This window comes from Coleofasciculus sp. (genome assembly GCF_046565525.1).
GTDB lineage: Bacteria > Cyanobacteriota > Cyanobacteriia > Cyanobacteriales > Coleofasciculaceae > Coleofasciculus.
The window spans coordinates 57,672-115,342 of record NZ_JBKHUP010000005.1; the positions used below are offsets into that span (position 1 = coordinate 57,672).

Annotated in this window: 41 protein-coding genes, 1 tRNA gene and 1 pseudogene (1 of these 43 only partly in view); 16 read left to right on the forward strand and 27 right to left on the reverse strand. The window is 44.9% G+C overall.

Annotated elements, in window-relative coordinates; genetic code table 11:
• Nucleotides 1-432: 432 nt before the first annotated feature.
• From ACLGGO_RS02770 to pyk, 3 genes are all read right to left on the reverse strand, one after another.
• Nucleotides 433-1,767 carry an ImmA/IrrE family metallo-endopeptidase gene (locus tag ACLGGO_RS02770; RefSeq protein ID WP_446418194.1) on the reverse strand — a complete coding sequence of 445 codons (1,335 nt, stop codon included), beginning with the start codon at nt 1,765-1,767 and terminating at the stop codon, nt 433-435.
• Entirely contained in the window at nt 1,748-2,194 is a 447-nt protein-coding gene (locus ACLGGO_RS02775; RefSeq protein WP_446418195.1) for a hypothetical protein, read from the reverse strand. The genes ACLGGO_RS02770 and ACLGGO_RS02775 overlap by 20 nt, the downstream gene beginning before the upstream one ends.
• A gap of 267 nt (nt 2,195-2,461) precedes the next feature.
• Nucleotides 2,462-4,246: a pyruvate kinase gene (gene pyk / locus ACLGGO_RS02780; protein ID WP_446336333.1), complete on the reverse strand. Its 1,785-nt coding sequence runs from the start codon at nt 4,244-4,246 to the stop codon at nt 2,462-2,464.
• Nucleotides 4,247-4,675: 429 nt separating this feature from the next.
• Here pyk and ACLGGO_RS02785 point away from each other — a divergent pair, with 429 nt between their 5' ends.
• Entirely contained in the window at nt 4,676-5,632 is a 957-nt protein-coding gene (locus ACLGGO_RS02785) for a hypothetical protein (protein WP_446418196.1), read from the forward strand.
• A gap of 27 nt (nt 5,633-5,659) precedes the next feature.
• On the opposite strand, the gene ACLGGO_RS02790 is transcribed toward ACLGGO_RS02785, so the two are convergent.
• Nucleotides 5,660-6,745 carry a DNA cytosine methyltransferase gene (locus ACLGGO_RS02790; protein ID WP_446335836.1) on the reverse strand — a complete coding sequence of 362 codons (1,086 nt, stop codon included), beginning with the start codon at nt 6,743-6,745 and terminating at the stop codon, nt 5,660-5,662.
• Nucleotides 6,746-6,887: 142 nt separating this feature from the next.
• Between ACLGGO_RS02790 and ACLGGO_RS02795 the strand changes: the two genes are divergently transcribed.
• From ACLGGO_RS02795 to ACLGGO_RS02820, 6 genes are all read left to right on the forward strand, one after another.
• Entirely contained in the window at nt 6,888-7,088 is a 201-nt protein-coding gene (locus tag ACLGGO_RS02795) for a hypothetical protein (protein ID WP_446335837.1), read from the forward strand.
• 19 nt (nt 7,089-7,107) lie between these two features.
• Complete coding sequence (locus ACLGGO_RS02800) at nt 7,108-8,022, forward strand: histone deacetylase family protein (RefSeq protein ID WP_446418197.1); 915 nt, start codon at nt 7,108-7,110, stop codon at nt 8,020-8,022.
• 142 nt (nt 8,023-8,164) lie between these two features.
• A complete protein-coding gene (gene gshA, locus ACLGGO_RS02805; RefSeq protein WP_446418198.1) occupies nt 8,165-9,310 on the forward strand; it encodes a glutamate--cysteine ligase in 1,146 nt (381 codons plus the stop codon).
• Nucleotides 9,311-9,489: 179 nt separating this feature from the next.
• Nucleotides 9,490-9,978, forward strand: a complete 489-nt coding sequence (locus ACLGGO_RS02810; RefSeq protein ID WP_446335840.1) for a tRNA (cytidine(34)-2'-O)-methyltransferase — start codon at nt 9,490-9,492, stop codon at nt 9,976-9,978.
• Between the two features lie 977 nt (nt 9,979-10,955).
• Complete coding sequence (locus ACLGGO_RS02815; RefSeq protein ID WP_446418199.1) at nt 10,956-13,583, forward strand: peptidoglycan DD-metalloendopeptidase family protein; 2,628 nt, start codon at nt 10,956-10,958, stop codon at nt 13,581-13,583.
• 222 nt (nt 13,584-13,805) lie between these two features.
• A tRNA-Met gene (locus tag ACLGGO_RS02820) sits at nt 13,806-13,878 on the forward strand.
• A 183-nt stretch (nt 13,879-14,061) separates the two neighbouring features.
• On the opposite strand, the gene ACLGGO_RS02825 is transcribed toward ACLGGO_RS02820, so the two are convergent.
• Both ACLGGO_RS02825 and leuB read right to left on the reverse strand, forming a co-directional pair.
• Nucleotides 14,062-14,328: a hypothetical protein gene (locus ACLGGO_RS02825; RefSeq protein WP_446335843.1), complete on the reverse strand. Its 267-nt coding sequence runs from the start codon at nt 14,326-14,328 to the stop codon at nt 14,062-14,064.
• Between the two features lie 88 nt (nt 14,329-14,416).
• A complete protein-coding gene (gene leuB, locus ACLGGO_RS02830; protein ID WP_446335844.1) occupies nt 14,417-15,508 on the reverse strand; it encodes a 3-isopropylmalate dehydrogenase in 1,092 nt (363 codons plus the stop codon).
• 284 nt (nt 15,509-15,792) lie between these two features.
• On the opposite strand from leuB, the gene ACLGGO_RS02835 reads away from it, so the two are divergent.
• Nucleotides 15,793-17,499, forward strand: coding sequence for an ABC transporter permease (locus tag ACLGGO_RS02835; protein WP_446418200.1), 1,707 nt, complete (start codon nt 15,793-15,795; stop codon nt 17,497-17,499).
• A 45-nt stretch (nt 17,500-17,544) separates the two neighbouring features.
• On the opposite strand, the gene ACLGGO_RS02840 is transcribed toward ACLGGO_RS02835, so the two are convergent.
• The gene (locus ACLGGO_RS02840; protein WP_446418201.1) at nt 17,545-18,882 is read right to left on the reverse strand and encodes an MFS transporter; all 1,338 of its coding nucleotides are present in this window, start codon (nt 18,880-18,882) and stop codon (nt 17,545-17,547) included.
• Nucleotides 18,875-20,962: a cation:proton antiporter gene (locus ACLGGO_RS02845; protein ID WP_446418202.1), complete on the reverse strand. Its 2,088-nt coding sequence runs from the start codon at nt 20,960-20,962 to the stop codon at nt 18,875-18,877. The genes ACLGGO_RS02840 and ACLGGO_RS02845 overlap by 8 nt, the downstream gene beginning before the upstream one ends.
• Nucleotides 20,963-21,484: 522 nt before the next feature.
• Here ACLGGO_RS02845 and ACLGGO_RS02850 point away from each other — a divergent pair.
• A complete protein-coding gene (locus tag ACLGGO_RS02850) occupies nt 21,485-21,628 on the forward strand; it encodes a hypothetical protein (RefSeq protein WP_446335848.1) in 144 nt (47 codons plus the stop codon).
• 330 nt (nt 21,629-21,958) lie between these two features.
• Nucleotides 21,959-23,797 carry a TolC family protein gene (locus tag ACLGGO_RS02855; RefSeq protein WP_446418203.1) on the forward strand — a complete coding sequence of 613 codons (1,839 nt, stop codon included), beginning with the start codon at nt 21,959-21,961 and terminating at the stop codon, nt 23,795-23,797.
• 112 nt (nt 23,798-23,909) lie between these two features.
• On the opposite strand, the gene ACLGGO_RS02860 is transcribed toward ACLGGO_RS02855, so the two are convergent.
• From ACLGGO_RS02860 to ACLGGO_RS02870, 3 genes are all read right to left on the reverse strand, one after another.
• Nucleotides 23,910-25,067 carry an RRXRR domain-containing protein gene (locus tag ACLGGO_RS02860; RefSeq protein WP_446418204.1) on the reverse strand — a complete coding sequence of 386 codons (1,158 nt, stop codon included), beginning with the start codon at nt 25,065-25,067 and terminating at the stop codon, nt 23,910-23,912.
• A 311-nt stretch (nt 25,068-25,378) separates the two neighbouring features.
• Complete coding sequence (gene lptC / locus ACLGGO_RS02865) at nt 25,379-26,524, reverse strand: LPS export ABC transporter periplasmic protein LptC (protein WP_446418205.1); 1,146 nt, start codon at nt 26,522-26,524, stop codon at nt 25,379-25,381.
• An 84-nt stretch (nt 26,525-26,608) separates the two neighbouring features.
• The gene (locus ACLGGO_RS02870) at nt 26,609-27,226 is read right to left on the reverse strand and encodes a LabA-like NYN domain-containing protein (protein ID WP_446335852.1); all 618 of its coding nucleotides are present in this window, start codon (nt 27,224-27,226) and stop codon (nt 26,609-26,611) included.
• Nucleotides 27,227-28,630: 1,404 nt separating this feature from the next.
• On the opposite strand from ACLGGO_RS02870, the gene ACLGGO_RS02875 reads away from it, so the two are divergent.
• A complete protein-coding gene (locus tag ACLGGO_RS02875; RefSeq protein WP_446418206.1) occupies nt 28,631-29,470 on the forward strand; it encodes an alpha/beta fold hydrolase in 840 nt (279 codons plus the stop codon).
• A gap of 245 nt (nt 29,471-29,715) precedes the next feature.
• Nucleotides 29,716-30,615: a beta-carotene hydroxylase gene (crtR, locus tag ACLGGO_RS02880; RefSeq protein WP_446335854.1), complete on the forward strand. Its 900-nt coding sequence runs from the start codon at nt 29,716-29,718 to the stop codon at nt 30,613-30,615.
• Nucleotides 30,616-30,764: 149 nt separating this feature from the next.
• On the opposite strand, the gene ACLGGO_RS02885 is transcribed toward crtR, so the two are convergent.
• Complete coding sequence (locus ACLGGO_RS02885) at nt 30,765-30,896, reverse strand: hypothetical protein (RefSeq protein ID WP_446335855.1); 132 nt, start codon at nt 30,894-30,896, stop codon at nt 30,765-30,767.
• Nucleotides 30,897-31,212: 316 nt separating this feature from the next.
• Here ACLGGO_RS02885 and ACLGGO_RS02890 point away from each other — a divergent pair, with 316 nt between their 5' ends.
• Nucleotides 31,213-33,300, forward strand: coding sequence for a cytochrome-c peroxidase (locus ACLGGO_RS02890; RefSeq protein ID WP_446418231.1), 2,088 nt, complete (start codon nt 31,213-31,215; stop codon nt 33,298-33,300).
• Nucleotides 33,301-33,437: 137 nt separating this feature from the next.
• Here ACLGGO_RS02890 and ACLGGO_RS02895 read toward each other — a convergent pair whose 3' ends face one another.
• Nucleotides 33,438-35,777: an NACHT domain-containing protein gene (locus tag ACLGGO_RS02895; RefSeq protein ID WP_446418207.1), complete on the reverse strand. Its 2,340-nt coding sequence runs from the start codon at nt 35,775-35,777 to the stop codon at nt 33,438-33,440.
• A 339-nt stretch (nt 35,778-36,116) separates the two neighbouring features.
• Between ACLGGO_RS02895 and ACLGGO_RS02900 the strand changes: the two genes are divergently transcribed.
• Nucleotides 36,117-37,652 (forward strand): multicopper oxidase family protein, encoded by a 1,536-nt coding sequence (locus tag ACLGGO_RS02900; protein WP_446418208.1) that lies wholly within the window; start codon nt 36,117-36,119, stop codon nt 37,650-37,652.
• 253 nt (nt 37,653-37,905) lie between these two features.
• Here ACLGGO_RS02900 and ACLGGO_RS02905 read toward each other — a convergent pair whose 3' ends face one another.
• The 8 genes from ACLGGO_RS02905 to ACLGGO_RS02940 all read right to left on the reverse strand — a co-directional run bounded on the left by ACLGGO_RS02905 (nt 37,906) and on the right by ACLGGO_RS02940 (nt 50,358).
• A complete protein-coding gene (locus ACLGGO_RS02905) occupies nt 37,906-38,217 on the reverse strand; it encodes a hypothetical protein (protein WP_446335860.1) in 312 nt (103 codons plus the stop codon).
• Between the two features lie 577 nt (nt 38,218-38,794).
• Nucleotides 38,795-39,433, reverse strand: a complete 639-nt coding sequence (locus tag ACLGGO_RS02910) for a GDSL-type esterase/lipase family protein (protein WP_446335861.1) — start codon at nt 39,431-39,433, stop codon at nt 38,795-38,797.
• A gap of 154 nt (nt 39,434-39,587) precedes the next feature.
• Complete coding sequence (locus tag ACLGGO_RS02915) at nt 39,588-43,772, reverse strand: transporter substrate-binding protein (RefSeq protein WP_446418209.1); 4,185 nt, start codon at nt 43,770-43,772, stop codon at nt 39,588-39,590.
• Between the two features lie 334 nt (nt 43,773-44,106).
• Nucleotides 44,107-44,451: a slr1659 superfamily regulator gene (locus ACLGGO_RS02920; protein ID WP_446335863.1), complete on the reverse strand. Its 345-nt coding sequence runs from the start codon at nt 44,449-44,451 to the stop codon at nt 44,107-44,109.
• 33 nt (nt 44,452-44,484) lie between these two features.
• Nucleotides 44,485-45,063: a slr1658 superfamily regulator gene (locus ACLGGO_RS02925; RefSeq protein ID WP_446335864.1), complete on the reverse strand. Its 579-nt coding sequence runs from the start codon at nt 45,061-45,063 to the stop codon at nt 44,485-44,487.
• A 48-nt stretch (nt 45,064-45,111) separates the two neighbouring features.
• On the reverse strand, nt 45,112-46,701 hold the full coding sequence (locus ACLGGO_RS02930; protein WP_446418210.1) for a SpoIIE family protein phosphatase: 1,590 nt from the start codon (nt 46,699-46,701) through the stop codon (nt 45,112-45,114).
• 81 nt (nt 46,702-46,782) lie between these two features.
• Nucleotides 46,783-47,979, reverse strand: coding sequence for a V4R domain-containing protein (locus ACLGGO_RS02935; protein ID WP_446418211.1), 1,197 nt, complete (start codon nt 47,977-47,979; stop codon nt 46,783-46,785).
• 360 nt (nt 47,980-48,339) lie between these two features.
• Nucleotides 48,340-50,358, reverse strand: coding sequence for an alpha-amylase family glycosyl hydrolase (locus ACLGGO_RS02940; protein WP_446418212.1), 2,019 nt, complete (start codon nt 50,356-50,358; stop codon nt 48,340-48,342).
• Between the two features lie 124 nt (nt 50,359-50,482).
• Here ACLGGO_RS02940 and ACLGGO_RS02945 point away from each other — a divergent pair, with 124 nt between their 5' ends.
• Complete coding sequence (locus tag ACLGGO_RS02945) at nt 50,483-51,313, forward strand: sulfurtransferase (protein WP_446418213.1); 831 nt, start codon at nt 50,483-50,485, stop codon at nt 51,311-51,313.
• 77 nt (nt 51,314-51,390) lie between these two features.
• On the forward strand, nt 51,391-52,125 hold the full coding sequence (locus tag ACLGGO_RS02950; protein WP_446418214.1) for a TIGR04283 family arsenosugar biosynthesis glycosyltransferase: 735 nt from the start codon (nt 51,391-51,393) through the stop codon (nt 52,123-52,125).
• On the opposite strand, the gene ACLGGO_RS02955 is transcribed toward ACLGGO_RS02950, so the two are convergent.
• From ACLGGO_RS02955 to ACLGGO_RS02980, 6 genes and pseudogenes are all read right to left on the reverse strand, one after another.
• The gene (locus ACLGGO_RS02955; RefSeq protein ID WP_446418215.1) at nt 52,107-52,808 is read right to left on the reverse strand and encodes a DUF547 domain-containing protein; all 702 of its coding nucleotides are present in this window, start codon (nt 52,806-52,808) and stop codon (nt 52,107-52,109) included. The genes ACLGGO_RS02950 and ACLGGO_RS02955 overlap by 19 nt on opposite strands.
• Before the next feature lie 107 nt (nt 52,809-52,915).
• Complete coding sequence (locus ACLGGO_RS02960; protein WP_446418216.1) at nt 52,916-53,530, reverse strand: LysE family translocator; 615 nt, start codon at nt 53,528-53,530, stop codon at nt 52,916-52,918.
• 103 nt (nt 53,531-53,633) lie between these two features.
• Complete coding sequence (sir, locus tag ACLGGO_RS02965) at nt 53,634-55,538, reverse strand: sulfite reductase, ferredoxin dependent (RefSeq protein WP_446418217.1); 1,905 nt, start codon at nt 55,536-55,538, stop codon at nt 53,634-53,636.
• 220 nt (nt 55,539-55,758) lie between these two features.
• Nucleotides 55,759-56,634: an Rpn family recombination-promoting nuclease/putative transposase gene (locus tag ACLGGO_RS02970; protein ID WP_446418218.1), complete on the reverse strand. Its 876-nt coding sequence runs from the start codon at nt 56,632-56,634 to the stop codon at nt 55,759-55,761.
• A 337-nt stretch (nt 56,635-56,971) separates the two neighbouring features.
• A pseudogene (locus ACLGGO_RS02975) lies at nt 56,972-57,511 on the reverse strand (selenium-binding protein SBP56-related protein); the annotation flags it as partial.
• Between the two features lie 60 nt (nt 57,512-57,571).
• A protein-coding gene (locus tag ACLGGO_RS02980) for a molybdenum cofactor biosynthesis protein MoaE (RefSeq protein WP_446418219.1) crosses the window boundary here: on the reverse strand, nt 57,572-57,671 show its 3' end. 380 nt of this gene lie beyond the right edge of the window; only the last 100 of its 480 coding nucleotides appear in the window; its start codon lies beyond the right edge, outside the window; the stop codon is at nt 57,572-57,574.

The following is a 57,671-nucleotide window of genomic DNA, read 5'->3' on the forward strand; positions in this document are numbered from 1 at the left end:
GACGTGCCATGGCACGTCTCTACTCATTTTAATCGGAAGTTCCCCCCAGAACAAAACAACGGAATGCTTACCTAGAGGGGGTTACAACCATTTTTTGAACCCCGCTCAATGGGTACATTTGTGAAAGCGACTCCTAAAACGGATTCTGAAGTGATCGCTCTTTTTCACCAAGGTAATATGATTGTTGTTTAATTGCAAATTCATTCCATGGCTACGGGTTGAAATAATTATCGCGATCGCATAAAGTAACGATATGGTCTGGCTCGTGTCATCACGCCGAAGCCATAATCGCTACAAGCCTTATAGGATAAGAGGTTCAGCCATCCGATTTGAAGGTTGTACCCAGTACGCTTTTTGCCTATAACCGCTCAAGCCGTTGCTGGATGGGGCTTCCAGCTAGGTGTAGTACATCCGCACGGGGGGAACTTCAGTTTAATAGGGGAGACTGGCTTCTAAATCACTACTCGATTGAGGAGAATAAATCAAGCCGTTGTTTGTAAGTATTGATTCAACTGTCTGTGAACTTACTTGAAAGTGATCACCCGCATCTTCTATAGCTGACTCCGAGTAGTCACTATCTAAATAATCCTGCAAGCTGCTTAGGGGGCAAAGAAACTCCGCAGCAAAGGCACGCTGATACTTTTGTCTTGAGGTTCTAAGGTCTGTGCTGGTAAGCCATGATTCTCCTCTATTGCCATAGAACAAGTAGTCACCAATAAGCCTAGCCAATTCAAATCGTTTTGCAATCGGATGTTTTTTTCTAGGGTGGAAGTTAAACCTATTTTCTTTTAAGGGAACTGCAACTGAGATATGCTGCCGACGTGGAGGAGTCCAAGCTTCATATTCAGATTTCTTTAGACCAAGCAAATCATAAAGTGTGTCGTCGGGTATAGAATTTTCTGGAATATCAATCGCATCACGTAGAAGCGATGCTACTTTATTCCCTCGCTGCCAAGGTGCTTGTGGAGTGTCTGGGCTAACAGAGTCGTCAATAGAAATATCCGGCTTTCCTTTAAGTCCCGATTCTTGAATTTTCTCAAGAATTTCGCTGAGGAGTTTTGCCTCTGATAAATCCTGGCTACAGGCAGGAGCTAATTCTGACAAGGTTTTGATGCCTATCTGTTCAGCAAGATTCAGAGTATCTTTTACGAGACTTTCAGGACACTCATCAGGATCAAAACCCAATTCAGCCTCACAACGACGATATTGACTTGCATATCTATCAGAACGCTCCTCCTGAACTTCTTGCCAAAGGTTAGCTAATGGTGTGTTATCCACTCCCGTTGCGTTCAAACGGCTGATCACAGTCTCTATGAATTTCTCTGCTTTCCGTTCAAATTCATGGAGGTTAATTGGGCATGATCCCTCAAGACCGTTAATATACCTAACGGACTGTTGATCAACAGCCTTAGATGGTGTTGACCATATTTGCATCAATTCAGTATCTGAAGCTAGTATTACCCTGGGCCAAATAAATCCTTGATTGGCAGCAGTAAGTTCATGTGCCATCCTCCAGTCAACTGACGGTTTAGCATTTGTAGGCGGAAGAGGTTCAAAAAGTAATCGCCACCATGAAGATGCTATCCAAGCCGCAAGAGGATAAGCTGAAACAAGAACGGTATCGCGAATTGTTTTAGAGAAGGTATCCTCATGTTGAGTAAGACTTATATCTCCCACTCGTAATCCAAACATACCCATAGTCTGCTGGATTTCGGGCGAATCATTTCCACTTGTAAGCCAGTCAAAGTTAAGACTTAGTGCGTTCACTCCGAATCCTCCATTGCTCAATCACTTCTTCACAGAACGGATCTTCTTTTTGCATAGGATAGCCATGATATGACCCTTGCTCTACTGACTCAAGTTGTGCTTCTAGCGGAGTCTCATCATCCATAACAGACCAAACATTCTTCGGCCACTGCCCTACAACACGGTCACTGACTAATCCTGTTTTAATTCCTTTCCTCAGTAAATCTAGATCTTCCTTTTTGGTAAAAACCTTAACGGAGTCACAAAGAGACTTGCCTGCTCTAGGGACACTAGGAGGTGTCAGATTGAAATCACCTGGATTTCTTTTATGTTCAGGATTTCCACCATATTGAGCTTGGGACGAAAGGCATAAAAGCTCATGAAAGTTACATTGCCCAATTTTAAGCATTTTGCGTTTTGGGTTGAACTGACCGTTGCGCTTTCTCATGACGACGATATACTAACCAAGTACAAGCAAACTCCCTATATCGTAAAGCTTACGACGAGATTCAGGCGCAGCTTGAGCCAAGTGATTAAGTAGATGTTTTGGATTGACGGCGAAGCCTGACTACCAAATAGAATACTAGCAGAATCACTGCCGACAATAGGCTCACCAATTGATCCCATACATTTATTTTGTTGGGTTTCCGGCGTCAAACCAACCTACAACCAAACTCTCCTTGTAGGGACTTGTGACACAAGTCGCAACTCCTGATTACACCATGACCGCCCCACTGCTAGTCGGACTCGCCGCCATCGCCCCGGAGTAGACTAAACCACGCTGAGTATCCAGGGTGATAATTGCACCATCCCGAATCCTCTGGGTAGCATTCTTAACCCCAACAATGACTGGAACTCCCAAGCGCATACCAATTATCGCCGCGTGACTGGTTAAACTATCTTCCTCTGTCACTACCCCTGAAGCTTTACGCATAGTATCGACAAAATCCGCACTGGTTGACGGAACCACCAAGATTTCACCCGGATTAAAGTTGTTCACTTCTCCAGCACTATACGCCACCCGAGCTAAACCACTCACTGACCCTTTGCCAATGCCAATGCCTTGACCCAGTATAGCTGTCACCACTTCCACTTTAATTAAATCCGTAGAACCCGGAACCCCTTGCAGCGTTCCCGCAGTCATCACCACTAAATCGCCCTCACAGAGTAGCTGCTTTTCCTGGGCGACATTAATCGCGGCTTGAAAGGTTTGACCCGTTGAGGGTAAATCCAACACCAATAGCGGTCGAATTCCCCAAACCAGTTGCAGTTGTCGAGCAACATCAACATGGGGAGTCACCGCCAGAATCGGAGTACAGGGGCGAAACTTGGAGACATTTCGAGCTGTAGAACCCGTCTTGGTTAGGGTCATAATCGCCGCCGCTTGTAACTGTTCAGCAATTTGACCCACGGCTTGGGAAATCGCATTGGGAATTGAGCGGCGGGTATCTTCCATATTCCGCACAATTTCCTCTTGTTCGATACGGGTGGCAATTTTTGCCATCGTCGATACGGCTTCTACGGGATAGTTCCCTACGGCTGTTTCATTGGACAGCATTACCGCGTCGGTTCCGTCTAGGATGGCATTTGCCACATCGGAAATCTCCGCACGGGTGGGACGTGGGGAATTAACCATGCTATCCAACATCTGGGTGGCGGTAATCACGGGAATTCCCAGACGATTGGCGGTGGTAATCAACCGCTTTTGCAAGATAGGCACATCCTCAGCGGGTAATTCTACCCCCAAGTCACCCCTAGCCACCATCACCCCATCGGCGAGGGAGAGGATAGCGTCCATTTGTTCAATGGCTTCGTGCTTTTCAATCTTGACAATAACCGGAACATCTTTCCCCGCGCTGTTAATTAATTCTTTGATTTCCAGCACATCTTGGGGATTACGAACAAAGCTAAGGGCTACCCAATCTACACCTTGGTCTAAGCCAAACATCAAATCCCGGCGGTCTTTATCCGTGAGGGCGCGAATGGAGAGGTAGACACCGGGGAAGTTGACCCCTTTGTTATTAGAGAGCTTACCACCGACAATCACCCGACAATGTAAGGCGCGTTTGTGGCGATTAATCTCTTCCACCCGCATCTCCACTCTGCCATCATCCAACAGAATCGTGGCACCATTGGGGACTTCATCGGCGAGGGGTTCATAAGTGACGGAACTGATATCCTGAGTACCGATTAGGGGTTCACTGGTTAAGGTGAAGCGATCGCCTCGTTCTAGTGTAATCGAATCGTTCTCAAATTTGCCCAGGCGGATTTTTGGTCCTTGTAAGTCTTGCAGGATACCCACAGGTTGATTCAGTTCAAATGCCGTTTGGCGAATCAGGCGAATGCTACGCTGATGGTCATCATGAGTGCCATGGGAAAAGTTTAGCCGCAAAGTCGTGGCACCTGCTTTAATCAATTCTCTTAGCACCTCTGGATGACTGGTAGCAGGACCAATCGTGGCTACAATCTTGGTTCGACGCCGGGATGTGTACAGTTGCATAAGCAGAAAAGGGGATGAGTCAGTAGGTGGAAGTAACGTTAACGGCGGGGCTTATCTTATGTCTTATGTTTTATCTCTTATGTCAGGGGTTGAGGACTTTTTACAGACTGGAATAGAGTTGGGTTGATTTCCACCAACCTACTTAGATCCCAATGGCACTGACCTAAGCCTTTTTAGATCGCCGAAACCCTTGATATCCCGTAGGGTGGGCATCGCCCACCAGCCAAAATTTTAGTACCATTCTACTTAGGTCTCAGTGGAACAGTAACCAATAGGTAGGATGATCAAGAATGGGTCAGCGACAGTCGAGATACATGATTGTATCGCTGTCCTTTGTCATTTGTCATTTGTCCTTCATCTTACGGGTAAGGATTAGTGTAGAGAGGTTCCCTGGCATCTGTCTATAGGGTTGATTGGGGAGACTGGAGAGTGACAGGTGTCTGGCAATTAACCGGGGGCGATGCCCACCCTACTACATCGGCAAGGTTAAAATTGTGGGTAAAATTTTTCTGGATAGCTACTCTCATAAGGGTTTGGCGAAAATACTTGACCAACGTTTTAACCTTGCCAGTGTACTACGGTATATCAAGGATTGCGGCGTATGGAGACATTAGTGTGGCAGGAAATGAAAAAGCTATATGCGAGTTTCTCTTCTCAAATATGGGACGCATAAATCTCAAGCACATTGGTATACTTCGACAAATAGGAATTCCTGACAAAAACTATACCGATTATCGTCTAGCAGAATCTCTAAGTGATATAGCAACCCTATCAACAACAGATTCGAGGAAAAAAGCAGATGTTTATCTGAATGGCAAAGGGGTTTCCATCAAACAAGCCGGGAGTTCATTTTCATTTAATCGTTTACAGAGAGCTAATCTGATTCAAGTCTATTCACGGTTAGGATTAACTGCTCCTCAGACAATCTTAACTCAGCTTGATCAAGAAATTCACCGATTCCATCAAGGACTCCTTTCAAGCAGAGATCGTCCTTGGCATGATTTTTTCTCGGAAAATGATTTCAAAACAATTTTGAAATTTTTAATGATGTTAGGGAGTCCTAATTTAGGGATGTCACAACACCTAGCCGAATTAATTTTAGAAGCGCCAGCCACTCAGATTAGTCAAGATACTATCAAAATTTATTCTTTTGATGAGTATTTCAATCGTTACAAGGAAAAATTACACATAGCCATCAGGCGACAATGGATAGGACAAAAAAGTAAGAGCGAACATGGAAGAGCTATTAGTCTTGCAAAAAAGCCAGATAACTTGCCTTGGCTTTTTGACGACGTAGTTGGAATTCCAAGAGGAGGATGGAGAAATGATATTGATGAAGCCGATAGGAAAACCGTCTATTTTTTAATGATTGAAAAGAAAAAATAGGTGGCGCGATAAAAATATAACGCTTAACTAAGATGTTGTTATGGGGTGAAGTTTTATCTGGTTTAGCTTTTTTTGAGGATCGGCGGCTAATAAATCTTGGTATATACTTTTGGCTAAAGCATAGCTTAAATTGACTGGAACAGCATTACCAATCATTTTGTACCCAGCAGCTAATCGTTCATAGTAAAAAATAAAGTCATCATTAAATGTTTGAATCCTAGCACATTCTCGAACTGATAAACGTTGGTAAGGATTGGGTGATTTAGGGTCAAACATCCATTGATCCTTTCCGATATGAATCATTTTATTTGCCTGGGGATGGATTGGTGCATGACGACCACCTGCCTGAATGGTAAATGATGGTTCATTCCAGGAACGAACACGGTTACGAGACATATAAATACTGGAGAATCCGCCAACCATATATTCATGATTGGCAACAAGACAGTCTTCCCCTCGGGTCTTGTTATTGCTCAATGCCGGGATTGCTGATTCTCGCAAATTCCATAAGGCATCTCGTAAGGTAAGAATACGAGATACAGGCACTAAAGCGTCAAAATTGAAGCATTTATTCAAGTTGATATGATAACCAATAAAAATAACTCGCTTTCTATCTTGAGGCACATTATAATGCCGAGCATTCAAAAGTTTGTAGGAAATGACATAGCCAGCTTCCTCAAAGGCTGCAATAATGTTCTGTAATGCCTTTTCGTGCTTTTTGTGAAGCATTCCTGAAACATTTTCCGCCAAGAAAAAGCGAGGTTGCTTGTCTTTCAAAATCCGGATATACTCTAAAAATAATCTGCCGCGATCGTCATTGAATCCCTTTTGGGTACCTGCCTCACTCCAACTTTGGCAGGGAGGTCCGCCAATAATCCCGAAGCAGTCTGGAATTTCCGCAGAAGAAACCTGTCGAATATCACGCCGATCAAGAAACGTATCTGGATGATTACTTTGATAGGTTTGCCACATATCTTTGTCATATTCATTTGCCCATATCACCTTAAAACCTGCTTGACGAAAACCCATATCTAGCCCCCCACAGCCTGAAAATAGAGAGACTATCGATTTTTCCCTTAACGTTCCATTGGTGTCTAAGTTTTGCTTGTCCATCTTGACGCTTTACATCCTGTAAAAGATTTGAGAAGCCTTTGCTTAAGCATTAACTATTTAATTAGCTAATTATCGTTTTGTCAATATAGCTGTTTAGCTGGGGTACAATTTGCTTAACGTGACTTACTCAATCACTGGGCTAATGGCACAGACGCAAAGAAAGCCGGTATACGTGAAACCAGAACATCATGAAATTTTAAGACGCATTGCTTTTGAGCAACGTTGCAACATTTCGGATGTGTTAGATGCTGTTTTGGAACAAGCAGACTGGGAAACAATAACGCAAGAGGCGAGAAATAAGCCTGTAGAGCGATCAATGAAACGGGGAGGAACCGATCAATGACAATATTCATGACTGACTAATGAACTTGCCAATCGTCTATCACCCCGACTACGTTACCCCCCTTCCAGCCGGACATCGCTTTCCTATGTCCAAATTCGGCAAACTCTGTGAACTCCTCCTCGCCGATAATATTGCCACTCCTGAACAAATCTACACTCCCAACACCCCACCCACAGAATGGATTCAACTGATCCACACCCCTGACTACATCCAAGCCTACTGTAACGGCACACTTGACCCGAAAGCCCAGCGCCGGATTGGATTACCCTGGAGTCCCGGCTTGGTTAAGCGAACTTGTACGGCGGTTGGGGGTACAATCCTGACGGCTCAACTTGCCCTGACTCATGGTATTGCTTGTAATACGGCGGGAGGAACTCATCATGCTTTTCCCAGCTACGGATCAGGCTTTTGTATCTTTAATGACCTCGCGATCGCGACTCGTGTCCTCCAGACTCTGGGATTAGTCAAAAAAATCCTAATTCTTGATCTGGATGTTCACCAAGGAGATGGTACGGCGTTTATTTTCCAAAATGACCCCACTGTATTTACCTTCTCCATGCACTGTGAGGTCAATTTCCCCGCCACTAAACAAAAAAGTGATCTTGACATTCCCCTCCCTATGGGCATGGATGATGATGCTTACCTGCAAACCTTAGCCCACTATCTCCCCGATATTTTGTCTGAAGTTCAGCCTGACTTAATTCTATATGATGCCGGAGTGGACACCCACGCCTGCGATCGCTTTGGGAAGCTAGCACTTACAGATACTGGAATTTACCGCCGTGAAATGCAGGTACTCAGCACCTGTATTGCATCAGGCTATCCTGTTGCTAGTGTGATTGGGGGCGGCTATGGAGATGACCTGAAGGCATTAATCTACCGTCACTCTCTCCTCCATCGTGCCGCTAACGATGTTTATCGTCATCTAGTGTGAAGGGAACAGACGTAGGGTGGGCAATGCCCACCTTTCATACGGGTGAGCCGAGCGCCTAGTAGTTTAGAATTTATAATCAATCTCTCGGCACTGATACACTTGAAGAGTCAAGAGGTTGCTCTACCCAGCTCTAGGAGATACTGTGCTGCTATCAAAAGGCTTTGAAATTGAGATGTATACTGGCACTCCCCAAGGGGAAATTGTCGGTCTTTCTGATCAGATTGTGGCATCCTTGGATGGATTCATGCGGGAACCCGACAGTCGCAATGTCGAGTATACCACCGCTCCTCTATGCTGCTATGACCGCCTTTTATGTGCATTGGTACGCCCGCGTCAGCAACTACGTGCTTATCTGAAAACCCTGGGAAACTACACCCTAATTCCCGGAAGTACCCTTTCTCTAGGGAGGAGCGATCGCTTCTACCGGTCTGACCCGCAAAACCCTTATCATGACTACATTGAGCAAACCTACGGTAGTAATGTTGTCACCGCCAGTGTTCATATCAATGTGGGCATTTCTGACCCAGAACGGCTGATGCAAGCCTGCCGTCTGGTACGAGTAGAAGCACCCTTATACCTGGCGTTAAGCGCATCGTCTCCCTTTCTCGACGGAAAAGCGACAGGGTATCACTCCACTCGCTGGGGGATTTTTCCCCAAACCCCTTCTCAGGTTCCCCTCTTTGAAAGCCATGCTCACTTTATTGAGTGGACCCAAGCCCAACTGGCGGCGGGAACGATGTGTAACGTGCGCCATCTTTGGTCATCGGTTCGACCCAATGGCAATCGACGCCCTTATGATTTAAATCGTCTGGAATTGAGAATTTGTGATTTAATCGTTGATCCGATTGCCCTGCTTGCGGTAACAGCCTTACTGGAAGCCCGTTTGACCCAGCTTTTAAATGATCCGAGTCTTGACCCTCTCTACGGAAGTCAAGGATCGACTCGCACTGCTGAGTTAGTCGCCCTCACCGAAGCGAATGAAATGGCGGTTGCCCGTTCGAGTTTGGATGCCCAACTCACCCATTGGCAGGATGGCAGAATGATTTCGGCAAGGGAATGGATTGATGAACTGTATCAAGAGGTTTTACCCATTGCCAAAGCTAAAGGCTTCAGTTGCTTCCTCTCGCCCCTGAAAAAGATTCTCCGCCAAGGGAATACAGCAGAGCAGTGGTTACAACTTCAATCCGTTGGCTTTGACACTCCGCAAATTCTCAACAGAGCCATTCAAGACATGGCGGAACAAGAAAAAGAACTTGAAGACAAGTTATGTCAAGCTTTGGTAGCTTAGTAAGTAGGAGGGATGATTTGTCAAGAGTGATCGGGCTAAAAATTAAAATATCTAATCAGCTTCTTCCCAAAACTTGATATTAAAAAAACATATAATATCAAGATTTCCAATGGGTCTGAGCCAATTCAGGCAACATTCATGAACGTTTAGGGTAGAACTGAAAAGAGGTTTGAGTTTTTATGCTGAGGGTTGTCTTAGTTTACCCCCAAATTCCGCCCAATACGGGCAATGTCGCCCGTACCTGTGCCGCCACAGATACGGAGTTGCACCTCGTCGGACCCTTGGGGTTTGAAATTAGCGATCGCTACCTCAAACGAGCTGGACTTGACTATTGGCCCTATGTCAAGTTGCACTACCACCAAACGTGGGAGGTATTTAATCAGGTTTACCAACAGCTGGGAGGGCGATGGATTGGTTTCAGCACTTCTGGGCAATACAGTTATGTTCAATTTCCATTTCAACCCAATGACTGGCTTTTATTTGGCAGCGAAACCCAAGGACTGCCCCAGTCAGTTTTAAGGCGTTGTGACGCAACTGTGTTTATTCCCATGACACAACCCGGTGTTCGCAGTTTGAATCTTTCCGTCAGTGCTGCTTTGGGTTTATTTGAAGCACGGCGTCAACTGGGATACCTGATAAGTGAAAGAACATTGCCTGATAACGTTTAAGTATTTAAAGCAAAAAAATTAGACCTTCAGCAGGTGCTAATTCCGGAAACTTGGCTCTACCTGAAGCGTTGAACTGTAGGACGGAATACTACATGTATGTAGATTGGCGTATATATAAATTTATTTAATCTGATCAAGATTTAATGAAAATTAATTAAAATTTAACAAGTTCCACCTTTGTGCAGAGGGCATTTTCTTCATTTATCTCTGTCAAAAAATTAATGGCGCTGAATTCAGCTATCTAGAATACGGAAAATCCACTCCTTTGATAAGAAATTTATATAAAAAAGATTCCCGCCCAATCGAGGCGGATTGATAGATTTTAATCATCCCAAGCAGGTTGATCCCAGGTAGCCCAAAGCCAAGACCCGCAAGAGAAAGCGCCGTTTTATCCGATGTGACATTACCGATAACAGCGTTTCTACCCCAGGCAAGCTTGGGTAGACTGTACGGTTGTTCTTTACCAAAAATTCACGTAAAGTGCCGTCTGTAATCGTTAACTGCTAAACTATCGGTTGCTAGACTATGAGCTTGAGCTCTATTCAGTTGCTAAATTCTGCGATCACCGGATATTCTGGAAGGCTAACTAACACCAAACCCGCTTATGAGGAAAGGAAAGCAGGGCTAGCCCTCTTCCGGAGAAAAGCCTGTCAAGTCTGTATGTTCTATGCACAGGTTCTTGGCAAAAACCGCCCGACTATCAACCGCGTCTTTTAGAGGGTTAAGTATCAAACTCAACTATATTGTTCTAGAGACAGCGAGTTATGGCTTCATGAAGGGTGAATCGAGCGGTGATCGTCAACAACGAGAAATTTATCCAGTCAGATGAGCTTGTCTAAATCAAAAAAGCAGGGTACTCTTGCCTAAGTATGTTTACTGTCCGTGATCTAAATCACATTTTTGGGTGAGAACCCTCATTGACTGGGAAAAATCATTTAGGAACTGTTAAGTGCTCGTCACACACTAGGAGGTCGTTTTTGAAACGGACATTTACGCAGAAGGTTAAACAGGTTCCTTCGTGTGCAGCCAACTCCGCCCACTCCTTTGAGGCGTTATTGAAGCTTTCTGAGGAGAAGCCGTCAGTCGGCGCAACGATTCCGACCGAAGGCAACCGCAGAGCTAGGACTTCTGCTGCCATGATTGGGTTGGCAATTTCCATGGGAGCTTCCAGCTTGTTGTTACCGCAACAAAGTGATGAAGCTCTAGCCGTTGAACCCATTGCCTCTGAGCCAACGCTGACAACTCTGCCTGTTGGCGTGAGTTCGCCTGCGTCTGTGCCAACAGAAAGCCAACCAGACGTTGCCACACTCTCGAAACCGCCGCAAGCTAAACCTGCCCCCGCCCCAGCCCCATCACCAGCCCTTTCCACACCTGTGGTGAAACACAAGGTACAGGAAGGACAAACGCTATGGGAGGTCTCGCAAACGTACCAGGTAGCTCCAGAAGCGATCGCGGCGTCGAATCCTGTCCAACCCAATGCCAATCTGTCAGTTGGACAGCAGCTAAAAATCCCGACAGTGAACGGTATCGTTCACGAGGCTAAACCGGGTGAAACCGTCGAATCCGTATCCAAATCTTACGGTGTCGAGCCAAACCGATTACGGAACTCGAGCAGAGTATCCACAGCCGGTCAGCTCAAAACCGGTGAATCGGTCATCGTTCCCGGTCAAGTCGATGACCTGCTTAAAGCGAGACAAAACGTTGCTCTTGATGATTTAAAACACAAACGGAACCGCTTAAATAGCAGTCTGGCGGAGTTGAGGTCTGAGGAGTCCATCAACCAATCAACAACAGCAGCAACGCCATCAGCGTCAGCAACCCCTTTCCCGACGGCAGAACGGAGACTCGATACCCCAGCGTCAACCGCGACGAATTCCAGCACTCCTATTGGTATCCCGGTTCCTACTCCGGAAATTGCGGCATCGCCGACTGTAGACTCAAAGTCGGTCTATCAACCTCAATCTCCCGTAGTTATTCCCGTTCCTACACCAGAAATTGCCGCATCACCGACGGTGGAGTCTCTAGGAGTCAATCCGTACCAGTCACCTGTGGTGATTCCGGTGCCCACTCCGGACCGAGAAGCCGCATCAAGTTCAAAATCAAGAGCTACCAGCCTCTCTGAGTCGTCTGTGGTGATTCCGGTTCCCACTCCAGATACAGCGGCGTCTCTGGCTGTGGAGGACAATACACCGAAGCCATCACCATCATCCGTGGTGATTCCGGTTCCCACCCCAAGTCCAGCCCATTTGACCTCACAAGAGCCATCGGAAGACCAAAAACCGATCACCTTCCCCAATACAAGGCTCGAACCCGTCACAACGCCAGAAATCACGGCTCAACCCCCAACACCGCAGCCAGTGGTGATGGAAACGGTGGTGGCGAATAGAGCGGCGACGAGTACTTACGAGGTAAAACCTGGAGATACGATAGACGCGATCGCTCGTCGCTATGGTTTATCCCGTTCTGAATTAATTCAAGCGAATGGCTTAAATAATCCCAACCTGATTCGAGTCAATCAACAGCTCGCAATTCCCACGACGGCATCAGCTGAGTTATCCGAGCAAAGAGTAACATTTTTACCGGGTATTAAAGAGCAATCAAACAATTTTGTTACTCCCTCAGCACCAGCCGAGGTTGAAGCACCCAGAGTCGTTGTTCCAACTACAACAACGTCCGCCTCACCAATTATCCCAACAGCACCAACATTTCCACCCCCAACCGCTTCATCAACTGTTCTCGCCCAATCATCCGTTGGCGAAAACGCCCCAGCTAATACCCCTATCGCCTTAGATGCGAAGCGGAATCAGTCCGCTAATACTGGGGAAAACCCCTACGTTGAGCGTTTGAGGGCTGATATTCTCAGAATGCGGGCAGAATATCGTCATCAGCAAGCCACAGAACCGACCAGTTCACCCAGCAATGTGGTTGTTCCGGCTGTGCCAGTTGCGCCGAGTTTAGCTGAGCAATCAACACCCGCTAGGGTCAATCCGGAATTCAATCCGCAGCGGTATGAACAGGAAACTCAAACCGCTTCAGTTCCCATCGCCGTACCGCCACCTGCGGCAACCCCATCTGAACCGAAGGAGCAAATCTTAGCCGCCGCCCCAGCCCCAGCAGAAAGTTATAACCCGATGCTGCAAACCCCGGTGGGAACAACGGTTGCACCTCAACTGCCTCCTCTGTCTGCTCCGGATATGTACTTGCCGGATAGCCCTGCCCCATTTAATGGCTATATTTGGCCCAGCAAGGGAGTTTTAACCTCTGGCTACGGTAGGCGTTGGGGACGCATGCACAGGGGTATTGATATTGCGGCTCCTATTGGTACACCTATTGTGGCAGCTGCCCCTGGTGTTGTCGTCACCGCTGGTTGGAATTCCGGTGGCTACGGCAAATTGGTGGAAATCAAACATCCGGATGGCAGCTTGACCCTCTATGCCCATAACAATCGAATTTTGGTGCGTCGGGGTCAAGAGGTAGACCAAGGGCAACAAATTTCGGAAATGGGTAGTACTGGCTACAGTACCGGTCCTCATTTGCACTTTGAGGTTCATCCATCGGGACGCGGAGCCGTTAACCCAATGGCTTATCTACCCAAGAATCGGTAGTTGATTCTCCCAGCGACACAAGTGTGTAGAGGCGTTGCCTGCAACGTCTCTTCTGGCGTGACACCGCTCAAATTGTGGAATAGATTGTAGGTTGAGTTGACGCAAGGAAATCCAAATGTCATGCCACTACCGGATTGATACATCTATCGTGGATAGATGCTAGAAAAGATGCTTGTGTTCACGTAAGCTTTATGCTAAATTAAGGAGGCTGTCAAAAAAAACGGCTCAGTAGCTCAGTGGTTAGAGCAGGGGACTCATAAGCCCAAGGTCGCAGGTTCAAATCCCGCCTGAGCCATTCATCTAAATCGGCAATTAATCTCACTGCTATAATGTTCGAGTTAGCGGTGAAATTAATTGCCAGTGTTAAAACCTTATCTGAACCTGGTAAGAAGAAACAACTAACCAAAAAAAACTACTAGCTGGAAAGATGGGAATAGTGATTGATTTCTTTTCTTATTAAAGGATAGATGACAAATGACTAATAAATTTCCGCCTCAAGCTGACTCAGTGGCACAAAACACTCTTGAGGCAAAAGAATCGGTTTAGCCCGAAAAATTAACTTCCCACGATAGCTAAATCGGTCAATTGCCACACCAGTAGGGCGTTGGGTCAGATGAGGATGGACTTCATAATAGGTATGGTATATCTGCCGAGCGGCTCTGAGGAGACCCGGGTCTAACAACATCGGTAGCCCTGTCCGAGTTTCTGTATAGTCTCCTTGCCGTTGCTGTGATGTGTATACCACCCGCCTAACCCTATTGTTTAATTCATCAACATGATTCTTGTCGGACGTTTCGTTGAATCAGAGTAGCTGCGCTCCTGTTTGACTTAACTTATGGCTGTTTGAGTATCTCAATCAAAGCATGTCCCATTTCCTGGCAACCGACAAGGGTCATTCCTGCTGACATAATATCCCCTGTACGGTTACCTTTATCTAAAACTTTCAGAACTGCCTGCTCAATCTGGTCAGCCGCCGTTGGTTGATTTAACCCATAGCGTAGCATCATTGCGGCACTCAACACTTGAGCCAAGGGATTTGCTTTATTTTGAAGAGCAATATCCGGTGCGGAACCGTGAACGGGTTCAAAAACGCCGGGTCCTTTTTCCCCTAAACTGGCAGATGGTAACATGCCAATACTGCCGGTGAGCATTGCAGCGGCGTCTGAGAGGATATCTCCGAATAAATTCCCCGTGACAATCGTATCAAACTGCTTAGGATCTCGAACTAACTGCATGGCAGCATTGTCAACATACAGATGAGATAACTCCACATCCGGATACTCAGTCGCTAATTGGGTGATGCGATCGCGCCATAATTGAGATACCTCTAGAACATTGGCTTTATCAACCGAACAGAGTTTACCCTGGCGTTTGCGAGCGGTTTCAAATGCCACTCGTCCAATTCGGTCAATTTCGGCTTCTGTATACGCCATCGTATTCACACCGCGCTTTTCCCCGGTAACGCTGGTAAAGATTCCCTTCGGCTGACCGAAATAAACCCCACCTGTCAGTTCTCGCACCACCATAATATCCACCCCTTCAACCACCTCCCGTTTCAAAGTTGAAGCATCAATGAGTTGGGGTAATATGGTGGCAGGTCGTAAATTGGCAAATAAACCCAATCCTGCTCGTAATCCCAACAAACCCGTTTCGGGGCGTTGATGGCGCGGCAGGTTATCCCATTGATAACCACCGATAGCAGCCAGTAAAACGGCATCGCTATGGCGGCATTTTTCCAGGGTGTCAGCCGGTAGGGGTTCACCGGTAGCGTCAATCGCCGCCCCCCCCATCAAGGCTTCCGTGAATTCAAAGCTAAGATTTAACTGTTCGCCAATTACGTTTAACACATCTACCGCGACTGCCATAATTTCTGGACCGATGCCATCACCAGGCAAAAGGGTAATACGGTAGTGCTGCTGTGCCATAACTTACGTGTAATCCTGTGGACAATCTGAAAAAGTGGACGCCTGAACCATGCAACTTGACCAGGCAGTCTCTTATGATAACGGCTAATTGCCCCCCCTGACCGGAATCGGTTTCAATTTTTTAATTTCGTTGGGAAAATGGGGATTGGGGAAGAGGTGAGGAGGATAAGAACGATTTTCTGGATGAAATTTTGAGCATGACTCATAGATAGTGAACTCGAAGGCGCATCCGATTCATCCAGATTAAACACGATAGGTTTTACTAGAGGGAGACTCACATTACGATGGCACTGAATTTAGTTAACCAACTAGGGGAATGGAATCCCCAGTTGTTTCGAGAAATTAAAGGGCGGCTTAAACCCCGCAATATCTTAATTGCCGTAGCCATGTCTTTTTTGGGACAGTTACTGCTACTGATTGGTTTTGCCGGTGAATTACCCGTAGTTGAGGAGGAAAAGATTGGTTACAGCCGTTATTGTACAGGTGTGACTCAGGAATATTCTTCTCCAACCTGTCTATCCGATGGCTTGGGTGGGTTTGTGATCAATTGGTCACTCTGGTGGCAAGATGTATTTGTTTGGCTTAGCCTAATCGGTATTTTTGCCCTTTTAGTCGTTGGCATCTATATGCTGATTAGTGATTTGTTTCAGGAAGAAAGTCGCGGTACCCTCAATTTTCTACGTTTGACTCCGGGTTCAACACTGAATATTTTAGGGGGCAAATTATTGGGAGTTCCCCTGTTACTTTATCTAGTCGCTGCCCTCGCCTTGCCCTTGCATCTGGTGTCGGGTTTGGCGGGTCACATTGGTTTGAGTCAGATTCTAGCGTTCTACACGGTTCTGGGTGTCAGTTGCCTATTCTTTTTCAGTGGGGCGTTACTATTTGGCTTAGTCGGTAATGGGTTGGGCGGTTTTCAACCTTGGTTGGGTAGTGGCGGAATGCTCATATTCCTGTCGATTATCACCAGCATGGTTCATCACGGGGATATGAGTAACACCCCCATGGATTGGCTGACCTTATTTAATCCGGCAATTTTTTTACCGTACCTGATTGAGTCGAGTTCTCTAGATGCGGTTAATACTTATCCAAACGGTGATTTTGGGGATTTGGGTTGGTTTTATCTCCCCATCGGTAAGACAATGTGGGCGATGGCTGGATTTGCCATTCTCAATTGTGGTTTATGGAGTTACTGGATTTGGCAGGGGTTAAATCGCCGTTTTCACAACCCTACGGCTACCTTACTGAGTAAGCGACAAAGTTATCGGTTAACGGTTTGCTTTGAAGTGATGATTCTCGGATTTGCACTAAATCCTGATGTAAACAATTCGAGAAATTATGCCAGAGGGTTGTTTGAGAATTTTGAATTCCTACTGGTGTTTAATCTGATCCTGTTTTTAGGACTAATCGCGGCGTTGAGTCCCCATCGTCAGACGATGCAAGATTGGGCGCGTTACCGTCACGCCAAACGCTCATCGCGCCAAGCTGGGATTATGGCAGACTTAATCTGGGGCAAAACCAGTCCCGCCCCTGTAGCGATTCTGTTGAATTTAGCGATCGCGTCTGCTATGTTACTGCCATGGATTCTGCTGTGGTCTCCCAGTGAATACAAGACACCGGCGATTTTGGGGCTATTGGTAACCGCCAGTCTCATCGTTTTCTATGCTTCAATTGGACAGCTTATGCTGTTGCTGAAAACGCCAAAGCGGGCAGTTTGGGCAGCAACGGTGGTGGGTGGAATCATTATTTTACCGCCCATCATTTTCGGCTTTTTGTCCATGTCCCCGTCGGTAGAACCTACGCTATGGCTATTTTCGGCGTTTCCTTGGGCTAGCATCCAATATGCAGCGGGAACCTCAGTCTTAGTCGCTCTCGTTGGTCAATCCCTGGCATTAGTCTTGTTGAATCTTCAACTGACGCGACAGTTGAGAAAAGCGGGTGAGTCTTCGACTAAAGCCTTACTGTCTGGGCGGATGCCCTTAGAGATTCAGTAATAGAATCATCATTGTAGAGACGTAGCCTGCTACGTCTCTACAAAGTTAGGACAAAGAAGGCATTGTTTCACTCCCTTTTTCCATAATAAATTCTAGCAACCAAAAACAAACTACCGTTAAACCTGTCAACAATGTACCCGTGGCAAAACAAACACTATATCCAAAACTCGCCGCTAAATAGCCGCTGACTAGAGAACCCAAAATCGTTGCTACCCCAATAATTGAATTATAGACTCCCAGCGCCATTCCCTCCTCACCTTTAGTCGCCAGCCTTGCTACTGATAGGGTACTAGCCACATTAATCACAGCCCAAGTCAAACCCGTGAACAGATGGGCAAATCCAATAATGACTAAACTCATTGGTGTTGGCTTTAAAAGTGCCAGGATGGTAAAAATCATAAAAATTCCCACTCGCACGGCTGTTACCCAAGTCAGCAATCTAATACTGTCATGTTTTTGGGCGAACTGACCGATTGGAAAATATAAAAATGCCTCAATCAACGCCTTGCCAAAAACAATTAAAAAAATCAAAGAATTTGTTGCTCCCAAAACCTCAGCCAGAAAAATGGGGAAGGCGAGATAGACAATTTGAATCGCGAGGAACAATAGAGCCGAACAAATGTAATAAAGATTCAGGGGACTATATATCTGCTGCTGTATCTGAGTTAGCCACTCTGGACGCAGGATAAAGTAAATCATTCGGGATGGGTAAAACAGCACTCCCCGTTCAATAACAGCGACAGAGAGTCGTCCCAGTAATAATGGACTAAATGAGCGAGTTGAACGAACCTGCTGGGGTTCTTGCACCCACATTAAACAGAGAATCAAACTGAGTAAGCTTACCCCAGCGGCAAAAACAAATAAACTTCGCATAGCTGAGACAGACCCCCACAAATCAGAGAAAACTTCTTGCCAAATTCCTCCTCCAATTAAAGCGATAACAAAACTCCAACTCCCAATCAGATAAAAACGACCTAATGATTGAGACCATTGTTTTTCTGGAACAGTTTCTAGTAATAGAGCAGTTGATACAGGAATAATGGCTGCCATCAAAAATCCTGCCACTATACTGCATTGCTGCACTTGGATGAGATTATCGGCTACACTAATTAACCCCATACACAGAGAAAATCCGACATATCCTAGAATCAAAAAAGGGCGGCGGGAGCCTAATTGGTCTGAGAGATTGCCCCAAAGGATAAAAGCAACCACACCAGCCAGAGAGACTAAGGAACTGGTTTTACCTACATCTGTGATACTCCCACCAACGACTTGCACGATAAACAGGGAAAGCAGGTTAATGAAAAAGCATTCCCCGATTTTGTAAGGAATTAAGTGAAAAAACCAAAGCGGAGTTGAAGATAAAAAATTGATTTTAAGCATGAGGTTCGGCAAAGAGTACGAATGAAGATTTAAGGTGGTTAATCAGTTTAGTGGTAACGTCACTAACGGCTAATCCAGCAACAGTACGACGGCTTAGTGAGCGCAAAATCACCATGTCAACCGACTGAGAAGCATTGAGAATCACCATCGCCACATCCTCGTGACGAATGACTTTAATCGAGGAACTGACCTGTGGTCCTGCACTACAGAGGACATGAGACAACTCAGACTCAAGTGAAGCAATTTCCTCAGATGTTGTTTGTGAGGGACAAACATGCAATAACGTTACCGAACCTTGATTGGTATCCGCCAGCAGTTGGGCAAATCGCACGGTTCGCACTGTTTGTGGTGTGAAGTTCTTTACCGGCACTAAAAGGCGGCGTATTTTTATTGGCTCATCTAATAGCCGCATCACAGCAACCGGACAGTGGGATGACCAAAAAACACTATCAATGATAGTGCCAAACAAACGCGCCCGTAAGCCGGTATTTTCGCTCCAGCCCATGACAATTAAACGGGCGTCTTGTTCTCGGGCAGTACGAATAATTCCCCGCGCCACATCATCCTCAATTCGTAGTGCGGGTTTCGCCTCAACCTTAAACTCAGAACTAATTTGTTTAGCACGTACCAAAAGCCGCCGACTTTGCCCCAGAGTGATTTGCATCTGGGGTTCATCCATCTGAAGTTGATCCTGGGCAATGGATAAGGGTACAATCTGACCCGATTCATGACGTGCCAATAATGCAGCCATTTCAATTAAAAAGCGCTCCGTCAGAGGGTTGCTAATCGGCACAACTACGGTAAAATCAGAGCGATCGCGCTCAAACTGCTCGTCCAGGACTCGGTGTTCGGCTCGACTTTCCCACCAAAGCACCGATTGGCTAATCTCAGGACTGGGCTTGGGTAGAGGTAGCTGGGGAGCAAATTTTGCGGTTAACACCGGACCGAGAACAGAGGTTACCAGCATTAAAACGATGACACTGTTAAACACCGCCTCACTCAGCAACCCCACCTGCAAACCAGCCAAAGCAGCGGCTAATGTCGCCGCCACCTGAGGCAAAGACAGGGACCACATCACCATCATCTCGTTCCAGCGATAGTGATATAGGACTTTCGCGAGGAAGGCGGCGAGAAATTTACTACCAATTAATCCGGCTAAAATAGCTACAGTGAGTCCGAAACTGCTCCTCAGGGTTTCCAGGAATACGGGTAAATTGAGCATTAAGCCCATACCGACGAAGAAAAAGGGAATAAATAAGACACTACCCACAAACTCCACTTTCTCTTTCACCGGAGAGCGCCCCACCACATCATTCACGGCTAAACCGACTAAAAAAGCCCCGACAATTTGCTCGATATGAATAATTTGCGCTCCCACTGAAGCGAGAAACACTGCCAGCAAAACAAAGAGAAATTGATTACCTTGATCATTACCAGTACGGCGAAAATACTGTTTTCCTGCCCAATCAAAGCCAAACAAAACAATTGCCGCATAGATAGCTAGTGAGCCAAGCTGCACGCTCAGGGTATAGAGGGAGAATTCTCCGGCGTGAATCGATACACAAATGGCTAATACGAGCAGCGCACTGATATCTGTAAAGATTGTTGCACCAATAGTGACGATGACGGGTTCAGTTTCAACTAAACCTAGACGCTGGACAATCGGATACCCTAATAGGGTATGGGAGGCAAATAGAGAACCAATGAGTATCGAAGCGTTTAGACCAAAACCAAATAGTTGCCCAATTAGGGTACCGACAATCAGCGGCACAATGAATGTGGCAAAACCAAACCCTAAAGAGCGATTTTTCTTTTTGCGAAACTGTTCTAAGTCAATTTCTAATCCAGCCACGAACATCAAATAGATTTTGCCGATGTCCGATAGTAGATGTATGGTTTCGCTTTCAGCACTCAGTAGCCCTAACCCATGCTCACCTAGCACTACCCCCGCCACCAGCAAACCCACTAATCCGGGCAATCGTAAGCGCTCAAAAATTGGCGGAATTGCCGAAATTACTAATAAGAGAATAGTAAACGATACAAGTGGGCTATCAGGAAGCCATGTTCGTACTAATTCCATCTGATCATCCTGGTTTAGATAAAGGTGAAAGACTTTACTGTTTTCAGCGAGAACCGCTATTCAGCCAGAAATAACTAGACGTTCCACCGGAACGTCTCTACTACTGCTATTAATGGACTTACGCTCTAGATTTAGGCTGGAATTAATAGAAATGCTATAGATTTTATGCGGCTCATTTACAGTGAGAACAAGCCCCATAAAACTTATCTAAATTGGCTATTGGCTTGGTGGCAAATTCCTGACTCTTCGTTGCTCAGAGCGAATTTTTGGGAGACAACAATTTGTAGCGAAGCTGCCAAGCTAATCCAATATCTGTTCTGAGCGATAGAGCACCTGAATACCAGACGCGAAAGTTTCTGTTACTTCCGCTCTACCCTAACTAATACGACGTCTCCTTTGAAATTAGATGAGGAATATAAATTTCTATATCCCTAAGTATACATCTTCTTGACCCAACGCGCTGAAGAGTCAGGTATGGCGCGTAAAGTAAATATGTAGGGGCGGGTTCAGGATCACAAGCTGATGCCAGACAATGCCGCGATCGCTCCACGTTCACTCTCACCCGCTTTGGCTACAGCTTACACCTGTGCCAGTCTAGCTCTAGCCACACGCACCTGGTTCTCGGCTTTTTGCAGGGATGCTGGTAACGCGATCGCGCTTATCTAAAATCGCAATAACCTGTCCCCTTGGACGCGATCGCATATTGACATCCTCACCGCCCTACAAGGATGGCGATTCCTCACCACGCCGTAGGGGTTTGGTTACCAAACCCCTACTGGTCTAATTTAGTTAATGGTGGCTGGGGGTGAATCGCCACAACCTTAGGGTAAGCTGATCAAGCTAGATGCTGCTTATTCTTTGTGTCAAGCTTGATTGAGATACTCTGACCTTGACCCAGTTTGCCAAGCTCGCAGCTCAACGATTATTCTGCCTATGGTGACTCTACCAATGGAAGCAAAATAATTTTTTTTAGACTAAAGACCCAACTTTAAACTTATGCCAACGTTTCGTGATTTTGTCGCTCTAGGTGTGGGGACTGCGATCGCTCTGATCTATACAAAACCAAGCGCCTCTCAAGATTTCCCGTCGCCGCTTAGCTTTCAACGTCAAGCCCCGACTCATCAAAGTGATGGGGTGACACACAGAAGATTGACAGACGTTGAGTCCCAATCGAGTGAGGAGAACTTACTCGTAGATGCAGAGGATCACTCCATTCCCACCGTTAATTCTCCTGTGAACACGATAGAGGAGCCAACTCCCGCAAACAGAAGTGAATCCTTGACCTCTGCAAGTGAACCCGTAACCTCTGAAACTGAAAATTCCCCCAATCCCTCAGAACTTGCTCAAGACTCTAGTAACAGACGGGTTACCCAAGAGCCAGACAGCTTGATTGTTCAATCCCCTGAAGCTATCCCCTCCCTACCCACTCTGGAAGAACCAGAAACACCCTCACCCGACTTTCTCACGCCAAATATCGAACCTTTGCCGATACCGTCTACCACCCCTGATCTACCGATATTAGAATTACTCAATCCCAGTGCCAATCCATTGCTGTTTCCCACCAAACCAGAAGAAGTCCAAGTGCAAACGACTCAGCCAATTACCCTAGAACAGGCAATAGAATTGGCACGGCGAAACAATCAACAGTTACAAATTGCTAGATTCCAGTTAGAACGAGCGGAGTTTGCCCTGCAAGAAGCCCTAGCTGCCGAGTTTCCATCGATTAGCGCCATTGCCGAATTTATCCGCACTGAGTCGGAACAACGGCTACTAGATCAAACTAACCAAAGTATCACATCGACAAACTTTGAGAGCCGACTGGAATTAAATTATGCCGCCTATACGGCGGGGCGTCGCCCAGCAGCCATTCAAGCCGCCGAACAACAGGTACGCTTCCAGCAACTGGGTTTAGAAAGCATCCTGGCAGATTTACGACTCAATGTCACCAGCACTTACTACAATTTGCAACAGGCAGATGCCGAAGTCGAAATTAGCCAAGCGGCGGTTAATGATGCGGCTCGCAGTCTACGGGATGCCCAGTTACTCGAACAAGCTGGCTTAGGAACTCGATTTGAAGTGTTGCAGGCGCAGGTGGAACTCGCCAATAATAATCAAGCGTTAACCAACGCCATCAGTCAGCAACGCATTGCCCGCCGCCAAATTGCACAATTGTTGAGTTTAGATCAGCAGGTGGGCATCTCTGCGGCTGATCCCATAAATGTGGCAGGAGATTGGGAAATTTCCTTGGAAGAAAGCATTATTTTGGCGTTGAAAAACCGGGCGGAGTTGGAACAGCAACTGGTACAACGTAATATTAATGAACAACAACAGCGCATTGCCCTAGCGGCGAATAAACCCCAGTTGAATCTATTTGCCCGATATAATATTGCCGCCCAGTTGGATGATAGTGATGGTCCGACTGATGGCTTAACTTTAGGAGCGCAACTCCAGTGGAATTTCTTTGATGGGGGAGCGGCAAAAGCCAGAGCCAGACAAGCCGAAACGGATGTCGCGATCGCGGAATCCGAATTTGCCAATGAGCGTGACCAAATCCGCTTCCAGGTTGAACAAGCTTTTTTTGAGCTAACAGCCAGCCAGGAAAATATTCAAACGGCATCCTTTGCCCTAGAACAGGCACAAGAAAGCTTACGATTGGCACGGTTACGATTTGGTGCTGGGGTGGGTACTCAAACCGATGTCATTAATCAGCAAACGGCGTTAACTCGTGCCAGAGTCAACCTGTTGACAGCAATTCTGGACTACAACCGAGCCCTAGCAGAGCTGCAACGGGCGATTAGTAATCTTCCAAATAGTATTCTTTTTGATTTACCTTGACCTTGGCTAGATCATTTTCAACGTATTCGCGAGAGTCCTCGGTTTCAACTCTCGTAAACCGAGGAGGAATAGCGGGACGCCGGAAGAATGGAGGCGTCCAACATCTCCCTTTTTACGCTACACACAACCCATTATTCCTCCTGATTAACTCGACTTTACTGGGGGCAAATTGCCCAATACGTTTCCAGGTGTAGTCACAAACAGAGATATTTTTGGTATCTTTAGTTTTAGTGAATCCGCCGACGTAGCCAATGTAGATTTTCCCGGCTTTTTCGGCTCTTACTAAGTCACCAACCCTAAGACCAAACGGTGTAATCGTTCCACCCTTACGCTTCCTTATCCCTGACTTGCCCGGGACTTCAAAGTGCAATTGACGGCGGAAAAAGCCGTATTCTTTCCCCCGTTTCACTGCGCCAGGACGGGTAATGATCTTGAATGGGGAGGGAGTGATATTGACGCTGCCAAAGTGGGTGTAACCGCGAGAGTTAAAGCCAGTGAACCGAACATACTTGACGAAATACCCGCAAGCCAACGTCACTCCATCAACTGCGTGGGTCTCCGGTTTGGCTATAGACTTGTTGGTCAAATCCTTCTCTAAACCTAGTTGAGTTCGGAGTTGAGATGTGCCGTTCCCATCTTTTTGCCAACCGTGCCGGACATAGACAGGAGCGATTTTTTCCATCTGGGATATTGCCCAATTCTGCCCAGTCATTACCGGAGAGAAACCTTTGCCCGACTTGGCACGTTTGCGTTTAGTCTGGTCTATGTCGGCTCTAACCCGTTCATACCCTATCCCAGTTACCGGAAATATTGCCGCCAACTCTTTGACTACCCTTAACTCCAACTGCCGTGAGGCTTTGATGGATGGGGGGAGTTTGCACTGTTTGCGGTTATCAAAGCGGCATTGCCGATGGTTACGTTGCTTGAACGGAACATCCCGGTTGATTCTTCTAGAACGTCGAGACCGTCGTAGCATGGCGCGGGTTTTCATCCGCTTTTTAACGCGACCAAATGGAAGAATAAGGTGCAATTGCAGCAGGGTACATTTAGCTGACTGGACACCGACGCCAGAGTATGACTTTCCCGGATCTACTCCGACAGTAATCGGTTGTACTTCCTCTGCCGATGGTTCGATCAGTTGAACGTGATATACACCCAAGTCCGACCATTTCCCAACAGCTTTACCTTCCTTAAGCCACCGTCTAGCCCTAGACGGCTTAGTGGGCATCAGTGGCTTTCCTTCTTTGCTAACTACTGGAACACGATTCATAGAGATAATCCACTCGTGTAAAATGTTTGCGTCTCTTAAGGCATTGGTAAGGGTGTGTCCTGGATTTACCCAGTTTTCAGAGATTCCTGAACCTACATTTAAGCTGAACTAGAGAAGCGTTCAGAAGTGATTATCCCTTACCAACTCATGCCCTATTCATGTACAGACCGTCCATGGAAGGTCTCTACTGGCAGGTTATCTCTGCCAATCCGCGTCTTCAAGAAGTAAGGCGCGGTTCATGAATTATTCTCGCCATTGTTCCACGCCTTACGTCTGGAACAGGCTTCCCTATCTCCCCCAGCCTTTGTACTCTAGGGGACAATTTCGGTAACGACGCGATCGCTGCTAGAGCCACTCCTGACGATCATACTCTGATCCTGTAATTTACCCTCGGCGGTGGCTCCGGTTACGTTAAAAGGGGGATCGACTTGTTTATAAACGACATTCCCTGACGCCTGCATCTTCTGAGTGGGAATGTCCCACCTGACCTGATTGGCGTAGAGTTCGGCTTGGTTGCGACTACCTACACCTTGGACACCTCCCCTTAAATTGGCGACTTCGCTCCCCAAATCTACCTGTCCCTGATTAGCCGTAATGACAACCTTCTCTTGCTGATGGACAATCTGAACAGGCTGATTTGAGCGTACTGTTTCCGCCTGGACGTCCCAGATTGCTTCATTGCTGGATATTAAAACCGGCGGATCAATGGACGTAAGCTGAACATTGTTTTTCAGAATAGCTACTTTGGTGTTTAGGTTATAGTCAGTCTGGTTAGCGACTACGCGATCGGTCACAGTATTATCCTTATACCGTTCAATATGAGTCCGCTGATCCCCAATTAACTTTTTTTCTTTGATTTGCCAAGTCAACTGCTCAGTTTTCAGTTGCACATTTGGGTCTTTCGATATTGTCTGTACAGACCCTTTGAGTTCCATTTGTTCTTGGCGTGTCAAATACCGCCCTTCATTCGCTGTGACCTCGATTTGTTCGGGATGGCGTCCCTCTAAATTTCGGCGCACCACTAATAAATCATCCTGGGGTAACCACTCCAATTCCTCACCCTTGAACACTGCACCATTGCGGGTATCTGTAGCGGTAATTTCTCCTCGCAGAAAGATTTGTTTGCCATCTTCCCGGACTTCCCCGCTCTTGGCTGACACTTTTAAAATAACCTTTCCATCCTGAAATAAATCACCGATTGGCTGTTCAACTTGAGCTATTTTTTTATCTTTACTGTATATCGCTGTGTCAGCTTTTACCCGCCATAAAGGGCGACCTTGTTCATCAGCTTGCTCCAAGGTGACATTGTTAAACACAAGAGAGCCTTCAATCTCAGTGGCTTTTGTATCTTGTTGAATTTTCTTGACCGTTTGGCTGTCAGTCTGACAGCCGGAGAGTGGGGCATAAGCCAATAGACAGAGGCTCACCGCCAAATATCGTTTCCAACTCAACATCATTGGAGCAAGCTTATGTGCAATTTTGATGGTTGGCCATTAGTCCTTACGCCCGAAAACCAAGGACTAATGACTCATAACTTATGACTAATGACCCATGGATTGGTCTCCAGGATCATCCATCATGCCAATACCAGACAAAGGACGGTAGGTATAGTTTTGTCGCGGGGATTTGCGGATACTTTCTTGGATCTGATCCAGATCAATATACCGATCCGCGACGTTAATTAGACTATCGCTAGTCATTGAACGTAAACTAACTACCTCAACCCGCACTCCTCGATAACTGACAGCATCTACAGCATAAGCCAGATCTCCATCACCGCTGACAAGAACGGCTGTATCATAAGACCCAACTAACGCCATCATATCCACAGCAATTTCAACATCTAGATTCGCTTTTTTCGAGCCATCAGGTAACTGCACTAAATCCTTAGCAATGACACGGTATCCATTGCGGCGCATCCACAGCAAAAACCCTTGCTGCTTTTCATTGGTGCGATCAACACCAGTGTAAAAGAAGGATCGCAGCAATCGGGAACCTGCAGTTAAACGAACCAACAGTTTCGTGTAATCAATTTCGATGCCTAATTGCAAAGCTGCATAAAACAGATTGGAGCCATCGATAAATATGGCAACCCGACCGCGATTTTCTAAAACTTGTTCAGGTGTAAAAATGGGATCAGTACTAAAATTATTCAACATGATTTTTATGCCTCTGTTTTTTATGAAAGAAATAGATGCCTCCTTCTTCCCAACCCTCTTCTCGTCTAGTCAGCCCCAAGTTTCTCGTGGCTGAAAACGACAGAACACCATTTGGCTTCCATCGCCCAAAAACAGGTGGAGATTTACTTTAGCGCTGATTAGCTAAGGTTCCCCAACGGCGATGACTGACTGATGTTTCATGATCTTAAATGAGAGTTTTTTGGTTAAAGTCAATGGGATAGCCAAGTTTTTGGTAGATATCGATGTTGATCGGGAATAGTCAGCGAGAACAGACAAGCTGCTAGTCTAGCTTATTACCTGATACTGTACAAGACCTGCTAACTTGGGATACTGTTTCCCATTCTTGTACAAACTCCCAAACTCATGTTTGGTAAGGAATAGGTTAAATGAGTTAAGGGCATTAATTCCAGAAATGATGTTTTTGCCGACTTGCCTCAAGGTGAGGACAGTCTGAGTATTAGCCACGCGATCGCTTAACCGTTACTTGATCAACTCTGGAATATGCTCGCTTGCCACTGTCTTGGTGGATACCCTCTACTCTAACCCTTTGGTAATAAGCATACCTCTTACCTAAGCTTTGGCGAAGTAAGTCCTTAAGTTGGTTGGCTAAGTTGCTCTTGACGCCTAAATCTGTTTCTTTGAGTTCGGTGAGAAATCATCGATTGTTTCCTAAAACGCCCTCCCTTACTTGGTTGGCATGGTATTGCCAGTTGGCTTTACTTAACATTTTGCCCAGAAGAAGTATTAAATACTACAAAATATTAACAAAGTTTACTAAACTTTGTTTAAAAAAGCTTAAACTAACTAAAAAAAAGAGTTATTTCTCAATATCAGGAATTATTTCGTTAAATTAGCATAGCTCAAGCTCATCTCTAGGTTGAGTGACAGATCAACGGTCTAGATATTGGGCAAAGGCAGCAGGAGAGGTAAGATCTTTCTCTTTGTCGCCTATTCATATAATAGCTATTTTGTCAACTGCTGTTGTTGAATGGGGAAGTGCGAGAGTTATGAGTTTTGACCCAACACTAAGCCCATAAGGCATGGTGCGTGAGTTAACTCTCCTGGTTTCCCAGGCTTCCCAGGCTTCCCAAGCTTATCCATCCGCCCTATCCTCCCCATCTCACAAAGCTTCCAGACGTTCCACGCCTTACGTCTGGAACAGGCTGTCTCATCTCCCTGATTGTTCCCATCTTCCTCTCCATTTCAATCATCCCCACCTTTAGATATTTGCCAGTCAGCCGTATTACCGCTTATTGTAAAGAAAGATTAAATAACTATCCCTGAGGATTGTATCAGTACTAATCAGTACGGAACAGTGTCTCAGGAGAGAAAGCCCCTACGGGGGAAAGTCATCTAGTATCATCGAAGGGTTGCCTGGAGTCAATGATGCCAGAGCTAAAGAGTCATCCTTATTTTCTGACACCCCGATCGCACAATCCCGATTATCCCTTATTCGTATTTTTACCGGGGATGGATGGAACCGGTCAGCTATTGCGATCGCAGATGCCAAGTTTAGCCGCAGCGTTTGATGTTCGTTGTTTGGTTATTCCTCCCCATGATTTGAGTCCCTGGGAAGACTTAGCCAATCACGTCGCCAGTTTAATTACCAAAGAACTCAGCCAACGACGCTGTCAAAGGGTTTATTTATGTGGCGAGTCATTTGGTGGCTGTTTAGCGCTGAAGGTATCCCTCAGTGCCCCCCATCTATCGCACCGAATCATTTTAAGTAACCCAGCCACATCCGTGAGTCAACCCTCTTGGTTACTTTGGGGATCGCAATGGTTAGGCGTATTACCGGATAATATTTATCACTTATCTGCCTTGACATTGTTACCTGTTTTATCATCCCTCAATCGGATGGTTCCCAGCAATCGCCGCGCCCTCTTAGATGCTATGCGGTCAATGCCTGCAAAAACTATGCATTGGCGAGTCTCAATGCTGAGGAATTTTAAGGTTCATCCAGGACAACTCGAACAGTTGACCCAACCCGTCCTCATCCTCGCCAGCGCTGCTGACCGCTTGTGGTCTTCTTTAGCAGAAGCCAAGTCATTAGTCAAGTATCTGCCAAATGCCACGATGTCAGTGCTACCGAAATCTGGTCATGCCTGTTTACTAGAAACGGATGTCAACCTATTTGAAATATTAAAACAACAAAATTTTTTAGATCTCAGCCTTCCTCAGCCCGAAACTGAACCCGATTTCTCGGAAATTATTGGGGTTTAGGTGAGGAGTTGATCTGAACGATAAGAGACGTACCCTGCTACGTCTGGAACACCTCATTTTCCTTACCTTCCCCATCTTCCCCATCTTCCCCATCTCCCAGACGCGCCGTGGCACATCTGGAAAACAAATGTTAAGCTTATCAGTCGGTCAATTTTGATTAAATGACCTGATGTCAACAAAACTTTATAATTTTGTTAAGACATCTTATACTACCAATGGATAGTTAATAAGGAGTAAAGACAACGATGTCGGAGGCAATCAAGCCACTGACCGTACCCAGAGAATTCTTGGGTCCCCCCGAAGATTTTAATCTAACGTTACTAATGTTTATAGTAGCGATAGCTCTGATCGTCTTCTCGACCTGCGGTTACTGGCTGTGGGAGTTACCTGCACCCTTGTGCTTTAGCATTAATGTCCTAGCATTGCATATGGCGGGTACGGTAATCCATGATGCCTCTCACAATGTTGCCCACAAAAATCGGATCGCGAATGCGCTGATGGGTCATGGGAGTGCGCTGATGTTGGGGTTTGCTTTCCCGGTGTTTACCCGGGTACACATGCAGCATCATGCCAATGTTAATGATCCAGAAAACGATCCCGATCATTTTGTGTCAACGGGGGGACCTCTGTGGTTAATTGCAGCACGCTTTTTTTACCATGAGGTCTTTTTCTTTAAGCGCCGCTTGTGGCGTAAGTATGAACTGATCGAATGGTTCTTGAGCCGAGCTTTCGTTGCTGGGGTGATTTACCTGGCGTGTCAGTATGGCTTTTTGGGCTACATTATGAACTTCTGGTTTACCCCAGCACTGGTTGTCGGGTTGGCATTAGGCTTGTTTTTTGACTATTTACCCCATCGTCCTTTTAAAGAACGCGATCGCTGGAAAAATGCTAGGGTTTATCCGAGCCCGATCCTGAATATTATGATTATGGGTCAGAATTACCATTTGATTCATCATCTGTGGCCCTCTATTCCCTGGTATAAATATCAAGGAGCCTATAGAGCTACTAAGCCTCTATTAGCAAAAAAGGGCTGTCATCAGTCATTGGGACTGCTACAAGGCAAAGATTTTTTGAGTTTCGTCTATGATATTTTCCTGGGAATTCGTTTTCATCATAAACGGTCTGAGAAAACTCGCGAAAATTAGACAGATGAGATTGGGTTCGTAGTAGGGGTTTGGTAACCAAACCCCTACTGTCGCTGAATGTAGGTCAAAAGCAGAGGCGATAAAACCAAAATGCCTAGGGTGCGATCGCGCCCTAGGCATTTCTTTGTCTGAATGGCTTGGTGTAGAGGCTATAGGTAGGCACATTTTTCCATGGTGAAAATCATATCAGAGAAATGGTGCGATCGCCCCTTGTCTGTAGGATGACCCTTGAGAGTGCCGAATGGGGATAAACAGGGGCTGGCGGCAGAAATACTTAACAAAACTTTATTAAGATTTGTTAAAGAATTTAAGCTAAGGCGAGTAATCTGTCTTAAAGTTCAGAGTGGTTTCTACTTTCTTGTACACTTGAAAATCCTGGAATTTCTAACTTTGGGTTTATCCCTTACTCTCCTAATACGCTTTCTCAACGCATCGAGCCGCGCCGTGATTATGTCGCTTTTGAGAGGGCGACAGCCAGCCGTTATAAATCAGTTTCACGCTCACCCTCGGAACCTGCTCAGCCAGTGGTGGAAGGGAAAAAAGTTCCCTTGGAGACGGGGGTCATTAAAATTGACCCGAACTACTGCGATCGCAGCGATGGTAACAGCCGCAGTAGTGGTTGGCAATGGGGTTTCCGCGCAAATAGCCCCAGCCAATCCCAGTACTCTGGCATCCCTGAAAACGGTATCGGTTCCCGAACCTGACAATATTGGAGACTTTATTAAGGACAAAACTGCCGCGATTGCCCTAGGAAAGACATTATTTTGGGATATGCAACTGGGGAGCGATGGTTTCACCTCCTGTGCCAGTTGCCATTTCCATGCAGGAGCCGATAATCGCTCCAAAAACCAGCTTAGTCCAGGACTGTTGCAAGTCAACCCTAATAAAAGTCCCAATCCGGATCAGGTATTTGACCTAGGTGGGGCAGCCAACTACCAGCTTAAGCCGGAAGACTATCCTTTCCACAAATTAAGTAATCCCAATAACCGCAACTCCACAGTTTTGGCTGACACGAACGATGTCAGCTCCTCTCAAGGCGTTTTCTTATCGAAATTCAATGACATTATTCCAGGCAGTTCCCAAGAAGATGTCACCTTCCTACCTGACCCAGTTTTCCATGTCGGAGACATCGAAGTTCGTCGGGTAGAACCCCGCAACACGCCCTCTGTGATTAATGCCGTGTTCAACTTCCGTAACTTCTGGGATGGACGCGCCCAAGAAGACTTCAACGGCGTCAATCCCTTCGGCGCCAGAGATGCCAATGCCTTTGTCCTCAAAAAAGACAAGAATAACCTAGAAAAAGTCAAAATCAGCCTCAACAATTCATCGTTGGCATCTCAAGCCGTAGGACCGCCTTTGAGCTTCTTCGAGATGTCTGCTGATGAGCGCACATTTCCGGATATTGGCATCAAACTGAATAAAAACAAGAAACGAGCTAAGTTGGGTCAAAGGATTAACCGACTCAGACCCCTAGCCGATCAACTGGTGCATCCTGAAGACAGCGTTCTGGGTAACCTGAGCCAAGCGCCTGACCCCGGGCTGACGACATCAAATTATGAGTCGATGATTAAGGCGGCGTTTAAGCCAGAGTGGTGGAATTCCAATCAGGCAATCCGGATTGAAGAGAGTGGTGAATTGACGTTCTTTAACCCGAAAAATCAGACTCTGACGACTAACGAATTCTGGCAAATCGACTATAACTTTACCCTATTCTTTGGACTCGCGGTTCAGGCGTATGAGGCGAGCTTAATTTCCGATGAGACACCCTTCGACCACTATATGGAAGGGAAAACCAACGCCCTCACTGAGCAACAAAAGCGAGGGCTGGAGATTTTCCAGAACAAGGGTAAATGCATCAACTGTCACGGCGGACCCGAATTTACTAATGCATCGGTGGCAAATGTCAAAAACCAACCCCTCGAACGCATGAAGATGGCTCAAGGTGTTGCGGTTTATGACAATGGTTTTTATAACATTGCTGTCAGACCGACGTTAGAAGACCTAGGTGTCGGTGGTAAAGATCCCTTTGGTCAACCCCTGTCTATGTCGCGCTTGGAACAGCAGGATGGTTCTCCTTTCCCAGTTGTTCCTGGTGATGAGGGTGCGCCAACCGGTGCGCTCAAGCCCCAGGAGCGAGTAGCTGTGGATGGAGCGTTCAAGACTCCGGGTTTGCGTAATGTGGAACTGACTGCTCCTTTCTTCCACAATGGTGGACAGTTAACCCTCAAACAAGTTGTGGAATTTTACAATCGCGGCGGCGACTTTCACAATGAAAATATCGCCAATCTCGACCCAGATATCGTAAACCTAGGGCTGACAGAGCAGGAACAAGCGGATTTAGTGGCTTTCATGAAAGCTCTTACCGATGAACGAGTACGCTATGATAAAGCGCCCTTCGACCATCCGCAGTTATTAATTTCCGACGGACAGCAGGGGAACCAACAGTCTGTCCAGAATGACGGTACTGGCAAAGCTAAGGATCTGATTTTAGAACTACCTGCTGTAGGTCGTAACGGTGGTTCAGTTCGGGCGAATTTCCTGGAAATGGCGGTACAAACTGAAGCAGAATCAACCTCATCCACCGCCGAGACAACGGCTTCTCCCCCTGGAGGAGGATACACCCAACAGGATTGTCCGGCTGGAACGACGTTCGTCCCTCTACCTGGAGGGTACATGTGCCAGTGACCGAAAAATTGGGTTACCCAACCCCTACGGCGTGGTGAGGATGTCAAATCCGGTGTAGAGACGTAGCATGCTACGTCTCTACTAGAGGGTAAAACTTTTAAGGACTGTCAAAGTAGCCGTATCCTTTAGAGGGTCAGCTATTTTTTTAGTTTGGCAACGGGTAATAACAACGATTTTTGAATGGCTTCGTTCACTTCGGGAGTTACACTCTCAGCCCTCTTGAGACAATTGACCAGAAATTCATTGGCGTTGTAATACTGCTTTAATACTGCCACTTGCTCCTGATTGAACTGCCAATTATGACCGACATTGCGTTGCTCAATCATTGCCGTTCTCAGGGCTTCAATCCAAGCTTTACCCTTTCCTTGCCACCAGTCCTGAAACTCGCTTATCGTTTCAATTAAATTAGCTTGATGGTGGAAGTCTTGCAGTAATTGACGTAGCGACGGAGCTTGGCTGCTTCTCCAATTCGGCAAAACTTTACTATTATCTTGCTTATTCTCCAGCAAATTAGCATAGTTAAGCGCACGAGAAATGACTGAACCCAAAACATCTATGGGATCGTCCGTTAGCGCTAAGACTTGATTGAGAGCCAGGATGCACTCGATAGCCAGATCAAAAGCCAGTTCTAACTCAAAATTGTCGGTTAACTTGGGGTTTAAAGCACGAGCTAAAGTCAGTGTACTGCCAATCCCACCCAGAATCTGATCCACAGACAGATCGAAGTAAAAAGCGCGAATAATTGCTGATTCATAAGCTGTCGGGACAGTACCTGCTTTCTCATCGAGCCAGGTCAGAAATTTTTGGAGTTGTTTGTCTTCAGCCACCAGTCCATCTATCTGTTGTTTCATCAGTTCTAACAGAGGGTCTGCTTTGGGCAACATCTCAGCCGTGAGCAAGCCAACTTCTTGCCAAAACTTGTTAGTTATTTGACGGGTAATCAATTGCAATGCTTTATTGAGTTCGTTAGATGTCGGACTAGCAACAATGGCTTTAGCGGTTAAATATTCATGAAATATTAGATGTGAAAAGGAGTAAATTCCTTTAGCACGCTCGACTAATATGCCATGTTGTGCTTCGATAGATTTGACGACGGTATAGCTATCTAGTGGCTCATCTTCACAGATGTTTGGATTATTGGGTAAACTGTGCAGATAAGTAGCGATATACTGTTCAATTTCTTTTTGCTTAAACAAATAACGTCCTTGTGTGGCAGTGAAGAAAGCGATTTGATTAAGCAAGTCTTCCTGGCGCTGTACGGATATTTTTTCGCCAACTCCCGTTCGCTCAATACTGCGCTGAGTATCCCAGGTTTTGAGCAAAATATCTATGGCTTCTTTATACAACTCTGAGCGAGATTGAGGAAAACTATTTGATTGCTCGAATACTAGACAGAGAAATGTGAGTAATAAGGGATTGGTTGCCAAGTCTTTGATGGAGTAATGACCCTGAATTTCATCAATCAGTTTTTTTTGCTTGCACTCATTATCCAAGAACCATTTTTTCACAAAACCGATAATTTGTTGCTGATCAAATTCTGAAAGTTCTACTTCTGTAAACTTTTCAAATCTATGGTCGATTGCGGCAAGTCTGCAACTAATCACAAAATGATTTTTATAAAAATCATCAGCTAGTTTATTGATTTCTCGGATTACGTCTCCTCTATAGGGCTGGCTAACTTCATCTAGACCATCTAATAAAATCAAAAATCTGCCACTATATAACAATTTTTTAAAAAGATTAATTTCCTTTTCGTAACACATAAAGAAAATTCTCTGAATATAATTTTGTAAGTTGAGATTTCTTTCCGTAGACACGAAATCTTTAAGAGAGATAAAAATCGGTAGTTTTTTATCTGGAAATATTCCAGAATCACCCTGAAGCGCTAAATACTTTAAAAATGTTGTTTTCCCTGACGCTGGTTTTCCGAGAATTATCAGCCTTGAATACTTCTCAATGGCTTGTAATCCCAGTATTCTTTCTTCGGGGTTTTTATTCAAGCTGGAATAATTTTCAGTAATACCCAGATCAGCAACTTCAAGACGCCTACGGGATTGGATGGTTTCTAAAACATGAACGTCGATGTAAATCTTATTTAAAGGAATCGGCTGGGACATATCCAGCACCCGCATTGTGCCATACCGATGTTGAATACTCCCATATCCTTGCTGATACAATCTATGGACAATCACATCAAGTTGAGAACGGTTTGACTCGGGCGCTGTTGTTTTCAAGTCTTGCTCGATAGAAAATGGCTCACTGATTTCGTCCCATTCGAGATCAAGACTTTCACTAAGCTGGATAAAATACTGACGATCGACTCGCTCCCCTCGGAAAAATTTACTGAGGGTTTGACGAGTGATTTGCAACTGTTTAGCTAACGCCGTCTGACTCAAGGCTTTCGCCGTTAATGCCTTCTTTGCTTGTTCAATGCCTTGGAGAGATAGCTGTAGCGATCGCTTGGCTCGCTTGCTCATAATTCAATCTAGTGATTCCAGAGGGATAAAGAAGCTGCTATTGAGTAATTTCACTGACAAAGCCAAAGTTTTACATGTAACTTCCCTAAGTTTGACAGCATGATCTCGGATTTCCCTTGTCTAACGGAGCTTAGGTAGGCTCAGTAGTGTTACGGTTGCCAGCGCAGGTTCTCATAAACTTTACATTATTTTACAGATTTTAGCATTTCTTTACAAAAGTTTTACCTCAGCTCAACCTAATCTTTGACACCCCTTTGGCAAAATCCGAAGGGGACGAAGAGCTTTTGCCATTAGTTCCGCTGCTTAACAAATTTTTAGGTCATAGACTCTAGGGAACGCATGACGATTAAGAGGAGAGAACTACTGAAGTACGCCGCGATCGCAGGAGGTTTGCTTGTCCTACCCGCCGGATTCCAGCGCATTGCCCATGCTAAAGATCCGGAGAGTCCCGCCGGGAATCCCTTTACCCTACCTTTCCGGGTACCGCCAGTACTTCAGCCAGTCCGCAGTGATAACACGTCCGGTTCTAATGGGTTACAAGATTTTGAAGGAACCGATTACTACGAAATAGCCATCACAAAAGCACGGACACAGATCATCCCAGGGAAAAGCACTGAGATTTGGGGCTACGGTGGCATATTTCCGGGTCCGACAATTAAGCAAAAGCGGGATCGTCAGTCTGTTGTCCGCTACATCAACAAACTGGATGTGCCGATGGTGATTCACTTGCATGGGATGGCGGCGCTACCGGAGTATGACGGTTGGGCGCATGACGCTGTAGAACCGGGTTACTATAAGGATTTTATTTACCCAAATAACCGACCTGCTACAATCTGGTACCATGACCATGCCCTTCACAAAACTGCCCCGAATGTGAACATGGGGCTAGCGGGAATGTATATTGTCTATGATGAATACGAACAGAATCTCAACCTACCCAGTGGTGAATATGATGTACCGCTAGTCATCCACGATAAAATATTTGACTCTAAAGGTCAGATCGTCTACGACGATGAGGGTCAAAAAAGTTTGTTCGGAGATGTGATTACGGTTAATGGTGTAGCATGGCCCCGGATGGAGGTGGCTAGACGTAAGTATCGTTTCCGGGTACTCAACGCTTCAGTTTCCCGATCTTACCGACTCAAACTCAGCACCGGCGATGAGTTTATTATGATCGGCACAGATGCCGGATTGAGAAGTGCCCCCGTCGCCGTAGACAGCTTCCGCATCAGCATGGCAGAACGCTATGAGTTTATCCTTGACTTCTCCAAATATCCGATTGGCACGAAAATTGTACTGGAAAATGAGTCACCCGACAATAACGAAGATTACGAAAAAACAGACCGGATCATGCGCTTTGATGTGGTGCGGGATGCCGAAGACACCAGCGAAATTCCCAGCACTCTCCGCTACGTGACGCCTGTTTCCCAACTGATTCCCCAAGCAGTACGCACCCGAGAATTCCGCTACGAACGCACAGGCGGTCAATGGGTAGTCAACGGCAACACTTGGAATCGCTACGAATCTGATGCGAATCCCCAAGTTGGCGATGTTGAGATTTGGACATTGTACACGAATTCAGGCGGCTGGTTTCATCCGATTCACGTTCATCTGATCGACTGTCAGATTATTGACCGCAATGAACAACCACCCTTTGTCTATGAGGAAGGCTGGAAAGATGTCATCTACGTAGGTGGTAATGAGTCAGTACGAGTCGTGGGCAAATTTGGTCCTCACACGGGCAGATATATGACCCACTGTCACAATTTAGTTCACGAAGATCACGATATGATGCGGGCAATTCAAATCGGCAATAACTCGACTGATCCGGCTTTAGTCGCTCCGCCCAAGCCACTACCCGCACCACCCTTATAAACTGAAATTCCCCCCAGCCAAAAATAGTGGAATAGATTTTACAGTTTAATCGGGCGCAAGGCGTTTATCCGTGTCAACTTATGCCATTCTACCTAGGGTGATAAGCAAACTGATTATTACTGAAAACTTTGTGGACTAAGGCTTTCAAAACAATGTTTTCAGGGAAGCTATCACTAATAGAGGGTTTTCCATCACAAGTACGGGAGAGCTAAGCTTATTTTGCCAATCAAGATTGAGTATTAATTCTATCAACTTAGTTTTCCGGACCATACAAGGAATCATCGAATTCTTTAAGTTTTTTTACGTTATAAACCTGAGGTTGTTGTGCATAGGTACGAGCCGTAGAGGTTGGACGACTCAGTTGCTCTTTGCCGCACAAGTTACTCAGGTCTAAAACTGTGCCGTCTTCGGTTTGCATATAGCACACTGGATCATCGATATTTAGGTTTATTGAGCCTTGAGGTTGGGTATCCGGCAAAACTGGATTACTAAACGTTGCTTTGGCTACCAGTAAAGTTACAAGAGCAGCAATAAATGATATCATTAAAAATGATTTAATTTTCATGAAAAGCTTCTCCTGAGAATTCAAATTTAACAAACATTATAGCATGTTAATTGGCTTAAGTTCAAATATTTATCCTAGAATTTTGATAAATAAAAAAAATCTTATGCTAGCTGCTAATTAGCCAATAGTCACTATTGGTATTCTTGCCCTAACGTTGATGGTTGAAGAGAATTCACGGAACTCGACCAACTCCCGTGGAGCCTACTTAGACTGAATTATAAACCTTAATGGTTGGGATCAGGGCGGGTTTATTGAATTGAGGGGTTTCTCGCCACAGGTAACAGTAAAACCCGCCCCTACAAGCCAATTTCTTTTGTCTGTGTTTAAGTTTAATTGTTAAATAAAGAGGTGATAAAACCAAAAGGCAAGTTGTGCGATCGCGCCTTCTGCTGTGTTCTTAGTAAGGGCTTTAGACTTCAACAAGCTAGGTCGAAGAGAACTCAAGTAACTCAACCAACTCGCGTCTGTCTACCTAGACTGGATTATAAACGTTAACGGTTAGGATCAGGGCGGGTTTATTGAATTGAGGGGTTTCTCGCCATAGGTAACAGTAAAACCCGCCCCTACAAGCAACCGATCAATAAACAACAGTACGCCGTTCGGAGAAGTTATGTTCAGTCATAACGGTAGCGATCGCACGGGCTATTTTTTGTCCTCCAGACATAGACGGTTCTACGGGAGAAATCGTGGAGTAGTCTGTTACTTCATCACAAATCACCCGCAAATCGATTAAGGGTAAACCCGCTTGAACCGCTTGTCGAATAATACAATCATTAAACATCGATAACACGGTAAATGCTAATAGACGCATGACTGGATCAAGGAGGGGACATTGGTCGTAAATTGTACAGAGTGCAGTCGGTTTATCCAGTGACAACACCGCTTTCAGCATCTGCTGATAGTTGTGGTAAAACTCCGCTTTCATCGTTGCGATCGCGTCTAACATCTTTGGGGAAGATTGGGTGGATTGAACCAAGATAGAGGCATATTGTAACGCATCATTACCGCCCACACTAATAAATACATGGCTGGCGTCCCTTGGTAAGCGCTGGATTTGGGAATCAATCTCCTGAATCGAATCTCCATCCACAGCTAGAAGAGTTGCCTGATCTCCTTGAGGTAAGCAATTTTTTAGCAAGTCAATGACAGATAAACCATCAGGTACATAAGCAGCATTATCAAAAATTGAATCCCCCAGAAGAATAATATGTGCCATGATTTTATACTTTACATGATTTTAGATTGTAGATTTGCCTGTGTAGCGGCGGTCACTCAACAAGAAGTCAAGGAGATCGTCTACAACTGCCCAGATAATCGTTAACTTTTCACGAGTCTATCTATTATTTTGGCATATTTCATGGAGCTGATAGTCAAAGTATTGGAATTTTTTTACCGTTATTCATACCAGACGATGCTTGATCACCCATAAGCCAATAGGTCACCATTTCGCCTCTCCCCCTCACATTAATCGCTCCTCGCTTTTCCAACGGGTAGTTATACTTGAGTCGCTCATAAGTCGCTTCAGTGACTTGAATACGTCCAGCTTCACCAGAGGATTCCATCCGGGAAGCAATATTAACAGCATCTCCCCACAAATCATAGATAAACTTTTTCGTACCAATAACCCCAGCAACCACAACGCCTGTATTAATACCAATGCGGATTTTAATATCCTCACCCAGTTCAACTTGAAAGCGTTTCATCGCCCCTTGCATTGCCAATGCCATTTGCGCGATCGCCTCTGCATGATCGGATCGCGGAATTGGTAAGCCAGCCGCCACCATGTAGGCATCACCAATCGTTTTTATTTTCTCTAATCCTAATTGATCGACCAACTCATCAAACCGGGAAAAAATATGATTAAGTAACTTAACCAACTCAATCGGTTTTAATCGAGCCCCTAGGGGAGTAAATCCAACTAAATCAGCAAACAAAATGGTCACATCGTTAAATTGTTCAGCAATGACATCGGGATTATTTCTGAGCTGCTCAACAATAGGCTGAGGCAAAATATTCAGCAATAACTGCTCTGACTTTTGTTTCTCTACATAAAGGGCGGCTTCTGCTTGCTTGCGATCGCTAATATCTCGTGCGACTAAAATAGCCGTCTCTGTAGACAGGGGAGAAATCGTTTCCGCTAACCAAACCTCCTTGCCATCAATCGGTAGGGAATATTCAATCGAGACAGTTTCCTGGGTCGATATTGCCTGGAGAATCGCCTGGAGAATCAGATCAGCTTGGGGACGTGGCAAATCCTCATGGAGTTTTCTACCCATCATTGCCTCTGGTAATTTGTAAACATTTGCCACCTTAGTGGGAATCATATTCAGACAGCGTCCCGAAACATCTCTCACTGTCACCATATCAGTCATTGCCGCAAAGAGAGCTTTCATTTCGGCTTGCACTTTCTTCTGTTGCAACACTGTTCCCAATTGAGCCGCCACACCATTGACTAACTTGGTCAATCGTTTGTCTTCAGAACCGTTAGAATGGATAAAAAATACCAGGATTGCCAATACTGAAGAGGGGGAACTGAGCAAACAACTGTTAAGTTGGGTTGTTGGTTTATCGAGGTTAACATTGGCAATAATCGGTACACCAAAACCCGCTTTTAAACCACAAGCTGTCGCTGATTCCAATCGCAGCAAAACATCATCGGTTTGACTAAAATCGCTGATCCATTGAGAGTGTTGAGTTAACCAAACTTTTCCCGGAATCTCTTCTCCTGGGTAGAACGTGAGTAATTTACTATATTCTCGGAAACCCTCAATGGCTACCTGCAAACTCGGATCAAGTCCTTGGCGTTGACAATGCCAACGGCGGCTAGAGACTAGAATTGACTCATCAGTGGAAGGAATCCAAGCTTCGCCATAAATCCAACCCGTGATTTCGCATAACTTCTGCAATGCTACCTCTAAAGCCGTATCAAAATCGGACGCCGCATTAATTGCCTGAGAAAGGTTTAATAAGAGTTTCACCTCTTCTTCCGCTTGTTTGCGATCGCTGAAATCCTGCTGAGAACCGACAACCCGCACAGGCTGTCCGTTTTCATTCCATTGCACTTGTCCCCGTGCCAAAATCCATTTATAACTACCGTCTTGACAGCGCATCCTGTACTCAAACTTGTACGGGGGAGTTTTTTGCGTTAAATGGTCTTGCAATGTGGCTAAAACTTGATCAATATCCTCTGGATGGACGAGATTACGCCAACGATCAAAGCTTTCCAGTACTGTTGGATCGGTGTAACCTAGCATCCCTCCCAAGTGAGGAGAAGCAAATACTTTTCCAGTGGCGATATTCCACTCAAAGATGCCATCCTGAGTACTATTTAGCACTAATTGCCAACGGTCTTCACTTTTACGTAATGCAGCTTCAGTTTGTTTTTGTGCGGTAATATCCGTAATTAAACCTTCTAGATAAAATACCTTTCCATCGGGTTCAAAAATGCCCTGACCTTGTTCCCAAACCCACTTTAATTCGCCAGTTGCGGTGATAATTCGATAAGTGAGTTGGTAAGAATGGTGATTATCTAGAGCCGCTTGTATCTGATCAAATACAGGGTTTTGGTCATCAGGATGAATGAGTTGATTGTACGTGAGTATTTTTTGCTTCGTGAAGGCTTCAACTGGATAACCCGTAAGCTCATAGCAGCCTTCACTGATAAAAAGCATCGTCCAGTCTGAGTCATTGAGACAACGGTAAGCAATACCGGGTATATTACTCATTAATGTTGCCAGACTGCGTTGGCTTTCCGCTAAATCAAACTCGGTTTGTTTATGTTCTCGCGCTTCAATTGCCAAGGACACTAAATCGGCAAGCGATCGCGCGAAATTCTGGTCTTCTGGTGTCCAGTGGCGAACCCTTCCCACTTGTCCTAAACAGATAATTCCGGCGATTTCTCCTCTAATCTGAATTGGCACATCCAGAACCGAGGTGATACCCCAGGGAATCAAATAAGACGCCGACAATTCTTGCGTTCTCGGGTCAGTTTGGGCATAATCTGCGGCAATGAGTTGGTCATGCTGTAATGCCTGAAAATAGATAGGATAGTTCGCCACAGCAAGTTCAATGTCTTGGCTATGGTGGTTTTGATGCTTGTCAAATAGGTCAAAACAGTGGAGTTTGGTTCTGGTTTTGTCAAATAACCAAATCCCCGTGCGTTCAACGCCCAGACTTTGCACACCGGCTTGGGTAATTTCAGCGAAAGCGGCGTTTAAATCTCCTTGATGGATGGCGGGACTTTTAGCTAATTGAGTCAACACCAGATTATGATTACGCAGCGCGATCGCACTTTCCTGTAAGGCTTGTTCGGCTTGCTTTAGCTTATGCGTCAAGGCTTCGAGTTGGCGCGATTTTTGCTCATAAAGCCAGGTTTCCTGAATCCCTTGGCTGACTTGAGAGAGCATTTCAATTACTAAGTCTGATTTGTTAAAATCGAGTTTTTCAACTCCTAACCAAGGAAGCGGTTTAATGAGATTTTTACTCCTGTGGATAACCTGAAATTGTCCACCGGGTAAAATTTGTCCAATATAGGAATATTTGCCAACATGATGATTGGGTTGAATTTGAATCAGTCCCCCCGGTGCAGCAAAACTTTGATTATATGCCGCTAATCGTACCTGATCCACGGCAAAAGATTGGGCAGATTCGACGGCTAATTTCCACAGGTACACTTGACTGTAAGCCGCTTCAATCGGATCAGAGGTAACCCGATTTACACCATATCGCGCCTGAAATTGCTGCACAAATCGATTATTTTCGGGTGTATTTAGACTCTGGAAATAACTCCAACTGGCATAATGTCCAACAGCCACATCGTCCAGGGTTTGGAGTTCCACTTCCGCGACACTCACCGCCAGAATTGGAATGTCATCAGCGGTTATCCCTGCGTCTCGGTACTGACGATAGAAAAATTGGTTTCCTTGTCCATTAAGGGTATTGAAAACAACATCCGGTTGGGTTTGTTGAATTCGTGCGATCGCGCCGCTAAAATCTGTCTCCCCTAAGTCTAAATATTCTTCCCCGACGACTTCCCCACCTTGTTGCTTGAGTTGGGAGGCGATGATCTTATTTAAAGTGCGGGGAAAAACATAATCGGAACCTAGCAGATAGAATCGCTTTCCTTTGTTAGACAGTAGCCAAGAAACGGCGGGTTCCACTTGTTGATTGGAACAAGCGCCGGTATAAAAGATGTTAGGAGAGCTTTCGAGTCCTTCGTATTGTAGGGGATACCAGAGGAGAGCATTTAAGGTCTCAAATGTGGGTTTAACCGCTTTACGGGTAGCCGACGTCCAACAGCCAAAAACTGTGGTTACGCCCTCAAATTGAATCAGTTGTTGGGCTTGGCGTTTAAATTCTGCTGGATCAGATGCACCATCAACCACAAGCGGCTCAATGGTTTGAGCCAAAACGCCTCCGGCTTGATTGATTTGTGCGATCGCCATCAGGGCTGCATCAATTAATGGTCTCTCACTAAGAGCCATTGTGCCAGTTTGGGAATGCAAGATACCAACTCGCACTCCAGATGCAGAGGATGGCTGGTTTAAAGGCAACATGATCAAAGCCTAGGGTTATTTTATACAGAGTGTATGAGGAATCTATACATAGTCCTTTTCAAGGCAATTGAGTGGCAACCAGGAGTTTTATTCAAGTTAAAGTCTAATTACACAAAACTATAGAGCAAAATCAACGCTATGAGTTTTAGAGTTTGAGTTTAGTTATATTATACTTGGGTTAACCTAAATCATTTCATAAAAATTGAGGGTTATAGTTTGAGATAGGTTAGAGTAACTTCAGGTAAATTCAGGTATATTGAGTTACAATGCCCATCTTTCATTTCATTCTACTTTGCCTCCTTACTCCTTCTCTTCTGCCCTCTGCCTTCTTGTCCTAGTCCCACTCCATTTTTAAAGTAGGCACCAACCGTTGCCAGTTACTTAAAAGCTTATTTTGCCAAGGCATTTGTGTTGAACCTTTAACCATCAGTTGAGTGATTTTTTGCTTACGTACACGAATTACAAATCGAGACAAGACACTCATTCCCGAACTGTTCAGGAATTCTAGCTGCTGTAAGTTCATCGTAATCAGGGGGAGTTCTTGAACCATAACCTGATCCAGTAATTCCTCGATGGGTTTATAATCAGAAATTAGGCTTTCCCGCAATAAACCTTTGAAGTTCACGGTTGCCGTTGTTGGTTCATACCATACCGTATAGTCTTCGGTCTGAATGCTCATTCGATATACTCCATCCTATTACTTATGACTTCATTAGATCGTTAGCTGTACCATTGTGGTCACCGTTTTTACTTCAGGGTTTTGGTTAATGGTTTCAATTTTCCAGCCTAACTTAGCACTATAATCATTAGTCATGCTGAGAAAACCCAACTGCGATTGATCACTATTCTCTTCAGCACCTTTTTCCAATTGTCTAAAATAAAATTCATTAAGATCTGAGGTAAGAAATTCGTCAACAAATGCCTCCATTTTTTTTAACTTGTCTTGATTCACACAATTTGTAGCCATTAATATTAATGTTTTTTCCTGCAAGCAGCTACTAATTTTTATTGGATATTTAACCAGACTATCATGGAATTTAATGCAATTCTCTAATAATTCATTGGTGATATAAGTCGCGGCACTCTTGATTTTTAGTTGTCGTTCAAAGGTTTGGATATCGTCCTCATGGGTAGGAAAAAGATTGGCGATATAGTCCGTCATGAAAGCAACAGACAAGTAGCGAGTTTGCTTACGGCGGGCGCGAGAAATTGCGTGGACATACAACTCCAGCGTAAAAAGCTTGTAATCGGCAAGTATATCTTCTCTGAAGTTTCCTAATATTTGATTCATATCCTTTGAGATTATAGCTTTTTGAGAATGGAAAACATGAACAGCGATTTACTTCTGTTTAAGTATCACCAACGTAATATCATCAGCAACTTTCTGTTCACCAATATGACGCCGTACATCGTCAATCACGACTTGTTTAATTTCCTGAGTCGATTTCTGATAATTCCGACTAACAATTTCGCATAACCGCTCTAGTCCATATTGTTGTCGCTGGGAGTTATAAGCCTCTGTAACACCATCCGTGTATAAGACTACCACATCTCCTGAATTTAACTCTATTTTTTCCTGATCGATAAACTCAGAAATTTCTTCCTCTAATCCTAAAGGGAAGCCCAGATAAGTTGTATTAATCCGTTCCACTTTTCCTCCATTACGCACCACAATAACATCCTCATGTTGACCACTGACACCCAAAGTGCCATTGGCATAATCTAAAACAGCCAGAGTTATATTTTTATAGGGATTAATCCGCTGGATGTTGCTATAAATAGTGCGGTTGAGAATATCCAAAAATCTCACCGGATTGGTTTCCTCACTTTCTTGTAAGGTTCGCACAGCCGTTTGAGTCATCAACATCAAAACTCCACTTTCTAAACCATGTCCGGTTACATCACCAATGCTAATTTTGACGTTACCATTCTGTTGAATTACGTCATAATAGTCACCGCCAACTTCATCAGCAGGTTGCATGAATCCAGCAATATCTAATCCTTCCACTAAATCCAGTTCCTCCTGTTTAGGTAAAATCATCTGTTGTAGTTTCTTGGTGACCTCGATTTCAGAACTCAGACGCAGGTTTTCTTGTCGGAGTTTTTGATTAAGAGTAGTAATTTTTTGATGGGCGGCTTGCAGCTCTTGTTTTTGGAGTTCCAACTCCTTATTTTTTTGCTGTAACTGTTGCGCCATGAATTCAAGCTGTTTTTGGTGGGTTATGTCCTTGATTACAAAACTACATCCGGAAAATCCTTTGACAGGTAAATAAATAGGGGTTATTTCTAAACGTAGATAATAGGATAAATGCTGAATCTCTTGGTAAGATTTGCGTTTGTTCGTTTTCGCTTTATCGAAATATTTTTTGGCTAAATTAAACTGCTCATTATCTGATAAATTAAATAAATGTTTATTTAAAAGAGCAGATTCATTAAGCAAAACTCCATGAACAGATCGGAATTGCATGATTTCAAAGAATCGACTATTAAATTCGACTAACCGTCCCTCACTATCCAGGATAGCAATACCCTCTGATGAATTTCGCACGATACTTGTCCATCGTTCTTGTCCCAAATAAAACTCCCGGAAAAGATCATCATCTTCAGCCAGTATATTTTCAAAAATTGCCAGCCATTCTTTATCTCGTTTAATTAATCGCAGACGGGAAATAAATTCGTTTTGGTTAACTAAAATAACAATCGTTAAGTCCAGAAATCCTTTTTTATATTGACTTAATTTTTCATGAAATAAAAACCTGCCTCTTTTATCTTTGCGACTAAACAAGCTGTCTAACGGCTTTCCCACAATAGACTGAGGAGTACAGGCAAAATGTTCACAAAATTCCGGAGTAACGTTAAATATGTTTAGGGAGTCATCTAAAACGAGCATTCCTCCTGTATAAACGGCATAGAGAGGACAATCCTTCACGATATTAGCTCCTGTTTATTTAAAAAAACTATTTATTATTGCTTTCGCCTAGTCACTCACTGTAGTAATTAAACCGCCTCTTTAAAGTAATTCAACCTGGAATTTACAAGATAATTCTTGACAACAAATACAGTGGCTTTCTTCTGAAGCATAGGTTCCTACCCGTTCCTCAACAGTACCTTCGCCATGAAGGAGTGCCATAATTCCCGCTGCGACACCTGTTAACGCAAAACATTGGGGTTCTGTTGCTTCGCCTTTATAGGCTAGATAACCCAAAGCTTCGTATCCATTGAGAGCTTCCATTTGCAACGTTTCGCCCGGTTCATAATTGATGACATGCCAATTGCCCCAACCCAAACCATTTGTTACCGCAATTAATCCATATAAGTTATCCGATTCTTCTTCAACCATGGGGGCAATTAACTCATACCATTCTGCTGAAATAATAATACCGCGAAGGGTGTTCACAGCACAGACTTCTCCAGCAAATAAAAGAAGTTGTTTAGCTGTACTGAATAAACCTTGTTTTTTCATGCTTTCTATAAAACGAATACAGATTAAATTATAAAAATCCGCTGGAGTGTTAGCTAAATAAACATTAAACGCCGGAATTAATCCCTGATTATTCCCATAAAACGGCATTTCAACTAGAGCATTAATAATTTTTTTCTCATCAATATTAGAGTGAGCAAATTCACTCGTGGGTTTAGGGTTAAACTTTAGGTTTAGCTTCGGCAGATAAGTTACAGAAGTAGTTCGGGATTGATCGACGATAAACTGACACGTATCCGCTCCCATATTCATACAAGCTTTTTCCTTGACATACACCGATTTTCCAGTAATTCCATGAATCACACCTTGAAGATACCCTTCTGTAAACGTACAGACGGGACAGTTTGACTCAATAAATCCGGCTTTCCATCCTTCGACAAAGTGGGAACTACTTGACGTAACTATGCCTTGATTAATTTGGGAAAAGTCCAAATGTCCATATCCTAAGTGAGCATAGAGTTTTGCGGCTATTTGCCATTTATCTGCTAAGGTATCTTCAGAATCAAAAAAATTCTGGATATAGTCTGAGAAGATTTCTTCAGTCGCTGATAAAATAATCGCTTTGCCATTAATTTGCTTAGTGCCTTCTATAATATTTTGCAGACGAGCGTTATAATGATGGCAGTGAATCACTACCTCTTTTTTGCCAATAATGCGACGATAAGTATGAGGGTCAAATACTAAATTGAAGCGTTCAGTTAATTCTTTTTCTGTTGGAGTGTTCATTGGTTCTTAGTGAGTGGCGGTCTAAAATTGTTCATGGTACTCCTTCAGAGAATAAATATAGCCTTTTCATTTGAGTTATTAATCTCACCCTGAGAAGGGTAAGGTTTTCACGTTTCATTGGGAAATGCTATAGACAGGGTTTATTGCCTAATGAAGTTGCCATGAACGATAAACGATGAATCCTGAGCCTGGGACTGTATTCCATGGAACCAAAAACGGCTATAGATTGAGATTATATCAGTTTATAGAGAAATAGGAGCAAGGAAGAGACATTCGATTGGAAAGAGACGTTCCACCGGAACGTCTCTACAAGGTCAAACTAGGGATACTTTGGTAGCTTCTGTTACCTTTTTTGAAGAATTAAATCAAAGCGTAAACCTTTGCTTCCCATGGGAAAATCGGTTCTCTGCCAACCCATTCAGGAGGAACGATGCGGTTTTGGGTGATTTCTTTCCACTGCTTACCTTCTGGAGTGGGCGACCAATTCGGGACTTTATATTCAGAACCTACAGGAGTTCCATAGTCTGAGAAATTAGCCACGACAATCACGTATTCATCCGCCTTTTTGCCACGCCGCCAGACTAAAACCCGTTTACCTTCATGGAAATCGGCATGAATAAACTCATTCTCATTCACGGCTAGTGCCTTAGATGAGGTGCGGAAGCGAACTAACCGCGCCACATACTCAAAGATGCGTTGTCGCCAATCCTCTTGGACTCGACTATAGTTTACTGGGTCAACCTGTTTATGATCGGTATGTTCATCACTAATATCAAGATCCTGCTGATCCGCAAATTCATCCCCTGCCAAAATCAGGGGAATCCCAACAGCGGTTAAAAGACAAACAAATGCTAGCTTAATCCGGGGTTCAGTATCGTAAACTCCATTATTAATTAGATAGTTATAGAAACGTTCATTACCTAAACCGCCTACATCATGGGACGTGAGATAATTCACCGCTTGAGCGCTATCGGTAAAGCCTAAAAAACGACAATCAATGAGTTTGCGGACACTCCATTCAAAGCTAGAGTCATTAAAGGCATTCTTGCCTAAAATTACCTGTCGAATAATCTGCTTAAATTTTTCGTTCCAGAGTCCATCTAAGCGATTTTGGTGAACTAAGGCTAAGGGGACACTTAATTCTTCGCCAACAACCAGAAAGTGCTGGCTTGAACCTCCCCGTTTTTCCCAAAGCGTGCGGGCTAACTCTCGGAATTTTTCCAAAAAGTCATAGTTGCCGACATTATTAACGCTATCGAGTCGCAAACCATCCACCCGATAATAGTTCAGCCAATGAGCCATATATACTTTCATATATTCACGGGCTGGCACAAACCAGGATTTTTTGCCAAGAATTGGATGATAGCCTTCTACCCAATAGTTGTACTTAAATAAATCACCACCAAAACCATTGCGACCCACTTGTTCAGGATCACGTTCCGGATTGCCCTGTGGTCGCCATTGGACATAAAAATCCAAAAAATTTATGTTTTGATACGGATTATTTCGGGAAAACGCCATCACCATATCGGCAAAGAAACGCATTCCCAACTGGTGACACACTTTAATTAGATTGGCTAAATCAGTGGATGCGGTTGGTGCATCTTGACCCTCTGGATGTCCTAAATCAAAATCAGCCGCAAAAAAGTTAGCTGTACCATATCCCCATTCCAGCTTGTCATCACTATCGGCTGGAGGCAATAATTCTAAGGCATTGACGCCTAATTCCGCCAGATGAGCTTTGCCTTCTGCTAAGGTTTCAATGTGGCTAAAATTAGGAGACGTGGCTTGGGGTTGCAATAAAGACAGCACATCCTGAAACGTACCGATTCCTACCTCTCGATTTTCCTCTGTCCTCCCTTTTGTCCAACGGGTTGGTAATTCATAGATCACCAGTTGATTGTTTGGGGGTAGAGTGTCTAATGGGGCGTCTCCTTCCCAGTTCACCGTTTGTCCGCCCGGATCACAGGGGATTAGGATGCCATTGTGATACAAAATCACACTAGCAGGATCATGACTGGCAATACCACCTTCCTCGTCAGGGATGGGGGCGATTATCCGGCGGTCTACAGTGGTGGCGGTTGGATCAGTGCAATAGAGAACTTTGTTAATATTGTCAGGGTTATAGGGTTGAGTATTGTGGATTTTAAACCAGTACAGGTAAACTTGCCCTTCTGTCAGACCACAGTCTTGAGCGGAGACTTCCCACAACTCCGGGAAATCAGGAGATTGGCTGAGGGGAAATTCCCCAACTTTCTCGAATCGATCTGAAGCCTTAGCTGAAGGTTTAGCAATGTAAACGCTGGGCGGTGGTTGGGATATACCAGGACGCCACAAGATGAAGTGGGTCTGCTTGCGGCTTAATAGATCGATGAGCATAGCATGGGTCTCCTGAGTGGGAATCTTACTTTGGGTTGATCTGTACAACCGACCACCATTCTATTCGGGAGATTTCAAAATTCAAAACTGACAACTGCTTCATCTTCCTATAAGCAACCCAATTATGATCCAACTTCAATATCGCTGGGTCGTCAATGCAGCCGAAGCCAAGGGACTCATCGAACAAAACGCCGCAACTGTGTTAGATGTACGCCAGCCAATTTCCTGGTTTTTTAGTCATGTTCCTGGTGCGGTTTGGCTGGGATGGTGGCAATTCTTAGAGCGAAAATTCCCACCTAACGGAAAACTGATCAAAGACTCAAAGGTACTCGAAAAAAAACTTCGGGGGTTAGGTATCTGTAACTGTAAACCTGTTATCGTGATTGGCAATCCCCCTAAGAATTTTGGAGAAGAGGGGCGCGTGGTTTGGATGTTACGGACTCTGGGACACCCGCAAGCGGCTTTCGTCAATGGCGGACAGGCGGCGCTAGTTTCTGTGGGAGTTCCCACCGTTTGGGGACTGACTCGTCTAGAACCGGGAGACTTTGTGGTCAAACCTACACCCTTATGGGAGATTCAGCGCCATCAACTGCAAGAAAATTTGACAACTCAAGCCTATGTAGTCATTGATAGCCGTTCACCGGAAGAATTTGCTGGGGCTACCCCTTACTGTGAAAAACGGGGTGGACATATTCCTGGTGCTGTGCCTTTCCATTTCCGGGATTTGCTGGATAAAAAAGGGTACTTACTTCCCCCAGGGGAAATTATTGCCCAGCTACATCAACGGGGATGCGATCGCGATACTCCCATTGCTACCTATTGTACAGGGGGTGTGCGCTCTGCTTTTATTGTCGCGGTGCTAACCGAATTAGGTTATACCTGTGTGAAAAACTATGCGGGTTCGATGTGGGAATGGTCGGCTTATCCGGCTAGAACACATCCATTAAAAAAGTAAAAAGTAAAAGGGAAAAAGCATTCCCTTGAGCGAAGCGAAGGGTAAAAAAAGATATAGACTAACACTATCGATAAATTATGTCATCTTCTGTTTCCATCATTATTCCCACCCTGAATGAGGCGAGTTGTTTAGAACGCACCTTGCGCCATCTCAATGTGTTGACGCCTCCTCCTCTGGATGTGGTTGTGGTGGATGGTGGAAGTGAAGACGAGACAGTCGCGATCGCGTCATCCGCCGGAGTACAGGTTATACTCTCAAAGGACGCTGGACGTTCAATCCAGATGAACCAAGGCGCACAGCAGGCAAAGGGAGAGATTCTCTGTTTTCTTCATGCTGACACATTAGTACCTGATGACTTAATATCACTCATCCAACAGACTTTAACTGACCCAACTGTCGTCTGTGGTGGATTTATCTCCCTGATGGCGGGTTCAAGAACGACGCGCTGGGGAATATCCTTGCATAATTACCTGAAAACTTACTATGCGCCTTTACTTTTTCGACCTCATTTATTTGGTCGAGGATTGCGCCTGCTGTTTGGAGATCAAGTCATGTTTGTTCGCCGCTTCGATTTCTGGGAATGTGGTGGGTTTGATCTCACTTTACAGATTATGGAAGAGGCGGATTTGTGTTTGAAGTTGGTCAAGCGGGGGCGAATTCGTTTAGTAAATCGAGTGGTTCAGAGTTCTGATCGGCGGGTGGCACGTTGGGGCTCGCTGAAAGCGACGGCGATTTATATTTATGTGGGTTTCTTGTGGGGTTTGGGGATGCCTGCACCTTATCTGAAAAAATTTTATGAGGATATTCGCTGATCGTTAAGCGTCCAGTCGTAATCTAGGTAGATAATGGGAGTATGAGACGCGATCGCAATCTCGGTTTTCAGATAAGCGCGGATATAATCGGGGATTGAGTTAGCGACTTTAAGAAAATCATCCCCGTACCATTTAAAGATGCGACTACAATAAAGGGTTTGACTAGATAGATCGTATCGAACTTTATTGGGATTATTAATAAAGCGGCTGGCGTCTTCCTCTAATTGGCTGCGTACTGATTCTGTCCAATAAGCACCAGGACGAAGCAAGGGACAGCCAATCGCCGCACAAACCAAGGCAAAATGAATACGGGGTTCGTTGAATTCGCGACGAAGGATTTTATGTTCGATTTGATTGAGGCTGTAACGGCGACTGGGTGGCAAAGGATGGCTGAAGAACCAGAGAAATGCCAACCAGTTTTGGATACCGAAAATCCGGGGTAAGATAGAATTTATTGGGTATCGTGCCAAAACGGAAGCAATCACAAAGGCATTGTAGAGGTTGATCCACAGCGCTAATTTTTCATCGGGATGGGAGAGAGATTTGGGATTGAGTTGTTCTACAGTCTTTAGCCAATTCATCAGGGTTTGGTATGACTGCTGTGACCAATCCTGATAATTGACGCGACCATTTTCATCAACGTACTGGCGTAAAAGTTGATCCAAAACTGTAAAATCAATCATTGTTAAGTGTCGGTTTTGTAACTGATTCAATTGTCAGGGTCTAGGGGTGGGTTTAGAGATTAAATTTAGTTTATTAGCAATAACTGATCAACAAAACCCGCCCGGATTCAATTGCCTTTTGTGACCAAAAACACTCCAACGGCAATCATTACACAGCCTGCGGCAGTGTTTATTCCTTTTCTTATTTTGGAACTCATCAGTAATCTTGCTTTATCCGCCATGAATGCATAACCCAGTTTTACACCGCCTACAGCCACTGTAGTAATGCCTATAATGATGCTAGTATCAAGATAAGATAGTTTAGAAATATCAATAAAAGCTGGAAAAAAACCCAGATAAAATAAAGTTGCTTTTTGATCGGCTAATGTAATAGACAATCCGGCTATAAAACTGGACAGCCAAGAGGATGCTGTAACTGCCTGCGTCTCCACGTTATTCAACTTTGATCGACATAAGCCTATTCCCAACACTATAATATAAGCGCCACCCAGATACTTGATTAGGACAAATAAGCCCCCCATTGTTCCAGCAAGAAGTGATAAACCCCAAATGGCTATTATTATGAAAATAATGTCACCCACTACTATGCCTATCGTTGTGAAAACACCATGAATAAATCCAGATGTAGCTGCTCTGGTGGAGACAGCCAATACACTAACACTCGGAATAGAAGCTAGCACAACCATCGCACTAAATAACGCAATAATGGTGCTAAATGTCATACTGCTTTTCATTAGTTTTAGCCAATTGAGATGAGATCCCCAACGTCTTGAAGAAGTCGGGGATCTGGGTAGAATTTGGGTATCGGATATCACGCCCTAAGATTTAGGATGACTGATTTAGGAACGCCTCGATCGCGTCGGCGGCGAGATGGCTAATCGGCTTACCTTGACTCGCGGCGGCGTCTTTGAGACGGCTGTAAAGATCATCGTTGAGGGAAATCCGATGTCGGGTTTTCTGGGTAGGTTTGGCAAAGACGTAATTGGCAGAATACTCCCGAATCGCATCAAAACCCACGCGATCGCAAAAATCCCCGAAACTTTCCCCAAGTTCGCGCTGTTGCTTGAATTGCATCAACATAGGTTCGAGGAAGGATTCGAGTTCTTCAATCGGCAGTTTTTCGATATAGGCTCGTGCTAACCTTGTCTGATCCGGTGAACCTCCTAACCAAATTTCGTATTTTCCTGGCGCACTCCCGACAAATCCTAATTCTGCCATGTAAGGTCTGGCACATCCATTAGGACATCCAGTCATGCGGATGACAAAATGCTCATCCTTTAACCCCAACTTGTCCAACAGCACCCGAATCCGCTCGGTAATACTCGGAATTACCCGTTCTGATTCAGTAATGGCTAAGCCACAGGTGGGTAGGGCTGGGCAAGCCATGGAATAGCGGACTAAGGGTTCGATACCCTCTGGGGTGATTTGAACCCCGTGTTGGTTGAGAATCTGTTCAATGGTTTGCTGCTGGTCCTTTTCAATCTCATAAAGAATGGCATTGTGGTTGGGTGTCATCCTCATGGGTAGGTCAAATTGCTTGACAATTTCCCGTAGGGCTGTTTTGAGTCGGAAATTGCCCTCATCTTTAACTCGACCATTCTCAATGGAAATGCCTAAAAATAGCTTACCGTCTCCTTGCTCGTTCCATCCCAGATAGTCTTTATATTTAAAGGCGGGGAGGGGTTTGTAGGCGGCTAGGGGTTTACCAAAGTACTCCTCAACCTTAGCGCGGAACTTATCAACGCCCCAATCATTGATCAGGTACTTCATCCGGGCATGACGACGACTCACGCGATCGCCATAGTCTCGCTGAGTTGCCACAATGGCTTTGATTAAGTCGAAGATATCATCTTTTGCCACATAGCCAATGGGGTCAGCCATACGGGCAAAGGTTTCTTCTTTATTATGGGTGCGTCCTAAACCACCACCGGCGAGAACATTAAATCCTTCAAGTTCTCCCTGCTGATTCATCATCACCACCAAGCTAACGTCTTGGGTGTAGAGGTCAACCGAGTTATCGCCCGGAACGGTAACACTACACTTAAACTTACGGGGCATATAATGTTCCCCATAAATCGGTTCTTCTGTATCCGAGAATATCGTACCGTTGCCATTACGCTGACGCGCCGCTTTCACCTCTGGGGCTTCTTCAGCGCTAATTGCCTTTTCCCCATCCAGCCAAATTTCATAATAAGCGCCCGTCTGAGGGGTTAATAAATCGGCAATTTTATCGGCATACTCCCAGGCATATTGGTAATCAGGACGAGTCTTGAACGGGGCGGGAGGTGCCATGACATTGCGGTTTAAATCCCCGCAAGCGCCAAGGGTTGAACCCATATTGCGGACAATGGCGGCGATGGTTGCCTTTAAGTTCTTTTTGAGAATGCCGTGAAGCTGAAAACCTTGGCGAGTGGTGACTCGCATGGTATGGTTCCCGTATTCATCGGAGAGTTGATCGAGTGTCAGATAAAGTTGGGGGGGGATAAACCCGCCGGGAGAACGGGTTCGCAGCATGAACTGATAGTCTTTTTCTTGCCCTTTAATCCGGTTATCGCGGTTGTCTTGCTGGTAGGAACCGTGAAATTTAAGAATTTGTACCGCATCGCCACTGAAGTGGGTGGTGTCTTCCAGCAACTCGCTGGCTACGGGTTCGCGTAAGAAGTTACTGCGTTCTTTTATGCCTTCAAGCTTAGACGTTTTCTGTACAGAGGGATTCTGAGATACAACCATGGATGCTATAAGTCCGAACGGATCAGCTATATTACCGTAAATCTATCGGGATTACGTTGAATACTCTGATCCTAATACTTGGGTCATCGGTGTGGGTGCGACTTTGATATAAATTAAGATTGTTGTCTTTGCTGGCGGTGCCTGTGCGATCGCAAATAAGATGCTAGTCTAGCACACGCTTGTCCGGAAGACCTACTGAAAGTTGGTGGGTAATGCCCCCCTACGGTATATCAAATTTCTCAATCTCTTTTCTACTCAGTCCTGTTACTTCTGTGATGGTGTCAATATCAGTCCCTTTTTGTTTGAGTTTTCTCGCTACGTTAATCTTTTCTTGCTGTTTGCCCTCCTCAATTCCCTCCAATCTTCCCTCTGAGCGCGAACCTTCTATCAGGCTAACTTCATAGCGCCGATTTTCCATAAATCTTAGGTAGTTCGCTCTTTCTTCTGCACTCAAGCTATCGACGAGTAAATTTTCCTTCGCTTCCGCTAACCCTTGGGCGGTAAATTCCTCTTTGATTTGGCTCTTTTTCAAAAAATATATCCATTCATCTAAGGGAGTCTTCGCTACCTCGTTAAAGTTGTTGACTTTAATCACATAATACTCCGGAAAAATCTCATATACCTCTTGGATATTAAACAACTTCTGCTGGTTTATTGATAGCCCCAACCTGTCCTCTAGATGCAACCCCCGAAAATCTAATATCCCTTTATAAATATAATCCTCCCCCTGCCCCAGAGAAAAGTAAACGACATTGACTGAATAAACTTTTTTGAGTTTACCGTAAGCTTCTCCTTTTTCCAGAAAATCCGTAATTAATCTCGATGTGCCGTAGAGCATCCGATGAAAATAATCTTGCTCTGTATTGTTTTGCACTTCAATCAGAATTAATTCACCCTGGTCATTTTCTGCCAGAATATCGACTCGATTCAGCTTGTCATCCTCGGTTTGTTGATTGCTTTCACCTTCGAGGATTGATTGAATCTTGATGGATTTCCCCAATAACTCGCTGAGAAACCCAGCCAAAACACCATAATTCGCTTTGTTTCTCAGTAATTTTTTAATCGCCCAATCAAATCGGATGTGTGTTTGGGGCATAAGGGCATCAATGGAAACGTTTACCTAATATATTTTGGCAGATTTTCGCCCTCATGATTCATGATAAGCTGAGCAATTCCTTCCGCCTGTTGACGTTGGGGTAGTTCCCCTGAATACCCTTTTTAACTAACGCTGCAAGTAAGTGCGATCGCATAATCGTTTAAGGATACCTGTTCACTACATTCTATCTTGGTGCTAAACGTTAAAAAAGAGAACTCTAAGCGGCACCCTTGAAAATGCCGCTCGCTCAAAAGAAATCAGGGCTTCTTCGGGTTCAGTTAACACCAAGGGGTAATGCTGTACCCCTAATCGAGCTAAATCCAAATATCGGATGTAGCATCCCCTCCGCTTGATGTTCCCAGCGACCGGCAATGTCAAAGTTTTCATCCAATAGCAGAAAACCACCCGGACCATTCCCTTCACTGTCACCTAGCATGGAGATCATCACCTGACTATTTGCCAGACAATGAACAGTATGGGGCGCACTCAGATTGGTTTTGGCTTTGATTTCTTCGGCTTCGATAACCTTGTGCAGTTTGGGGGCTTTGGGTTCCGCTGTATCCACAATATAAATCCGACTCGAACGGATTCCAGGGATAACTAGAAAGCGGCGGGATTTGTTACTATCATCGTGGCAGGAACTGCAAGCATTCCAGCCGAAGTGGTGCAATTCATCGCCAATGTAGGGCATGGGTAGGCGATGAATCACCTGGGAGTAGGTGGGGGAAGTGGGATCAACATCAATCGTGGCTAAGTAGTCCGGTTCTTCAATTCCCGTTCCCGTATAGAGGGCGATGGTATAGAGAACCGTTTCCCGGTCTGCTTTCATTGCTGCTTCAGGGGAAGCGTAACCGGGTCCACAACAGGCATGGGTCATAGGAAAAAGTTTGATTGTTGATTTTTGATTTTATCCGATATTTGGCTGCAATTTTCTAAATTAACAAGAACTATTTGTTTGTTCACAAGCGCCAATACTCACCCAGGTACTGGCACCATCTGACCAATGTTCTTTTTTCCAGATGGGGGCGTTATGTTTT

Excerpts from the sequence above, each read along its gene's own strand:
- leuB (WP_446335844.1), bottom strand. The coding sequence starts at position 15,508 with ATGGCACAGCAGCACTACCGTATTACCCTTTTGCCTGGTGATGGCATC.
- ACLGGO_RS02860 (WP_446418204.1), bottom strand. The coding sequence starts at position 25,067 with ATGAATCGTGTTCCAGTAGTTAGCAAAGAAGGAAAGCCACTGATGCCC.
- ACLGGO_RS02935 (WP_446418211.1), bottom strand. The coding sequence starts at position 47,979 with ATGAACACTCCAACAGAAAAAGAATTAACTGAACGCTTCAATTTAGTA.
- ACLGGO_RS02775 (WP_446418195.1), bottom strand. The coding sequence starts at position 2,194 with ATGAGAAAGCGCAACGGTCAGTTCAACCCAAAACGCAAAATGCTTAAA.
- ACLGGO_RS02875 (WP_446418206.1), top strand. The coding sequence starts at position 28,631 with ATGATGCCAGAGCTAAAGAGTCATCCTTATTTTCTGACACCCCGATCG.
- ACLGGO_RS02900 (WP_446418208.1), top strand. The coding sequence starts at position 36,117 with ATGACGATTAAGAGGAGAGAACTACTGAAGTACGCCGCGATCGCAGGA.
- ACLGGO_RS02905 (WP_446335860.1), bottom strand. The coding sequence starts at position 38,217 with ATGAAAATTAAATCATTTTTAATGATATCATTTATTGCTGCTCTTGTA.
- ACLGGO_RS02945 (WP_446418213.1), top strand. The coding sequence starts at position 50,483 with ATGATCCAACTTCAATATCGCTGGGTCGTCAATGCAGCCGAAGCCAAG.
- ACLGGO_RS02940 (WP_446418212.1), bottom strand. The coding sequence starts at position 50,358 with ATGCTCATCGATCTATTAAGCCGCAAGCAGACCCACTTCATCTTGTGG.
- ACLGGO_RS02850 (WP_446335848.1), top strand. The coding sequence starts at position 21,485 with ATGCCAGACAATGCCGCGATCGCTCCACGTTCACTCTCACCCGCTTTG.
- ACLGGO_RS02870 (WP_446335852.1), bottom strand. The coding sequence starts at position 27,226 with ATGTTGAATAATTTTAGTACTGATCCCATTTTTACACCTGAACAAGTT.
- ACLGGO_RS02795 (WP_446335837.1), top strand. The coding sequence starts at position 6,888 with ATGGCACAGACGCAAAGAAAGCCGGTATACGTGAAACCAGAACATCAT.
- ACLGGO_RS02970 (WP_446418218.1), bottom strand. The coding sequence starts at position 56,634 with ATGCCCCAAACACACATCCGATTTGATTGGGCGATTAAAAAATTACTG.
- ACLGGO_RS02840 (WP_446418201.1), bottom strand. The coding sequence starts at position 18,882 with ATGCTTAAAATCAATTTTTTATCTTCAACTCCGCTTTGGTTTTTTCAC.
- ACLGGO_RS02855 (WP_446418203.1), top strand. The coding sequence starts at position 21,959 with ATGCCAACGTTTCGTGATTTTGTCGCTCTAGGTGTGGGGACTGCGATC.
- ACLGGO_RS02835 (WP_446418200.1), top strand. The coding sequence starts at position 15,793 with ATGGCACTGAATTTAGTTAACCAACTAGGGGAATGGAATCCCCAGTTG.
- pyk (WP_446336333.1), bottom strand. The coding sequence starts at position 4,246 with ATGCAACTGTACACATCCCGGCGTCGAACCAAGATTGTAGCCACGATT.
- ACLGGO_RS02925 (WP_446335864.1), bottom strand. The coding sequence starts at position 45,063 with ATGAATCAAATATTAGGAAACTTCAGAGAAGATATACTTGCCGATTAC.
- ACLGGO_RS02910 (WP_446335861.1), bottom strand. The coding sequence starts at position 39,433 with ATGGCACATATTATTCTTCTGGGGGATTCAATTTTTGATAATGCTGCT.
- sir (WP_446418217.1), bottom strand. The coding sequence starts at position 55,538 with ATGGTTGTATCTCAGAATCCCTCTGTACAGAAAACGTCTAAGCTTGAA.
- ACLGGO_RS02950 (WP_446418214.1), top strand. The coding sequence starts at position 51,391 with ATGTCATCTTCTGTTTCCATCATTATTCCCACCCTGAATGAGGCGAGT.
- ACLGGO_RS02895 (WP_446418207.1), bottom strand. The coding sequence starts at position 35,777 with ATGAGCAAGCGAGCCAAGCGATCGCTACAGCTATCTCTCCAAGGCATT.
- ACLGGO_RS02890 (WP_446418231.1), top strand. The coding sequence starts at position 31,213 with ATGGTAACAGCCGCAGTAGTGGTTGGCAATGGGGTTTCCGCGCAAATA.
- ACLGGO_RS02920 (WP_446335863.1), bottom strand. The coding sequence starts at position 44,451 with ATGAGCATTCAGACCGAAGACTATACGGTATGGTATGAACCAACAACG.
- ACLGGO_RS02790 (WP_446335836.1), bottom strand. The coding sequence starts at position 6,745 with ATGGACAAGCAAAACTTAGACACCAATGGAACGTTAAGGGAAAAATCG.
- ACLGGO_RS02845 (WP_446418202.1), bottom strand. The coding sequence starts at position 20,962 with ATGGAATTAGTACGAACATGGCTTCCTGATAGCCCACTTGTATCGTTT.
- ACLGGO_RS02800 (WP_446418197.1), top strand. The coding sequence starts at position 7,108 with ATGAACTTGCCAATCGTCTATCACCCCGACTACGTTACCCCCCTTCCA.
- ACLGGO_RS02955 (WP_446418215.1), bottom strand. The coding sequence starts at position 52,808 with ATGATTGATTTTACAGTTTTGGATCAACTTTTACGCCAGTACGTTGAT.
- lptC (WP_446418205.1), bottom strand. The coding sequence starts at position 26,524 with ATGATGTTGAGTTGGAAACGATATTTGGCGGTGAGCCTCTGTCTATTG.
- crtR (WP_446335854.1), top strand. The coding sequence starts at position 29,716 with ATGTCGGAGGCAATCAAGCCACTGACCGTACCCAGAGAATTCTTGGGT.
- ACLGGO_RS02915 (WP_446418209.1), bottom strand. The coding sequence starts at position 43,772 with ATGTTGCCTTTAAACCAGCCATCCTCTGCATCTGGAGTGCGAGTTGGT.
- ACLGGO_RS02810 (WP_446335840.1), top strand. The coding sequence starts at position 9,490 with ATGCTGAGGGTTGTCTTAGTTTACCCCCAAATTCCGCCCAATACGGGC.
- ACLGGO_RS02960 (WP_446418216.1), bottom strand. The coding sequence starts at position 53,530 with ATGACATTTAGCACCATTATTGCGTTATTTAGTGCGATGGTTGTGCTA.